The organism is Aliiglaciecola sp. 3_MG-2023 (assembly GCF_030548205.1).
In the GTDB taxonomy this organism is placed as follows: domain Bacteria; phylum Pseudomonadota; class Gammaproteobacteria; order Enterobacterales; family Alteromonadaceae; genus Aliiglaciecola.
This window is the reverse complement of sequence record NZ_JAUORV010000021.1, coordinates 1-57,671: the sequence shown is the minus strand read 5'-3', so window position 1 is coordinate 57,671 and position 57,671 is coordinate 1. Positions and strand designations below refer to the sequence as shown.

At 42.0% G+C, this 57,671-nt stretch carries 53 protein-coding genes (1 of these 53 running past the window's edge); 36 read left to right on the top strand and 17 right to left on the bottom strand.

Features of this window, described 5'->3' with window-relative positions; translation table 11 throughout:
• Positions 1–443: the beginning of an MFS transporter gene (locus Q4574_RS19540; protein WP_303476855.1), read on the bottom strand. Its footprint begins 913 nt before the window's first position; the window shows 443 of its 1,356 coding nt (coding positions 1–443); its start codon is at positions 441–443; the stop codon falls past the left edge of the window.
• Positions 444–716: 273 nt separating this feature from the next.
• Here Q4574_RS19540 and uvrA point away from each other — a divergent pair, with 273 nt between their 5' ends.
• Genes uvrA through Q4574_RS19525 form a run of 3 tightly spaced genes read left to right on the top strand, consistent with a single transcriptional unit; the run spans position 717 to position 4,677 of the window.
• Positions 717–3,557 carry an excinuclease ABC subunit UvrA gene (uvrA, locus tag Q4574_RS19535; protein ID WP_303476938.1) on the top strand — a complete coding sequence of 947 codons (2,841 nt, stop codon included), beginning with the start codon at positions 717–719 and terminating at the stop codon, positions 3,555–3,557.
• A 17-nt stretch (positions 3,558–3,574) separates the two neighbouring features.
• Positions 3,575–3,982, top strand: coding sequence for a thioesterase family protein (locus Q4574_RS19530; protein WP_303476853.1), 408 nt, complete (start codon positions 3,575–3,577; stop codon positions 3,980–3,982).
• Positions 3,982–4,677, top strand: a complete 696-nt coding sequence (locus tag Q4574_RS19525) for a 2OG-Fe(II) oxygenase (RefSeq protein ID WP_303476849.1) — start codon at positions 3,982–3,984, stop codon at positions 4,675–4,677. Before Q4574_RS19530 ends, Q4574_RS19525 begins: the two co-directional genes overlap by 1 nt.
• Positions 4,678–4,703: 26 nt before the next feature.
• Here the strand turns inward: Q4574_RS19525 and Q4574_RS19520 are convergent, their stop codons facing one another.
• The 4 genes from Q4574_RS19520 to Q4574_RS19505 all read right to left on the bottom strand — a co-directional run bounded on the left by Q4574_RS19520 (position 4,704) and on the right by Q4574_RS19505 (position 8,361).
• Positions 4,704–5,177: a DUF3299 domain-containing protein gene (locus Q4574_RS19520; RefSeq protein WP_303476848.1), complete on the bottom strand. Its 474-nt coding sequence runs from the start codon at positions 5,175–5,177 to the stop codon at positions 4,704–4,706.
• 12 nt (positions 5,178–5,189) lie between these two features.
• A complete protein-coding gene (locus Q4574_RS19515; protein ID WP_303476846.1) occupies positions 5,190–6,452 on the bottom strand; it encodes an MFS transporter in 1,263 nt (420 codons plus the stop codon).
• A gap of 172 nt (positions 6,453–6,624) precedes the next feature.
• Positions 6,625–7,155: an inorganic diphosphatase gene (gene ppa / locus Q4574_RS19510; protein WP_303476844.1), complete on the bottom strand. Its 531-nt coding sequence runs from the start codon at positions 7,153–7,155 to the stop codon at positions 6,625–6,627.
• A 231-nt stretch (positions 7,156–7,386) separates the two neighbouring features.
• Entirely contained in the window at positions 7,387–8,361 is a 975-nt protein-coding gene (locus tag Q4574_RS19505; RefSeq protein WP_303476843.1) for a class 1 fructose-bisphosphatase, read from the bottom strand.
• Positions 8,362–8,560: 199 nt separating this feature from the next.
• Here Q4574_RS19505 and mpl point away from each other — a divergent pair, with 199 nt between their 5' ends.
• From mpl to Q4574_RS19490, 3 genes are read left to right on the top strand one after another with little or no spacing between them, the layout of a single operon-like run.
• Entirely contained in the window at positions 8,561–9,916 is a 1,356-nt protein-coding gene (mpl, locus tag Q4574_RS19500; RefSeq protein ID WP_303476842.1) for a UDP-N-acetylmuramate:L-alanyl-gamma-D-glutamyl-meso-diaminopimelate ligase, read from the top strand.
• Positions 9,906–10,520: a flavin prenyltransferase UbiX gene (locus Q4574_RS19495; protein ID WP_303476839.1), complete on the top strand. Its 615-nt coding sequence runs from the start codon at positions 9,906–9,908 to the stop codon at positions 10,518–10,520. The genes mpl and Q4574_RS19495 overlap by 11 nt, the downstream gene beginning before the upstream one ends.
• A 17-nt stretch (positions 10,521–10,537) precedes the next feature.
• Entirely contained in the window at positions 10,538–11,335 is a 798-nt protein-coding gene (locus tag Q4574_RS19490) for a S1/P1 nuclease (RefSeq protein ID WP_303476837.1), read from the top strand.
• Positions 11,336–11,490: 155 nt separating this feature from the next.
• On the opposite strand, the gene rraA is transcribed toward Q4574_RS19490, so the two are convergent.
• The gene (gene rraA, locus Q4574_RS19485; protein WP_303476936.1) at positions 11,491–11,976 is read right to left on the bottom strand and encodes a ribonuclease E activity regulator RraA; all 486 of its coding nucleotides are present in this window, start codon (positions 11,974–11,976) and stop codon (positions 11,491–11,493) included.
• A 195-nt stretch (positions 11,977–12,171) separates the two neighbouring features.
• On the opposite strand from rraA, the gene Q4574_RS19480 reads away from it, so the two are divergent.
• The 8 genes from Q4574_RS19480 to Q4574_RS19445 all read left to right on the top strand — a co-directional run bounded on the left by Q4574_RS19480 (position 12,172) and on the right by Q4574_RS19445 (position 19,170).
• On the top strand, positions 12,172–12,684 hold the full coding sequence (locus tag Q4574_RS19480; RefSeq protein WP_303476834.1) for a phosphatase PAP2 family protein: 513 nt from the start codon (positions 12,172–12,174) through the stop codon (positions 12,682–12,684).
• Positions 12,685–12,693: 9 nt separating this feature from the next.
• The gene (locus Q4574_RS19475; protein WP_303476830.1) at positions 12,694–13,758 is read left to right on the top strand and encodes an MJ1255/VC2487 family glycosyltransferase; all 1,065 of its coding nucleotides are present in this window, start codon (positions 12,694–12,696) and stop codon (positions 13,756–13,758) included.
• Between the two features lie 645 nt (positions 13,759–14,403).
• Positions 14,404–14,562, top strand: a complete 159-nt coding sequence (locus Q4574_RS19470; protein WP_303476828.1) for a lipoprotein — start codon at positions 14,404–14,406, stop codon at positions 14,560–14,562.
• Positions 14,563–15,810: a diaminopimelate decarboxylase gene (gene lysA / locus Q4574_RS19465; RefSeq protein WP_303476825.1), complete on the top strand. Its 1,248-nt coding sequence runs from the start codon at positions 14,563–14,565 to the stop codon at positions 15,808–15,810.
• 148 nt (positions 15,811–15,958) lie between these two features.
• Positions 15,959–16,789, top strand: coding sequence for a diaminopimelate epimerase (gene dapF / locus Q4574_RS19460; RefSeq protein WP_303476823.1), 831 nt, complete (start codon positions 15,959–15,961; stop codon positions 16,787–16,789).
• On the top strand, positions 16,786–17,484 hold the full coding sequence (locus tag Q4574_RS19455; protein ID WP_303476821.1) for a DUF484 family protein: 699 nt from the start codon (positions 16,786–16,788) through the stop codon (positions 17,482–17,484). Before dapF ends, Q4574_RS19455 begins: the two co-directional genes overlap by 4 nt.
• A gap of 2 nt (positions 17,485–17,486) precedes the next feature.
• On the top strand, positions 17,487–18,380 hold the full coding sequence (gene xerC / locus Q4574_RS19450; protein WP_303476819.1) for a tyrosine recombinase XerC: 894 nt from the start codon (positions 17,487–17,489) through the stop codon (positions 18,378–18,380).
• Positions 18,381–18,447: 67 nt separating this feature from the next.
• Positions 18,448–19,170, top strand: coding sequence for an HAD-IA family hydrolase (locus Q4574_RS19445; RefSeq protein ID WP_303476818.1), 723 nt, complete (start codon positions 18,448–18,450; stop codon positions 19,168–19,170).
• A 12-nt stretch (positions 19,171–19,182) separates the two neighbouring features.
• Here Q4574_RS19445 and cysE read toward each other — a convergent pair whose 3' ends face one another.
• A complete protein-coding gene (gene cysE, locus Q4574_RS19440) occupies positions 19,183–19,965 on the bottom strand; it encodes a serine O-acetyltransferase (protein ID WP_303476817.1) in 783 nt (260 codons plus the stop codon).
• Positions 19,966–20,182: 217 nt separating this feature from the next.
• Here cysE and uvrD point away from each other — a divergent pair, with 217 nt between their 5' ends.
• A complete protein-coding gene (gene uvrD / locus Q4574_RS19435) occupies positions 20,183–22,351 on the top strand; it encodes a DNA helicase II (protein WP_303476815.1) in 2,169 nt (722 codons plus the stop codon).
• 17 nt (positions 22,352–22,368) lie between these two features.
• Positions 22,369–23,625 (top strand): response regulator, encoded by a 1,257-nt coding sequence (locus Q4574_RS19430; RefSeq protein ID WP_303476813.1) that lies wholly within the window; start codon positions 22,369–22,371, stop codon positions 23,623–23,625.
• Positions 23,626–23,628: 3 nt separating this feature from the next.
• On the opposite strand, the gene rarD is transcribed toward Q4574_RS19430, so the two are convergent.
• Entirely contained in the window at positions 23,629–24,528 is a 900-nt protein-coding gene (gene rarD, locus Q4574_RS19425; protein ID WP_303476811.1) for an EamA family transporter RarD, read from the bottom strand.
• 161 nt (positions 24,529–24,689) lie between these two features.
• Entirely contained in the window at positions 24,690–25,145 is a 456-nt protein-coding gene (locus Q4574_RS19420) for a DUF3010 family protein (RefSeq protein ID WP_303476809.1), read from the bottom strand.
• 216 nt (positions 25,146–25,361) lie between these two features.
• Between Q4574_RS19420 and Q4574_RS19415 the strand changes: the two genes are divergently transcribed.
• The 5 genes from Q4574_RS19415 to Q4574_RS19395 all read left to right on the top strand — a co-directional run bounded on the left by Q4574_RS19415 (position 25,362) and on the right by Q4574_RS19395 (position 29,680).
• Complete coding sequence (locus Q4574_RS19415; protein WP_303476807.1) at positions 25,362–25,865, top strand: hypothetical protein; 504 nt, start codon at positions 25,362–25,364, stop codon at positions 25,863–25,865.
• Between the two features lie 5 nt (positions 25,866–25,870).
• Positions 25,871–27,202, top strand: a complete 1,332-nt coding sequence (locus tag Q4574_RS19410) for an AarF/ABC1/UbiB kinase family protein (RefSeq protein WP_303476806.1) — start codon at positions 25,871–25,873, stop codon at positions 27,200–27,202.
• Positions 27,203–27,232: 30 nt separating this feature from the next.
• Positions 27,233–28,276 (top strand): mechanosensitive ion channel family protein, encoded by a 1,044-nt coding sequence (locus Q4574_RS19405; protein ID WP_303476804.1) that lies wholly within the window; start codon positions 27,233–27,235, stop codon positions 28,274–28,276.
• Between the two features lie 241 nt (positions 28,277–28,517).
• A complete protein-coding gene (locus Q4574_RS19400; protein WP_303476802.1) occupies positions 28,518–29,486 on the top strand; it encodes a transposase in 969 nt (322 codons plus the stop codon).
• Between the two features lie 26 nt (positions 29,487–29,512).
• Positions 29,513–29,680, top strand: coding sequence for a hypothetical protein (locus tag Q4574_RS19395; protein WP_303476800.1), 168 nt, complete (start codon positions 29,513–29,515; stop codon positions 29,678–29,680).
• Positions 29,681–29,758: 78 nt separating this feature from the next.
• On the opposite strand, the gene Q4574_RS19390 is transcribed toward Q4574_RS19395, so the two are convergent.
• The gene (locus Q4574_RS19390; protein ID WP_303476798.1) at positions 29,759–30,247 is read right to left on the bottom strand and encodes a thioesterase family protein; all 489 of its coding nucleotides are present in this window, start codon (positions 30,245–30,247) and stop codon (positions 29,759–29,761) included.
• 115 nt (positions 30,248–30,362) lie between these two features.
• On the opposite strand from Q4574_RS19390, the gene recQ reads away from it, so the two are divergent.
• Positions 30,363–32,192 (top strand): DNA helicase RecQ, encoded by a 1,830-nt coding sequence (recQ, locus tag Q4574_RS19385; RefSeq protein ID WP_303476794.1) that lies wholly within the window; start codon positions 30,363–30,365, stop codon positions 32,190–32,192.
• 17 nt (positions 32,193–32,209) lie between these two features.
• Here the strand turns inward: recQ and Q4574_RS19380 are convergent, their stop codons facing one another.
• Together Q4574_RS19380 and Q4574_RS19375 are read right to left on the bottom strand one after the other, a co-directional pair.
• Positions 32,210–32,872: a glutathione S-transferase gene (locus tag Q4574_RS19380; RefSeq protein WP_303476792.1), complete on the bottom strand. Its 663-nt coding sequence runs from the start codon at positions 32,870–32,872 to the stop codon at positions 32,210–32,212.
• 124 nt (positions 32,873–32,996) lie between these two features.
• Positions 32,997–33,317, bottom strand: a complete 321-nt coding sequence (locus tag Q4574_RS19375; protein ID WP_303476790.1) for a cytochrome c — start codon at positions 33,315–33,317, stop codon at positions 32,997–32,999.
• Between the two features lie 119 nt (positions 33,318–33,436).
• On the opposite strand from Q4574_RS19375, the gene Q4574_RS19370 reads away from it, so the two are divergent.
• The 6 genes from Q4574_RS19370 (at position 33,437) to Q4574_RS19345 (ending at position 42,845) form a co-directional block, all read left to right on the top strand.
• Positions 33,437–34,873 (top strand): YdiU family protein, encoded by a 1,437-nt coding sequence (locus tag Q4574_RS19370; protein ID WP_303476788.1) that lies wholly within the window; start codon positions 33,437–33,439, stop codon positions 34,871–34,873.
• Positions 34,861–35,163: a DUF3630 family protein gene (locus tag Q4574_RS19365; RefSeq protein WP_303476786.1), complete on the top strand. Its 303-nt coding sequence runs from the start codon at positions 34,861–34,863 to the stop codon at positions 35,161–35,163. Before Q4574_RS19370 ends, Q4574_RS19365 begins: the two co-directional genes overlap by 13 nt.
• Before the next feature lie 81 nt (positions 35,164–35,244).
• Complete coding sequence (locus Q4574_RS19360) at positions 35,245–38,100, top strand: EAL domain-containing protein (RefSeq protein ID WP_303476783.1); 2,856 nt, start codon at positions 35,245–35,247, stop codon at positions 38,098–38,100.
• A 71-nt stretch (positions 38,101–38,171) separates the two neighbouring features.
• Positions 38,172–38,825: a GTP cyclohydrolase II gene (gene ribA, locus Q4574_RS19355; RefSeq protein WP_303476780.1), complete on the top strand. Its 654-nt coding sequence runs from the start codon at positions 38,172–38,174 to the stop codon at positions 38,823–38,825.
• Positions 38,826–39,284: 459 nt separating this feature from the next.
• Complete coding sequence (locus Q4574_RS19350) at positions 39,285–40,769, top strand: DUF3300 domain-containing protein (protein WP_303476777.1); 1,485 nt, start codon at positions 39,285–39,287, stop codon at positions 40,767–40,769.
• Positions 40,770–41,186: 417 nt separating this feature from the next.
• The gene (locus Q4574_RS19345; protein ID WP_303476775.1) at positions 41,187–42,845 is read left to right on the top strand and encodes a response regulator; all 1,659 of its coding nucleotides are present in this window, start codon (positions 41,187–41,189) and stop codon (positions 42,843–42,845) included.
• A gap of 251 nt (positions 42,846–43,096) precedes the next feature.
• Here the strand turns inward: Q4574_RS19345 and Q4574_RS19340 are convergent, their stop codons facing one another.
• On the bottom strand, positions 43,097–44,218 hold the full coding sequence (locus Q4574_RS19340; RefSeq protein WP_303476772.1) for an aminotransferase class V-fold PLP-dependent enzyme: 1,122 nt from the start codon (positions 44,216–44,218) through the stop codon (positions 43,097–43,099).
• A 5-nt stretch (positions 44,219–44,223) separates the two neighbouring features.
• Positions 44,224–44,976, bottom strand: coding sequence for a tryptophan 2,3-dioxygenase family protein (locus tag Q4574_RS19335; protein ID WP_303476770.1), 753 nt, complete (start codon positions 44,974–44,976; stop codon positions 44,224–44,226).
• A gap of 138 nt (positions 44,977–45,114) precedes the next feature.
• Here Q4574_RS19335 and Q4574_RS19330 point away from each other — a divergent pair, with 138 nt between their 5' ends.
• On the top strand, positions 45,115–45,360 hold the full coding sequence (locus Q4574_RS19330) for an Lrp/AsnC family transcriptional regulator (protein ID WP_303476769.1): 246 nt from the start codon (positions 45,115–45,117) through the stop codon (positions 45,358–45,360).
• Between the two features lie 127 nt (positions 45,361–45,487).
• Here the strand turns inward: Q4574_RS19330 and Q4574_RS19325 are convergent, their stop codons facing one another.
• The 3 genes from Q4574_RS19325 to Q4574_RS19315 form a co-directional block, all read right to left on the bottom strand.
• The gene (locus Q4574_RS19325) at positions 45,488–46,360 is read right to left on the bottom strand and encodes a RimK family alpha-L-glutamate ligase (RefSeq protein ID WP_303476767.1); all 873 of its coding nucleotides are present in this window, start codon (positions 46,358–46,360) and stop codon (positions 45,488–45,490) included.
• Positions 46,361–46,529: 169 nt separating this feature from the next.
• Positions 46,530–47,531, bottom strand: coding sequence for a hypothetical protein (locus Q4574_RS19320; RefSeq protein ID WP_303476764.1), 1,002 nt, complete (start codon positions 47,529–47,531; stop codon positions 46,530–46,532).
• An 84-nt stretch (positions 47,532–47,615) separates the two neighbouring features.
• Positions 47,616–48,215: a DsrE family protein gene (locus Q4574_RS19315; RefSeq protein ID WP_303476762.1), complete on the bottom strand. Its 600-nt coding sequence runs from the start codon at positions 48,213–48,215 to the stop codon at positions 47,616–47,618.
• Between the two features lie 366 nt (positions 48,216–48,581).
• Between Q4574_RS19315 and Q4574_RS19310 the strand changes: the two genes are divergently transcribed.
• The 7 genes from Q4574_RS19310 to Q4574_RS19280 all read left to right on the top strand — a co-directional run bounded on the left by Q4574_RS19310 (position 48,582) and on the right by Q4574_RS19280 (position 57,505).
• Positions 48,582–49,748: an efflux RND transporter periplasmic adaptor subunit gene (locus Q4574_RS19310; protein ID WP_303476759.1), complete on the top strand. Its 1,167-nt coding sequence runs from the start codon at positions 48,582–48,584 to the stop codon at positions 49,746–49,748.
• 10 nt (positions 49,749–49,758) lie between these two features.
• Positions 49,759–52,893, top strand: a complete 3,135-nt coding sequence (locus tag Q4574_RS19305) for an efflux RND transporter permease subunit (protein ID WP_303476756.1) — start codon at positions 49,759–49,761, stop codon at positions 52,891–52,893.
• 909 nt (positions 52,894–53,802) lie between these two features.
• Positions 53,803–54,003 carry a twin-arginine translocase TatA/TatE family subunit gene (tatA, locus tag Q4574_RS19300; protein ID WP_303476753.1) on the top strand — a complete coding sequence of 67 codons (201 nt, stop codon included), beginning with the start codon at positions 53,803–53,805 and terminating at the stop codon, positions 54,001–54,003.
• 21 nt (positions 54,004–54,024) lie between these two features.
• The gene (locus Q4574_RS19295; RefSeq protein ID WP_303476750.1) at positions 54,025–54,426 is read left to right on the top strand and encodes a preprotein translocase subunit TatB; all 402 of its coding nucleotides are present in this window, start codon (positions 54,025–54,027) and stop codon (positions 54,424–54,426) included.
• Positions 54,423–55,241 carry a twin-arginine translocase subunit TatC gene (gene tatC, locus Q4574_RS19290; RefSeq protein ID WP_303476748.1) on the top strand — a complete coding sequence of 273 codons (819 nt, stop codon included), beginning with the start codon at positions 54,423–54,425 and terminating at the stop codon, positions 55,239–55,241. The genes Q4574_RS19295 and tatC overlap by 4 nt, the downstream gene beginning before the upstream one ends.
• Positions 55,242–55,407: 166 nt before the next feature.
• Positions 55,408–56,868: an alkaline phosphatase PhoX gene (locus Q4574_RS19285; protein WP_303476745.1), complete on the top strand. Its 1,461-nt coding sequence runs from the start codon at positions 55,408–55,410 to the stop codon at positions 56,866–56,868.
• 67 nt (positions 56,869–56,935) lie between these two features.
• A complete protein-coding gene (locus tag Q4574_RS19280; protein WP_303476743.1) occupies positions 56,936–57,505 on the top strand; it encodes a PEP-CTERM sorting domain-containing protein in 570 nt (189 codons plus the stop codon).
• The last annotated feature ends 166 nt before the right edge of the window (positions 57,506–57,671 follow it).

The following is a 57,671-nucleotide window of genomic DNA, read 5'->3' as shown; positions in this document are numbered from 1 at the left end:
ATGAGTGCTAAGTAAAATGAAAAGCCGATGGCAATACCAATAATCGCCATCACTTTAGGTCGCTGATTTTCGCGACTAACGTCCGCAGCTAATGCCATAATCGCCCCTGCGATGGCCCCTGTACCTTGCAGTATGCGCCCTAACACTAGCATCCACATACTGTCAGCAAAACCTGCAATTAAACTGCCTAACGAAAACAGCAACAAGCCCACAATAATGATAGGTTTGCGGCCAAATTTGTCTGAAAACATTCCCATGGGAATTTGCAATATAGCTTGGGTTAAACCATATCCACCAATGGCAATTCCCACCATTAGAACAGAGTAATCAGGGTAGTCTTGGGCTAATATGGCTAAAACTGGCATCACCATAAATAGTCCCAACATTCTTAGGACATAGATAAAGGCAAGAGATAAGGCGGCACGTAATTCAGTTGCGTTCAAAACAAATCACTATGGTTTAAAATAAAGCTAATTGACGTCTTCCTGAATCAACAACATGGATTACAAAAATCTTTTGCCCATTAAATTGATTAAGAAGTGAATACTAAATATTGGCCGCGAAGTTTATCACAGCATTAAAATAGGCGATAGATGGTTAAAAACACGTTTTAAATAAAAAATTTACGCTTTTTTTGGAATAATAGCCCGTTCTGAATAGAGCATGATTTGCAATTATGTAATACTGATCTTTTGGTCGGGCAACATTTTGGATCCATGGATAAAATTGAAGTTAGGGGTGCGCGCACCCACAATCTGAAAAACGTCAATATAACGCTTCCCCGTGACAAGCTAATTGTTATTACAGGCCTGTCGGGTTCGGGTAAATCTTCTTTAGCTTTTGATACTTTATATGCTGAAGGGCAACGGCGTTATGTAGAATCCCTTTCCGCCTATGCCAGACAATTTTTGTCGATGATGGAAAAGCCCGATGTTGACCATATTGAAGGTTTATCACCGGCTATCTCCATCGAGCAAAAGTCAACGTCTCATAACCCACGCTCTACGGTGGGCACCATCACTGAAATTTACGATTACCTGCGCTTGTTATATGCCCGCGTAGGTGAGCCTCGATGCCCTACTCACCATGTTCCCTTAGCGGCACAAACGGTAAGTCAAATGGTCGACCGAGTGCTAGAGATGGAAGAAGGCACTAAGTTAATGTTACTTGCACCTGTTGTGCAAGAGCGCAAAGGCGAGCACATAAAAACCCTTGAGGGTTTAGCTGCACAAGGATACATACGCGCACGCATTGATGGTGAAGTCTGTGACCTTTCCGATCCGCCTCAGCTCGACCTTCATAAAAAGCACACCATTGAAGTGGTGGTCGACCGTTTCAAAGTGCGTGACGATTTAGCGTTAAGGTTATCTGAGTCTTTTGAAACTGCATTGCAGTTATCCGCAGGTGCCGCCAAGGTCGCCTTTATGGATGACTTAGCGAAAGACGAATTGGTATTTTCAGCCAACTTTGCGTGTCCCCATTGTGGTTACAGCATGGCTGAACTCGAGCCTAGGTTGTTTTCCTTTAATAACCCTGCAGGTGCCTGTCCTACCTGTGACGGTTTAGGAAACAAACAGTTTTTCGATCCTGGAAAAATTGTTAGTAACCAAGAATTAAGTTTGTCTGGGGGCGCGATTCGCGGCTGGGACAAACGCAGTTACTATTATTTTCAGATGTTACAAGCCGTTGCTGATCACTACGGATTCAGCCTTACGGTTCCCTTTGAAGAACTTGATAGCAAACATAAAGATGTTATTTTGTTCGGCAGCAAAGGAACCGCAATTAAGTTTAAGTACATTAACGATCGCGGCGACATCATGGAGCGCAAGCATCCATTTGAAGGCATTATTCCAAATATGGACCGCCGCTATAAAGAGACAGAATCTAATGCTGTGCGTGAAGAGCTGTCTAAATACCTTAGCCAACAACACTGTAATAGTTGTGGCGGAGCCCGCTTGCGATTAGAAGCTAGAAACGTATTTATTGGTGAAACAGCACTACCAAGCATTACCGAGATGTCCATCTCTGATGCCCTGGAATTTTTTGACCAATTAGATTTAAGCGGACAGCGTGCACAGATCGCGGAAAAGATTCTAAAAGAAATTAACGACCGCTTAAGTTTTCTGGTTAACGTAGGTTTGAACTACCTTTCTATGTCACGAAGTGCGGACACCTTATCCGGTGGCGAGGCCCAGCGCATCCGCTTAGCCAGTCAAATCGGGGCAGGCTTAGTAGGGGTTATGTACGTATTAGATGAACCCTCAATCGGCTTGCATCAACGCGACAACGAACGCTTGTTAAAAACCCTTAGACACCTTCGGGATTTAGGTAACACGGTTATCGTTGTAGAGCATGATGAAGATGCCATCAAAGAAGCCGACTATATTGTTGATATCGGACCAGGAGCGGGCGTACATGGCGGCCAAATTGTTGCTGAAGGTAGCCTCGAAGACATATTAAAAAGTGAAGACTCACTTACAGGGAAATACCTTTCCGGTAGAGAGCGAATAGAAATTCCTAAAGAACGTAATAAAGTCAAAGACGATAAATGGGTGAAATTAACTGGTGCAACGGGGAATAACCTACAGCAAGTAGATTTACATATCCCAATTGGACTCATGACCTGTGTAACCGGCGTCTCTGGCTCTGGCAAATCGACCTTGGTCAACGATACATTTTATAAGTTAGCACATCACGCCTTAAACGGTGCGACCACAGGTGAAGCTGCTCCTTACAAAGACATAACAGGCCTGGATCAACTAGATAAAGTGGTTGATATCGACCAGAGTCCAATCGGCCGCACACCGCGTTCAAATCCGGCAACTTACGCAGGTATATTCACTCCCATTCGAGAAATGTTTGCTGCTACCCAAGAGGCACGCTCTCGCGGTTACAAGCCAGGACGATTTAGTTTTAACGTCAAAGGCGGACGTTGTGAAGCTTGTCAGGGAGATGGTCTAATTAAAGTGGAAATGCACTTTTTACCCGATGTGTATGTGCCTTGTGACGTGTGCAAAAGCAAACGTTATAACCGCGAAACGTTAGAAGTAACCTACAAGGGCAAAGATATTAATCAAGTGCTCGATATGACGGTGGAAGAAGCCCGTGAATTCTTCGATGCCATTCCAGCGATTGCCCGTAAACTGCAAACCCTAATTGACGTAGGTTTGTCATACATTCGTTTAGGACAGTCTGCGACAACCCTTTCTGGCGGGGAAGCCCAACGGGTGAAACTTGCCAAAGAACTATCCAAACGTGATACTGGCCAAACCCTGTATATTTTGGATGAACCCACAACAGGATTGCATTTCCACGATATAAAACAATTATTGGAAGTGTTGCATAGGCTTCGGGATCACGGTAATACCGTAGTGGTTATTGAACACAATCTGGATGTGATAAAAACCGCAGATTGGATAGTCGATTTGGGGCCAGAAGGGGGTTCAGGCGGTGGTAATATTATCGCTCAAGGCACACCAGAAGAGGTTAGCAAGGTGAAAGGCTCTCATACAGCTCATTTCCTTAAACCAATATTAGACGACGCCAGACAGGCATAATGGAATACAGATAGAGTATGTTTAGCGAAAAGTTTAACGTTAGATTTTATGAAACAGATGGTTTAGCCCATGTCAGCAACACTGTGGTTGCTGGCTGGTTTGAATGCGGTAGAGAGCCCATCTTCAAATTTTTCACTCCAGATCTAGATTTGAAAAACTGGCCACTGATTTTGGCCAGTTACAAAATCGATTTTCATTTACAGATATTTTACGGCAAACCAGTGGAAGTGCGCACTTATGTGAGCAGAATTGGCAATAGTTCTTTCGATACATATCAAGAGATTTGGCAACAAGATCAGAAAGTAGCCTCAGGTACGACTACCCTAGTGCGCTTTGATTTTAAAGCCAATAAAGCAGTGCCAATAGATGAAAGCATCAAATCCCAACTTCACGAGCATATTTATCCTCAGGTGGAAGCAGAGTAATGAAGGATTTTATTGAAGTCATCGATAACGTGGTGCCGCAAAAGTTGTGTGACGGATTCATCCAACGTTTTGAAAACAGTAAAAATACACAGCAAGGCCGAACCGGTGGCGGTGTCGATACTGACAAAAAACTAAGTAAAGACGTATCCATCGTCCAGAATGCTGAGTTTCAAGCCGAATATCAGGCGTTGCTCCCCTTGTTATCCGAACAATTGATGGCCTATTTTGAAAAGTACTTTTTTGCATTAATTGGGCCGATTGGATTAACCGTAAAAGATCCCAACACCGGCCTGCCAGTTAAATTGACCCAAGAAAACTTCGAGACTGTGGGCAAACCCAATTTACAAAATTTAGTGCAATATCTATTTCGTATCGGTGATATTAACGCCCAGAAATATCAGAAGCAAAAAGGCGGATATCCCTATTGGCACTCTGAAGTTTATCCTCAAGCGGGCAATAACGATGCACTTCATCGCATTTTATTATTTATGTTTTATTTAAATGACGTAGATGAAGGTGGCAGTACAGATTTTTATTATCAAGATAAGTCAGTGCAACCCAAAGCGGGCAGAATGGTCATTGCGCCAGCCTATTTTACCCATACCCACAGAGGTTGTGTGCCGGTTTCCAACGACAAATACATTCTAACCTCTTGGGTCTTGTTTAATCAGGCTGAACGCATTTATACCGGTTAGAGCTAAATAAGAAACCCTAACCTCAGTTAACCGTCATAGGGCAATACTTCTTGTCCTTGCAAGGTGTACCCTACTGTAGCAATTTCACCGCTCCAACTTTCCGTCGTCAAAGTGCCAACTACCCAAACTACATCGGTCAAAGCCATTGCTGGCACTCCCTTTGGAATTTTCACATAAACAATTTGATTAGGCGGTGGCGGAGGTACATGAATACAGGCCCCAAAAAATGGAACCAGTAAAAACTCCGTAATGTTGTCTTGATTTCCCTCGAGAGGAACAACAAACCCCGGTATCTTCACTTCCATATTGTTGAATTTGGTCACTACAGGAGCGGATAGGTTTTGCTGACCGGTGGATATAGCGTGGTCAATATCGACAGGCGGCGCAACATAGTTTTTAGGTACTAAATCTTCCCAAAACACTTCCGTAGGCTCAGCAAAAGCAAAGTTAGTATTAACTAACAAAGCAAATAACAAACTCAGTCTAAGAGCACGCATCATTTTAGTTCATCCTTATACAATGGGCTTAATAGTTGTTGATTCTTCAGGTATTGCCGTTACGCTGCCCTTGCCAGCCTCTTGTATGGTTTGATTAGCCCAACCTAATGGGTTCTTTCTCACTTCATTACCGGCATCTGGAGAGTCGGGTATATTCAATGCTAACAATAAAGAACATACAGCAAAGCTAGCACCAATGAAAAATACCAATAACGGCGAAGTTAACCAAACGATACCTAATAATGCAGGGATCACCACAGCAGCAATATGATTAATTGTAAAGCTTACCCCAGCTGTAGAGGCAATATCTCGAGGATCAGCTATTTTTTGAAAGTAGGTTTTCATGGCGATAGCCATTGCGAAAAAAAGATGATCGAGCACATATAAAACAGCCGCCCACTGGGAACTGGTTACCAATGCATAACTGACAAAAATAACGATTAGACCAAGGTATTCTACTGTTAGTGCTCGCCGCTCACCTACTTTGGCAATCCAGCTGCCAATTTTGCCAGCGAAAAACAAGTTAAATACATAGTTAATAATAAAAAGTAGACTGATTTCCCCTACACTATAACCAAATTTTTCAACCATCATAAATGAGGCAAAAACCATAAATATTTGACGACGGGCACCACTGAAGAACGTCAGGCAATAATATAACCAATAACGTTTTCGCAAAAACATATGTTTATGTTGGGTAGAAGGTTGTTTAAATTGCGCGAACAAGCCCCACAAAAATATGACTATCATTAAACCTAGGCCACCAGCAAGCATGTACATGGTTTGATAACTTATTCCCACATATTCCATCAATAACCAAATACTGCCGTACGCAAATAAAGAAGCGAAACTTTTCACCGCCAATTGCTGCCCCATAAAGTGGGCCGTTTTGTCTTTTCCTAACCACTGCAAGGTTAATGATTGGTTGATGGTTTCAAAGTAATGAAAGCCAACGGACATAATCACTGTTGTGCAGTACAAACCGATTTCAAATGGAAAGAAGCCAGTCATTGCCACTCCAACACACATAAGTGCAAGAGAGAGCATTGCAAAGGTTTGCTCTTTAATCACCAAAAGTAAAAAAACGGCTGTAAATGCTAGAAAACCAGGTACTTCTCGCAGACTTTGCAGCATACCTATTTCAGCACCGCTAAATTGCGCTTTTTCCACCACAAAGTTGTTTAATAGCGCATTCCAAACAGAAAACACCAAGGGCATCACAAACGCCATGGCCAATAACAACAACTGGGGGTTAGTTCGAATCGAATTTAGCTTCATGTTTCTATTGTCGAGCCATTTGAGGGACGAATATGAAAATCATCATAAAAAGGTATTAATAAAGAAAGGTAAGTTTACAGGATTTTGTCGAAAAATACTTGGCTCGCCAAAAATTCAAAAAAAAGGCTAACCCGAGGTTAGCCTTTTTAGTAGTGCGGTAAAAATTAAGGGATTACTCTGCTTCGTAGCGCTTTACACTATCAACAATTTCCGCTTTAGCGTCTTCACAATTTCCCCAACCTTCGATTTTCACCCATTTGTTAGGCTCTAAATCTTTATAATGAGCGAAGAAATGTTCAATTTGTTGCTTAGTTAGCTCTGGAACCTGATCGATTTCTTTTACTTCACGATAGATAGTAGACAGTTTATCAATTGGCACAGCTAAAACTTTAGCATCTTCCCCTGACTCATCGGTCATTTTCAAAACACCCACTGGTCTACATTTAATGACTGAACCGGCCAACAAAGGGAACGGAGTCATCACTAAAACATCAACAGGGTCACCGTCTAAAGAAAGTGTCTGAGGTACATAGCCGTAGTTAGTTGGGTAGTGCATACAAGTTGCCATGAAACGATCAACAAATATAGCACCAGTATCTTTATCTACTTCATATTTTACTGGGTCAGCGTGGGCTGGGATTTCGATGATGACATTCACTTCATCTGGCAAGTTTTTACCGGCTGGAACAGCATTTAAGCTCATTGATTGATACCTTTAAGTTGTGATTTAACGTAAATTAGCGTAATTATAAAGACTTCCAGTGCAAGATGAAATCACTACCTTGGTCTTATTCTGGTTGTTTTAAAGTATTATGTGTCATTCACTCACGGATTATTATGAATTTGTGCCGTGAGTCGTCAAAAAAACTCCACAAAAAAGGGCGCAAGTACTAATCCGACGCCCTCAATTCATTAATGTCAGTTTAAAATCAGACTATTTTTTTGCGTAATAGGTGACGCAAGTCTCTACTTCTTCTTTTGAGCCCATGATAACCGGAACTCGTTGATGAATTTCTTCCGGCATAACTTCCAAAATTCGTCTGTCACCCGTTGTTGCAGCGCCACCAGCCTGTTCGATTAGAAATGACATAGGGTTAGCTTCATACAACAAACGCAATTTACCCGCAATTTTCGGATTACGTTTATCAAATGGATAGGCAAACAGTCCACCACGAGAAAGTATACGGTGGATGTCACCAACCATGGCACCAACCCAGCGCATATTGAAGTTTTTGCCTCTAGGACCTTCATCCCCCGCCAATAAATCGTTTATGTAATTCTGCATAGGCTCTTCCCAGTGGCGCTGGTTTGAGCTGTTGATGGAAAACTCTTTAGTTTGCGCAGGTACTTCAACATTCGCTTCGGTTAACAGGAAACCACCGTGAGTTTTATCAAGGGTATAGATATGAGTTCCTCGTCCGGTACTCATTGCCAACATTGTAGAAGGACCATAAAGCACATAGCCTGCTGCAACAATTTGCGTACCTGGCTGCAAAAACGCAGAAGGGTCATCTGGCTCCATCCATTGTGGCGCGTGGGTGATCGAAAAAATAGTACCAATCAAACTATTGATATCGGTATTTGATGAGCCATCAAGTGGATCGAAGCTCACTAAATATTTACCTTCAGGATGACAACCTACAACATCATCCTCTTCTTCTGAAGAAATGGCCTTCACATAGCCAGATTCTTTCAAAATATCTTTTAGAATCTGGTTAGAAATAACGTCAAGCTTCTTCTGCGTTTCGCCTTGAACATTTTCACTTAACAAAGAACCTAGCACGCCTGCTAATGCACCTTGACTAACCCTAAAAGAAATTTCCTTGCAACCTGCTAATAAAGTGCGGATCAACAATATTAGCTCCATTGGAGCGCCATCTTCTTGCAATTGTGAATTGAGTCGTTTCATTCTTGTGAAAGCCTATTTTAGAATTTATAAAAGACATGGTTTTGACAGTAATCATTACTAATCATAGAACACATTAATAAAGTGTACCTTTATTAAACACAAAACTCAGCACAAAAAACAACAAGTTAAGTGAATATCCATTTGTTGGCATTCCAATCTCTGTTAATCTTAGCCAAATTTTATTGATACAATCGAAGTTATGCATATTCATATTCTCGGAATTTGCGGCACCTTTATGGGGGGGATTGCCGCCATTGCCAAGTCAATGGGACACCATGTAAGTGGTTCTGATGCCAATGTTTACCCGCCAATGAGCACGCAATTAGAGTCCTTAGGAATTCCATTAACCCAAGGATTTGACCCTTCACAACTCAGACCAGAGCCGGATATAGTGATAATTGGCAATGCCATGTCACGGGGTAATCCATGTGTAGAAGAGGTACTAAATCGCAACTTAACGTACACCAGTGGCCCCCAATGGTTGTCGGAAAACGTATTAAAACAAAGGTGGGTCATCGCAGCCTCTGGAACCCATGGTAAAACCACCACTGCCAGTATGATTGCATGGATCCTTGAATATGCGGGCTTGCAACCTGGATTTTTAATTGGCGGGGTCCCAGAAAATTTTGGCATTTCAGCTCGCTTAGGAGAATCTCCTTTTTTCGTTATTGAAGCTGACGAATACGACAGTGCATTTTTTGATAAACGGTCCAAATTTGTGCACTATCATCCACGCACTCTAGTGCTAAACAACTTAGAGTTCGACCATGCAGATATTTTCGAAAACTTAGCCGCTATTCAAAAGCAGTTTCACCACCTAATGCGTATTTTGCCCGGCAATGGATTGGCTCTCGCCCCCGCTGCCGATGAAAATATCGCACAGGTTTTGAAACAAGGTTGTTGGACACCCATCCAATATATCGGCACTGACTGGCAAGCAGAAAATCAGTCTGATGATGGCAGTGAATTTGATGTGTTGTTGGATAAAACCAAGTTGGGGCGGGTAAATTGGTCACTGATTGGCCAACACAATGTTCACAATGGAATAATGGCTATAGCGGCAGCCCGTCATGCCGGTGTAAAACCCGACTTAGCAATTGAAGCCTTAGGTCAATTCGTGAATGCCAAAAGGCGAATGGAAACCCGTGGGGTAGTTAATAACATCACAGTTTACGATGATTTCGCCCACCATCCCACGGCCATCGCGACCACCCTAGAAGGCCTCAGACATAAAGTCAAAGATGCGCGGATCTTTGCAGTTTTGGAGCCCCGTTCAGCCACCATGAAAATGGGGGTTCATAAACACACCTTAGCTAAATCTTGGGGACATGCCGATCAGGTATTATTGTTTCAACCCAGCAATTTAGACTGGTCTTTGGCACAACTCATCGCAGGTTCAGACGTTCCTGCAAAAGTATATGATAATGTAGACGACATTATTGCTGCGCTGTTGCAAAATGTTGCTCCTGGAGACCATATTTTGGTCATGAGTAATGGTGGTTTTAGCGGCATTCATGCACGTTTACTAGAGCAACTGAGCAAACATGAATTTTGATAACAAAATAACACTGGCTTTTACTGGCGCGTCTGGCGCTCCTTACGGGTTGCGTCTACTTGAAACCCTAGTGGCAGCTAATTACCAGGTGTATTTACTGATCTCTTCGGCGGCTCGAGTGGTGTTAGCGACCGAAGAAGACTTGAAGATACCTGCCAACCCAAAAACCTGTAGCGAATTTTTTACTCAGCGTTTTGCTGCTAAGCCTGAACAAATCAAAGTCTTCGGTAAAGATGAGTGGTTCTCTCCTGTAGCTTCAGGCTCTGCTGCACCGAAACAAATGGTAGTTTGCCCTTGTTCAACAGGCTCATTGAGTGCCATTACCACAGGTAAAAGTGACAACCTAATTGAGCGGGCAGCTGATGTAGTGATAAAAGAACGAGGACAGTTGATCCTTGTTCCCCGAGAGATGCCGTTATCGACCATTCACCTTGAAAATATGCTGAAATTGTCACAAATGGGTGTAACCATAATGCCGGCGGCCCCCGGCTTTTATCATCAACCTAAACGAATTGAAGACTTAGTTGACTTTGTAGTGGCGAGAATTCTCGACCATTTAAACATCGATCAAAAATTAATGCCTCGCTGGGGCTATCAGAAATAAGTAAGAGTAAGCAAACCATGTTCCTGAATTCTCGCGTTTTAAAATTATCGCAATTTGCAATCGCTGCACTTTGTTTATTGCAAACTTCTAAAGCAGTTGCTTGGGGTCAAACTGGCCACCGAGTAACAGCAAGCATCGCAGAAAAGTATTTAAGCGATGATGCAAAAGCGAAAATCGACGCTTTGTACCCAACACAGTCATTGGCGGAAATATCCACCTTAGCCGACGAAATGCGCTCAGATCCATCGGAGTTTTGGCAAAAGACATCGCCACCTTGGCATTACGTGAGTGTGGACGAAGGTTCTGAGTATCATTCTTCCAAACACGCCCCTTCCCATGGGGACGCTTATACGGCCTTAGTATCGTTTTCTGCAACCCTGAAAAACCCAAAAGCAACCTTACAAGACCGACAATTAGCATTGCATTTTATTGTGCATATTATTGGCGATTTACATCAACCATTGCACGCCGGTAATGGAACGGATCGGGGTGGAAATGATGTCAAAGTAGAGTTCTTTTGGCAGGAATCGAATCTTCACAGAGTGTGGGATAGCGGCATTATTGACAACAAAAAGTTATCTTATACTGAGTGGACAGATTGGCTAAGTCGCAAAATTACCCCAGAGATGGCTAAACAGTGGCAGACAACAGATCCCAAAGTATGGATTAAGGAAAGTATTCAGTTGCGTGAGCAGGCTTACCCCTCAGAAGAAAAACTCAATTGGCAATACCAACATCAGCATTTGCCTGAGATTAAACAACGATTGCAGATGGCAGGCGTTCGCATCGCGGCGTATTTAAATTCAATTTTATAAAATAAACAATTCAGTTGTTTAACTGCCTCAATGCAGAATGCAGCGGGCAAACCGTGACGACAAAGAAGGGACAACCAGGCTGTTCAATTTAAAGAACAGCCTGGTTAATTAATGTCTGTTAAAAATGCTCGACCTTGCGGCGGAACCCACAAGCCTCATTCAATATCTAAAGGTTCAGGCGATAAAATAATGCCAGTACTATCTGCGTATAAATGATCTTCAGGCAAAAAAGTAACACCCGCGAAATTTACCGCAACGTCCACCTCGCCTATTTGCTCAAACGCAGCATTGACGGGAATCGACGCCACCCCATGAATGCCAATATCAAGTTCTTCAAGTTGGTCGACTTCACGCACGCTGCCATAGCAAACAATGCCTTCCCAGTCATTTTCAATGGCAATTTGCGCAGTGTTTACGTCAATGAGTGCACGGCGAGTCGATCCGCCGCCATCGATGAGTAGCACCTTGCCTTTTCCTGGTTGAGACAATACTTTATCAATTAGGCCTTTATCTTCGTGGCATTTAATGGTTGTAATCTCACCACCGTAAGAAAGCCTACCCCCATAATTTACGAATAAAGGGTCGACAACGTCTACACTATCAGCAAATAAATCACACAATTCAGAGGTGTTGTATTCCATCAGCGAGTCCAACTTCAGCATTAAAGCCCTAGGTTAATTGTTAGCAACGAGTTTGTAAAACCTTAGATGAGTTTTCTTCATTGTCATAAATATGACTTATATTTGTCACAAAGGTTTCGTTTTTCTGTCAACTAGCCTTCACACTCAATGGTTATTTTTATTCTCAATGAGTACACATAGAAAGAGTACCTAGAGATGAATGCATTTGGCAGAGCTGATACACACATATTCCGCTGGATTTTCGGTGTAACCGCGGGTCGCGATTGCCGAATCATTAAATACATATCCAAAAGCGGTGATGGACACGTTTATTTGCTGTTAGGTGTACTCCTGTGTGCATTTGATCCCGAAGATGGGGCAATTTTCCTGTATACATCTTTACTAGCGTACGCCCTAGAGTTACCCATCTATGTGATTTTGAAAAAACTTTTTAAGCGCCAACGGCCTTGCGACTTAATCTATAATTTTCGATCTCACATTACGCCTTCTGATAAATTTAGTTTACCCTCAGGTCATACTGCAGCGGCCTTCTTAATGGCTTCACTATTGGCACACTTCTACCCTAGCGTAGCAGTTTTAGTATACATCTGGGCAAGTTTAATTGGACTATCCAGAGTAATGCTCGGTGTCCATTATCCAAGTGACATTGTTGCCGGTGCTTTTTTAGGTATCATTATTTCAATGTTGAGTCTTTCTATCCTTGTTTAAGTAGTATTAATGAAAATATTGTATGGCGTGCAAGGCACGGGCAATGGCCACATTGCTCGAGCACGAATCATGGCTAAAGCATTTGCAAAACGCGATGACATTGAAGTTGACTTTATATTTAGCGGTCGCGATCCCTCTCGCTATTTCGACATGGAAGTATTTGGAAATTACCGCACTGTGAAAGGGTTAACCTTTATTACCGAAAATGGCCAAGTGGACCGCTGGAAAACCTTAAAACAAGCCGAAGTAAAGCAATTCATAAGAGACGTAAAACAGTTAAATGTGGCAAAGTACCATGTTCTTCTCAATGACTTCGAACCAGTAACGGCTTGGGCTGCCAAAATGAATGACTTATCCTCCATTGCGATTAGTCACCAGGCCGCGTTTAAACACAAAGTCCCCAAACAAGGTGAAACCTGGCTCGATAGATTACTGATGCGTACATTCGCTCCCTGCGATATTAATTTAGGGGTGCATTGGTACCACTTTGGTTTTCCTATCATGCCGCCTTTTATTGAAGAGCCTTACAGCAAAGCCACTTCAGGTGAACATATATTGGTCTATTTGCCATTTGAAAATATAGCGGCTATCAAATCACTGTTGGAAAAATTCCCCAACGAAAAATTTCTTTGTTACCACCCCGACATAGAAGCCCCTTTCGCCAATGACAATAGCCAGTGGCGCCCACTATCAAAACAAACCTTCCAACAGGCTTTATTTGAATGTGCCGGAGTCATCGCCAATGGCGGATTTGAGTTATCTAGCGAATGCTTGCAACTGGGTAAGAAAATCTTAGTCAAGCCACTTAAAAATCAATACGAACAAACTTCAAATCGCATCACCTTAGAACGCATGAATCGCTGCGAAAGCATGGACAGCCTAGATCCCCAAATCGTATCCAAATGGCTAAGCAAAGACTCGCCCGAACCAATTAGCTATCCCAGCTCGCCAGACATACTCATTGACTGGTTAATGGAAGGAGACTATCTGGATACAAAAACCCTATGTGAGCAGCTCTGGAAAAACACCCACTTTCCAGATTCAGTACGTTCGGCACTCGCAAACCAGACTTAAGCTATTTAGCCCGAAACGCCTACCCCCCTGTTTACGGTGGGCTCTATTTCCTTTTTGGGTGGGTGTCTCAATTACAACGTTGGATGGGTGTCTCAAAATGGCCTTTGATAACTTTTGGGTGGGTGTCCTATCAGGCGCTTGGTTTGGGTGGGTGTCTTAGAACAATTTCGATGGATGTCTCAATTACAACGTCGATGGGTGTCTCAAAATGGCTGTCCCATGGATGTCCCAAATATGGCATAGGCAATTTCGATGGGTGTCTCAATTACAAAGTCGCTCTCTACGACTAAAAATTAAGTGCCTGTCTACGTAATTTTATTCATGACTGTCCAGATAACACCTACCATCCGGAAAACAATGTGGGTGGGTGTCCTAACAACTTTGGGTAGGGCTCAAAATAGGCAATTTCGATGGGTGTCTCAGTTACACGGGCTCTATTTCCTTTTTGGATGGGTGTCTTGATAACTTTTGGGTGGGTGTCTCAATTACAACGTTCTTGGATGGGTGTCTCAAACAAGGTCTTACTAAAAACCTCTACAATTAGTAATTTATTGTATGTCTTATCCCAAATCAGGTAGTAGCAATGCTTGTTTTTTTTGCTTTTGATGGGATGATATAGACTTTCGTAACGGTTGGGTGATTACAGTGTTCAAAAATCTGCGTTGTGCCATGCGCGCACTTTCCTTATTGGCGGTCATTTTTATCATTTCCAGTTGTGGAGTAAAGGGTGATCTAATTCATCCTACAGAGCAAAACTCACCGATCACAGACCAAAACATAGATGACTCAGAGGAGCAATCGTAGTTGGATTACTTTCAGTATCAAGATTCTACCCTTTACGCCGAAGATGTGCCCGTCCAGCAGATAGCTGAACAATTCGGGACACCTTGTTATGTATATTCCAGAGCAACAATAGAGCGTCATTGGCATGCGTTTGACCAAGCAGCTGGCAAGCATGCACACTTAATTTGTTATGCGGTAAAAGCGAATTCAAATTTAGCGGTGCTATCGGTAATGGCCAAATTAGGCTCTGGTTTCGATATTGTTTCAGGCGGTGAATTATCTCGCGTTATTGAAGCCGGTGGCGACCCAACTAAAGTAGTGTTTTCAGGGGTCGGTAAAACCGAACAAGAAATTGAATTTGCACTGTCTAAAAACATTTTGTGTTTTAATGTAGAGTCTGAGCCTGAGTTAGAGCGAATCAACAAAGTAGCCTCCAAACTGAATGTAGTTGCGCCAATTTCAATTCGCGTGAACCCGGATGTTGATGCCAAAACTCACCCGTATATTTCAACAGGACTCAAAGCCAACAAGTTTGGAATACCAAGAGAAAACGCTGTAGCCACCTATAAACTCGCGGCAAGTTACCAACATCTGGAAGTGAAAGGCATGGATTGTCATATTGGCTCTCAGCTCACAGACATTGATCCCTTTGTAGACGCCCTAGATAGAATGTTGTCGCTGATTGACGAGCTGGCTGAATTGGGTATTACCATCAGTCATCTCGATGTAGGCGGTGGGTTAGGAGTTGCATACAAAGATGAGACCCCACCCCATCCGGATGCCTATGTTGAAGCGCTAATGACGCGCATGGAGAAACGACCTGAGTTGAAATTAATATTTGAACCTGGTCGAGCGATAATGGCAAACGCGGGGATTCTCATTACGAAAGTAGAATTCATTAAGCAAGGTGAAGAGAAGAATTTCGCGATTGTTGATGCCGCCATGAATGATTTGATTCGTCCAGCCCTTTACTCTGCTTGGCAAAATATCATTCCTGCAGAGCTCAGCTCTGGAAAGCCAAAAGCAACCTATGACATTGTGGGTCCCATTTGTGAAACAGGGGATTTCATTGGCAAAGACCGTGAACTAGAAATCGTTCCAAATGACTTATTGGTGGTACGTAGTGCTGGTGCTTACGGTTTTGTGATGGCATCAAATTACAACAGTCGCTGTCGCCCAGCTGAAATAATCGTTGATAAAAACAGCTTACACTTAGCTCGAGAACGGGAAATGTTATCTGACCTTTGGAAAGGGGAACACGTTCTTTAATCGCCGACTCATGTGAATGAGCTAAGGTGATTTTCATTGTTTTTTAGTGTGTGTCGGAAATTGACTGCAAAATAGCTATTTTGGTCGCCGCATATGTAGGTTAATATAACTGTAATAAAACTTTTAGTAGTAGCTTTTAGAATTAATAATGCAAATTCAATTTTCTAAAATGCATGGGCTGGGCAACGACTTTGTCGTTATAGATAATGTCACGCAAAATGTGTTTTTTTCAAAAGACAAAATTCAGCAATTGGCTGATAGAAATTTTGGGATCGGATTTGACCAGCTATTGTTGGTCGAACCTCCGTACGATCCTGAGCAAGACTTTCATTATCGAATTTTCAATGCCGATGGTTCAGAAGTATCGCAGTGTGGAAATGGCGCAAGGTGCTTTGCAAAGTTTGTAAAAATAAAAGGGTTAACTAACCGTAACAAGGTTGTTGTCAGTACTAAGTCTGGCAAGATAGTGCTGTATCTTGAAAAAGACGGTCAAGTTACTGTAAATATGGGGCGGCCTATTTTCGAGCCTGCAAAAATCCCATTGAAAGCCAATAAAGAAGAAAAAATTTATTTGATTCGAGCACAAGATAAAACCTTTATGGTTGGCTCTGTGTCTATGGGCAATCCCCATTGCGTGCTTGAAGTTGATGATGTGCAAACGGCTGATGTAGAAACTATTGGTCCATTACTTGAAGCCCACGATAGATTTCCTGAAAATGTAAATGTTGGATTCATGCAAATCATTAATGAAAACCATATAAAATTGCGTGTACACGAACGCGGAGCGGGTGAAACATTAGCCTGTGGTACTGGCGCGTGTGCAGCAGTGGCAATTGGTCAGATTCAAGGTAAACTAAGCAAAGATGTACGCGTTGATCTACCTGGTGGCACATTGAAAATACGTTGGCAAGGCAAAGACAATGTATTGAAAATGACTGGCCCTGCAGAACATATTTTTGATGGAACCCTAATAATATGAGTGATACAGCACAACAACAAGTAGATAGGGCTATGCTGACTAATTATGAAAAAGTCGCAGAGGTAGTTAGCGAAAAAGACGTTAAAAACTATTTATTGGAAAATCCTGACTTTTTTGTAAAAAATCCGCAAGTGGCTGAAAAGCTAGTGATTTCCCACCAGCAAAAAGGCAGTATATCCCTTGTTGAGTTGCAATCAGAGCAATTGCGTAAGAAAAATCGCGAACTATCCCACAAACTCAATCAACTCATTTCAATCGCTAAACAAAACGAACAAATTTATCGTATTTATGCAGACCTTAATATTCAGTTATTAGGCTGCCGTTTTTTCAGCGAAGTCCAAGACGTACTTGAAGATGTAATGCGCCAAAAACTGCTCTTATCTGCGGTCACCTTGAAATCGTTTAGCGGTGCCCATGCGTTACCGGAAATTCAACGTAAATTGTTTATCGAAAAACGCTTCAAACAAGACTGTTTTTTCTTTGGTCGCTTAAGCCAACATGAAACACAATTACTGTTCAAAGATGGAAATGTTGAATCTGTTGCACTTATGTTGCTAGGAGAAAAAGGCGAATTGGGTATATTGGCCATCGGTAGCAAAGATCCTAGTCATTTCAATCCAGATATGGATACCTTACTGATCACGCAATTGCAACAATTCTTAAATGTACTCTTGCCAAACTTGGCTGGGTATTAGCGATGGATGCTCCAGCCTTAGAGCACTGGCTGGAAAAATTTTTTTCGTTTTTAAAGTACGAAAGAAACCTTTCTGCAAAAACACTAGATAATTACCATCGCCAACTCACGGCGGTTACTGAACAGCTCAATATTACAAGCTGGTCTGAATTAACTACCCAGCACATAAGGTCGATTTTGAGCCAAGCTAGACGCAAAAATCTGGCCCCCCGATCTATTGCATTACGACTTTCAGCTATGCGTACTTTTTGCCAGTTTTTAGTGGCCGAAAATATTCTTAAAACCAATCCTGCAAAAGCAGTGCAAACGCCTAAACTTGGACGACCGCTACCAAAACACCTTAATGTTGATCAGGTAGGTCAATTATTAGATATAGATCCTGAATCCGTGCTCGCTATCCGAGACCGTGCGATGATGGAATTAACATACGGCTGTGGTTTACGTTTAGCAGAGCTGTCTGGCTTAAATATGCAAGACATCGTCACCAAAGGGCAAATAAGAGTACTAGGTAAGGGCCGAAAAGAACGGATCATTCCGGTGGGTAAGACAGCCACTACATGGATAAATAAATGGCTTAGAGTTCGAAGTCAAATGACGCCTCCGGCAGATGAACAAGCTCTGTTTGTGAGCATGCATAAACGCAGAATAAGCCATCGCCAAATCGCCAAGCGAATGGAATTATGGGCTCATAAACAACATGTGGATCAAAAAGTAAATCCACATAAATTGCGACATTCTTATGCCACGCATATGCTAGAATCTAGTGGTGATTTGCGCGCCGTACAAGAACTGTTGGGCCATGCAAATCTGTCGACCACCCAAGTCTATACCCATTTAGATTTCCAGCATTTGGCGAAGGTGTACGACAATACGCATCCTAGATCTCGCAAAAAATAAATAGACGTGAGATCCTAAACGATAACCAACAAGAAACAGTGAAAGGTAAAATAGTAGGTATTGCCGAATGAAATTTTATCGGAATTTTTCTCCAATAAAAGCCATTAGTTTTGATTTAGATGATACGTTGTACGACAACTATCCTTTTATTATGGAAGCGGAAAAAAAGCTGCTTAGTTATTTGACGTCTAGCTATCCGAAGACAGCTCAATTTTCCTTTCAAGATTGGCAACAGTTCAAACAAGAACACTTGCAAAATCAACCCCAGCTAGCGTCTGATATGGGAGCTTTGCGTAAACATACCCTGCAAACAGGTCTACAAAAAGCCGGATACCAGGAACAACACCTTAGCTCGGCAGTAGACGATTGTTTTGAGTTCTTTTATCACCACAGAAGCAACTTCCAAGTAAATCAGGAAATACATGCTTTGCTTGCACAATTGGCGAACAAACTACCGCTAGTTGCCATTACTAACGGCAACGTTAACCTGCAACAAATTGGGTTAAGTGAGTATTTCAGTCATTGTTTTAAAGCCAATTTAGAACGCCCTATGAAACCCCATGGCGCTATGTTTGCATTGGCAAGTTCCACACTAAAAGTGACCCCTAAAGAAGTACTGCATGTGGGTGATAATTTAGAAAAAGATGTTATGGGCGCGATAAATGCGGGTATGCAGAGTGGCTGGTACGCCTACAACCGTAAAATGCACCTTCCTGGAGAAAAAACCACCGTACTGCCCCACGTTCAATTAGACGATCTAACCGAATTAAATTTATTAATCGAAGATTAAATTTATAAAGATTTAATCTTCGTAAATATTTTGATTCATCGTTTCGCAAGGGTTAGGGCAACAAGGTACGCCAACAATTTTAGCAGGCACTCCCGCCACGGTTACATGCTCGGGAACGTTTTTGAGAACCACACTTCCCGCCCCCACTTTAGCCCCCGCTCCAATTTCAATATTGCCTAAAATTTTAGCTCCGGCACCGACCATTACCCCTTGACGCACTTTCGGATGACGATCTCCAGACTCGTTTCCTGTTCCCCCTAAGGTCACAGACTGTAAGATTGAAACGTGATCTTCCACTACCGCGGTTTCGCCAATTACGATGCCCGTAGCATGGTCAAACATCACACCTTTGCCAATAACGGCTGCCGGATGAATATCTACGCCAAACACTTCAGAATTTCGACTTTGCACAAACAACGCAAGTTGTTTGCGATTTTGTGCCCATAAATAGTGCGATAATCGATATCCTTGAATTGCCTGAAAGCCCTTGAAATACAACAAAACTGTGAGAATTTTATCCACTGCGGGGTCACGGGTTAACACGGCTTCAATATCTTCGATTGCTGATTCAACGATTTCAGGTTTTAACAAATAGGCCTGATCAAGCACTTCACGAATCGCTAGGGCGGGCATCACCTCATCTTGAATTTTATTCGAAAGTATAAAGCTCAGGGAAGTTTCGAAGTTGTGATGAGCAAGAATACAGGCATGCACATAACTGGCTAAGAGAGGCTCACTTTCCACTAGTTCTTCAGCTTCTGCTTTCAATCTTTTCCAGAAATTGTCAATTGGCATTTAGTTCTCCTCACCTGAATTAACCCATCGCCACAGGTTAGTCGTTATATGCTTGATTAAATACTAAGAACGGATGTGCGGGCATAAACGTTCATTTACAAGATCATTTCTCATAAAGCTGGCTAAAAATCACAAAACCAGCCCTTTGGTTGTATAAAAACACAGTATAGCTGATATACTTCGATTATTAATCAATAAATCAAAAAATAAGCTTGTTATGGATGTATCTCGACTTTTAGACCAACTTAACGACAAACAACGTGAAGTAGTGGCAGCCCCTTCTTCTGATATGTTGGTCCTTGCCGGTGCCGGAAGTGGCAAAACTCGAGTGCTTGTGCACCGTATCGCTTGGTTAATGGAAGTTGAACAACTCGCGCCTTTTAGCATTCTTGCTGTGACCTTTACCAATAAAGCGGCCAAAGAAATGCGAGGTCGAGTTGAACGTCTGATGGGCTCAGGGTTGCACACCATGTGGATTGGCACATTCCACGGTCTTGCCCATCGATTGCTTAGAACCCATTTCAAAGAAGCTCGTTTACCAGAAAACTTCCAAATACTAGATTCCGATGACCAATATCGTTTAGTCCGTCGTGTGATTAAGTCTCTGAATTTAGATGAAAAAAATTGGCAACCAAAATCTATTCAGTGGTACATAAACGGTAATAAAGACGAAGGATTACGTCCAGAGCACATAGATACGCAAGGTGATCCCACCAAACAAACCATGAAAGATATTTATCAAGCTTATCAGCAAACTTGTGATCGCTCAGGTTTAGTAGACTTCGCCGAATTGCTGTTACGCGCCCACGAATTGTGGCTAAATAACCCGGATGTACTCAAACATTATCAAACTCGCTTCCGCACAATCTTGGTGGATGAATTTCAAGATACCAACAATATTCAGTACGCATGGTTACGCCTATTAAGTAGTGCAGATAACAATATGATGATTGTGGGAGATGACGACCAATCAATATACGGATGGCGTGGCGCGAATGTAGAAAATATTCAGCACTTTTTACGAGACTTCCCTTCGGCAAAGACCATAAGACTTGAACAAAATTACCGCTCTACTGGCAATATTCTTAAAGCCGCCAATGCAGTTATCGACAATAACCAAGGACGTTTGGGCAAAGATTTGTGGACTGACGGTGCCGAAGGCGAAGCTATCTCCATGTATGCAGGTTTCAATGAGCTTGACGAAGCGCGATTTATTGTGGCTCGTATCAAGGAGTGGAGTGACAAAGGTGATGCACTAGCAGATTGTGCCATTTTGTACCGTAACAACGCCCAATCTCGGGTTTTGGAAGAAGCACTGTTACAAGAATCCGTGGCCTATCGAATTTATGGTGGTTTACGTTTCTTCGAAAGACAAGAGATCAAAGATGCATTGGCGTATTTGCGATTGATTAATCAACCCATAGATGATGCCGCCTATGAACGAGTAGTGAACACCCCCACTCGAGGAATTGGTGATAAAACCCTAAGTTTAGTGCGAGAAACTGCAAGAAACGAAGAATTATCTATGTGGCAAGCAACAAACGATATGCTTCGTGAGAAACGCTTTTCCGGCAGAGCGGCAACAGTCTTGCAACGTTTCGTGGAACTAATATTGAAGTTGCAAGTTGAGGTGCAAGAGTTGGAATTAGACCAACAAGCAGATCACGTGATCAAAAACTCAGGTTTATTTGCCATGTATCAAGCTGAAAAAGGCGAGAAAGCCCAGGCTCGGATTGAAAACCTCGAGGAACTTGTGACGGCTTGTAAACAATTCGAAGCTCCTGAAGAAGCGGAAAACATGACGCCTCTGTCGGCCTTCCTAGCCCATGCGTCGTTAGAAGCAGGGGAATCACAAGCTGACGCTCACCAAGATGCGGTACAAATGATGACTATACACTCCGCTAAAGGGTTGGAGTTTCCCTTAGTATTTATGGCTGGAGTTGAAGAAGGCATGTTCCCAAGTCAAATGAGTCATGAAGAGCCTGGTCGCTTGGAAGAGGAACGCAGATTGTGTTACGTGGGTATGACCCGTGCAATGCAAAAACTATACATGACATATGCTGAATCGAGACGATTATACGGTCAAGACAAATACCATACGCCTTCCCGCTTTATCAAAGAAATCCCTAGTGAATGCATTGAAGAAGTGCGTTTGCGTACAACGGTGAGTCGACCTGTTCAAAACCGCTTTCAACCGGCCACATCCCATATGGCATTCGAATCCACAGGTTTCCAATTGGGACAAAGGGTAAAACACAGTAAATTTCAAGAAGGGACTGTATTAAATTACGAAGGAAGTGGCGAACATGCACGTGTTGAAGTGAATTTTGACAACATAGGCACAAAGTGGCTAATGTTGGCTTATGCCAAATTAGAAAAAATTTAAAACTAGCTGAATGGCCAATGAGATTTAAAGTCCTATTAATAGAAGATAATGAGTCGAGCGTGCGCGTACTTAAGCGCGTCATTGGTAAAGCAAACTTAGATGTTGTGTTAGCTAACACCTTGGCTCAAGCCAAAGTCATTTTCGAAACCACCTCTCCAGAATTATACCTATGTGCGGTTGTTGGTTATTGTCTTCCCGACGCCCCCCATGGACAGGCAATAAACTATACCATTAGTGCATTCATCCCTACCATCGTCATCACCAGCGAAGTTGAAGAGGATATACGTGAGAATATATTAGCAAAATCGGTTGTTGACTATATTCCAAAACAAAATGCACAAATGTTCGAATACCTAAGCCGATTATTAATCAGATTAGAAAAAAACAAACAAATTGGCGTATTGGTGGTGGATAAATCCAGGCACAATCGTGGAATTCAATCGTCCTTATTAGCACGCCACAATTTCATCACCTATGACACCTCAAGCGCCAAACAAGCCCTCGACCTTCTAATGAGACACCCACTTATAAAATTAATGTTAGTTGAGGAAGAGTTGGCAGATTCGTCGGGATTGGAATTAGTCTCTGAAGCGAGAAAACGTTACGACAAAGACCAATTGAGCATTATTGGTTTATCGACTAATACAAGTTCATCCTTATTTGCTCAGTTTATCAAAAGTGGAGCTAATGACTTTCTGCGCAAACCCTATTGTCATGAAGAGTTTTTTTGCCGCATCGTTCAAAACGTAGAACATATAGAGCAAATAGAGGCCATTCGGCGAGCTGCCAATTCGGATTATTTAACCGGACTACCTAACCGACGTCATTTTTTCAACAAAGTGAGCCATAGCTTACAGCGTGGACAGGCACCTATGTCATTGGCATTAATAGACTTAGATAATTTTAAGTTAATCAACGATTCCTTTGGCCATGACTATGGAGATGTGGTTTTGAAAGAGGTGTCGAAGATGATTGTTCGACATTTTTCACCTTTTCATTATTCACGTTTCGGTGGTGAAGAGTTTTGTATTTTTATGGCAGAAGTTGATCATGGGCAAGCAATAAAGCTGCTAGATGCATTTAGAGATGCGGTGAGTAAAAAGATCATCAAAAGCAAAGGGATAAGTCACTCCTGTACCCTCAGCATTGGGGTTACCAGTCGTGCCAATAAAAAGATAGAATCAATGCTAACGATAGCAGATGAACACCTGTATAGCGCTAAAGCCCAAGGACGGAATAGAGTGATTGGTGATACAGCAACAAAATTAAAATAAAAGTTAGACAGCCAATGACTTTAACGACTTTCGATAGGCACGATAAGAATCGAAACTAAAAATTACTAGAGCTAACCAAACAAACCCAAAAGTCACCATACGAGCTTCATGCAAAGGCTCTCCAAACAAATAGACAGCCAAGATAAACATGATGCTTGGCCCGATATACTGAAAAAAACCTAAAGTTGAATAGCGTATGCGTCGAGCCGCGCCTGTAAAGCATAACAATGGGGCTGTGGTGATAATTCCAGCGCCAATCAATAACCCATTTAGGGCCACTTCATTACTAAACATATTGCTCATTTGTGATGCAAAAAATATCCAATATAAGAACGCAAATGGCAACATCATCATAGTTTCGATTAATAAACCAGGCAGGGAATCCACTGCAACCTGTTTTCGAAGAAGACCGTAAATTCCAAAACTAGAGGCCAGAAGGAGTGCGATCCAGGGTAATTCACCATAGGAAAATAGCAGAATCAATACACCCAAAAGTGCAATTATCACAGCAACTTTTTGCATTCTGCGTAATCGTTCGGCTAAAAATATTCTACCCAGAAAAACATTGAGCAAGGGATTGATATAATAACCTAAGCTTGCATCGAGTAGATGCCCATTATTTACAGCCCAAATGAATAACAGCCAATTGCCAGCCAGCAGTACCCCAGAAAATAACAATACCTTTATGACTTTCGGGTTCTTCAATGCAGATTTAACCTTAGCTATCTGTTTAAATCCAAACACTAAAATAACTAATAGCAAAGCTGACCATACGACTCTGTGTACCAAAATCTCTGCCGCAGGCATCACCATCAAAAGCTTGAAATATAAAGGGGCAAAGCCCCACATGGCGTATGCTGCGACAGCAAGAGCGACGCCTATTTTGAGAGATTTATCAGACATGAAATGACAACAACCAGAAAATATGAACGAAAGAGTGACTTTTTAAGATTTCATAACCAAGAGAACATCCTTAATATCCTCTCTAAACCTATCAAATATCCATTACAAACTGACTAAAAGGGAATCCTATTGCTCAATTACAAGCAAAATATCCAAGACGTTTATGCTGGAGGTTGCTGTTCCATTCCGAACTTTTCTTTCATCAAGTAGGCAAAAGCAGTGGTAAACGCCACTTCTTGAAACATTTTTAAACCAGTTTCCGAAAAAAGCACTGGAATAGGGTTACGCTTTATAATCTCTTTAATAAATGTAGGGGTTAAAACCTCGACTTTTAATCCTTCAATTAACTGAATTGCCGCTTCCATTTTAAAGCCAGTTGCGCTGCCCGCGAACTTACCTTTAGTAGGACGTTCACGGATAACGACCGCATCGATTTTGTAGTCTTCCATCAATTTTTTAAAGGCAAATTGAAATTCTCGTACGTCTTCGGTTGAATCCTGTTTGGAGTAGGTTAATTTGCGCGCACGGCAATCTGGAATATGAAACACGTCATTCTCCAAAGACAACAAACATAAATTGGCTTCACTACCTTTAAGTTCAACACCACAAATTCTCATAACTTCTCCTAAACAAAACACTTTTCACAATTATACCCCATGTTACTCCAAGTTATTGCAACTAAATCTCAAGCAATTTGAAACCCTTTGCTGACTTTCTCGTCAATTTGTTCTATTTTGAATTCATAACTTGGACAGGCATCCCAAAACATCAACGTGGGAGGTAGTAAATTCCACCTTGGACAGGCATGTTAATTCCACCTTGGACAGGCATGTTTGAGATGTATATTTGAGACAGGCATGGTTTTACGTTTATCGCAAAATCAGTTGGTGACTAATATGCCTGTCCAACGATGGATGTCCTACAATAGCTTTGCTCATATCGTTAAACAACAAGGATCTATTATGCTGCGTTCAATTACATTGATAACTTTTTTTTCAACTATGCTGCCTTCTGTAACCTTTGCTGAAAATATTGAAGAGGCTTCAATACGTTTATGCGATCACATAAAAGTTTGTGTGAAAGAAAAAATGGTGGCATCAGATGAGGTTCCGCCTGAAATGCGCGCGATGGTAGATGGCATGGTAGACAATATGTGTAAAAGTATGATGGATGTAAACGCAGTAAAAGGGAACGCAGAGTATGAAGACTCAGCGATAGCATGTATCGATTCAATAACGAAACTAAGTTGTGAAGAGATTGAAAATGCCGGTCAAACACCTGCTTGTGTAACCTTCGAAACTGAGTTATCCGAACGCTACCCAAGTCTTAAAAATTAGCCCTTATGACAAAGAAACACCCCACAGATGAAGCAAAAATACCGAAAAGTCGAGCTTCTCGATTCGCTAAGATGGGAAGTTTGGCATCAAGAATTGCAGGAAACATGATTTCAGAAGGTGTTTCTGAACTAGCTAAGGGCAATCGACCAAAAGTAAAAGACTTGCTTCTAACCCCCAAAAACATGAAAAGGGTTGCTGATCAGCTCGCGCAAATGCGTGGCGCAGCTATGAAAGTTGGACAATTAGTTTCAATGGATGCTGGCGATGTACTGCCTAAAGAGTTAACAGATTTGCTAGCTCGTTTAAGGTCAGACGCCAAATCTATGCCACAAGTAGAATTAATAACTGTCTTGCAATCTCATTGGGGAAGTAGTTGGCAAGAAAAATTTATTCAGTTCCAGATAAAACCCATAGCGTCTGCTTCCATTGGTCAAGTTCATAAAGCGATTGACAACGATTTGCGTAGGTTGGCCATCAAGGTCCAATACCCAGGTATTAAAGAAAGCATCGACAGCGATGTGGATAATGTTGCTAGTTTAATAAAACTATCAGGCCTCCTGCCCAAGGGGATGGATATAGCCCCCCTTTTATCCGAAGCTAAAGCGCAATTACATGAAGAAGCAAATTACATTTTAGAAGGACAACGTTTACAGCGGTATGCCAAGCTAATTGAGGGTGATACTCGATTTCTAATTCCTAACTGGATTCCTGAATTAAGCAGCCATTCAGTACTAGCAATGACATTTTTAGATGGCGAGCCAATCGAAGCTCTTTGTGACGCAAATCAATCACTGCGCAATAGTATTGCTAGTGCTCTTTTCTCACTTTTTTTCAAAGAATTGTTTGAGTTTCAACTCGTCCAAACCGACCCCAATTTTGCCAACTTTTTGTATGACAGCCATGAAGAAAAAGTTGTTTTGCTGGATTTTGGTGCAACTCGAGAATACAACAAATCAATGGCCCGTAATTATCTAAAATTGATGCAGGCTGGATATCACAACGATAAAAAAGGAATAGAAAGTCAGGCCCTAGAACTGGGTTTAATGACAACTTCCCTGTCAGATAAAACCCGCGGCGATATAACAGAAATGTGTTACTTGTCTTGCGAACCACTTTATTTAACAGGTACTTACGACTTTGCAAAAAGCGATTTGCTAGAGAGACTACGAGCAATTGGCACGCAAATGAGTTTAGATAAAAGCTATGTACATACGCCTCCTGTAGATACTATTTTTTTACATCGCAAATTAGGAGGTTTATTTTTGTTAGCCATGAAACTCAAAGCTAAGGTAGATTTACGCTCTATGTTTGAGCCATATTTAGGGTTTAGAATTTAACCTGTTCTTATTTTTATGCTGGAATAATTTATGTTTTCAGAAGATTCATTGTTAGAACAAACACTCTCTTTTATACCGCTTTTGATAACACTTTCAATTGTGGCACTTATACTTTGGCTAGCTAACTACCTGTTAATAGTTAAAAAAACCGATGTGGGAAGCGAAAAGCTTTTTTCAAGCCAATTAATTATGCTTGGGTTGACCTTAGTAGCTGTATTGGCAACAGTATTTGCCTTGCCAGTGAGTGAAAGTTCGCGAAATCAAATCATAGGTTTAATTGGCTTAGTCATCTCCGGTATTTTTGCTTTTTCTTCAAGTACTATTTTTGCTAATTTACTCGCGGGGATAATGCTAAGAATTACAAAACCTTTTAAAACAGGTGACTTTGTTCAAGTAGGAGACTACTTTGGAAGAGTTGTTGAGCGAGGGCTGTTAGATACTGAAATCCAAACAGAAGTCAGGGATTTAGTTGCATTACCAAACACATTCATGATTACAAACCCCATTACGGTTACCCGAACTTCTGGAACGATTATTTCAACTAGCTTATCTCTTGGTTACGATATTCATAACTCAAAAATTGAACCCTTATTAATCCAAGCTGCAACAAATTGTGAACTATCAGATCCTTTTGTGCATATTGTTGAGTTAGGGGATTTCTCTGTAACTTACAAAATCAGCGGAAAATTAGAAGAGGTTAAGAGTTTAATCAGCTCAAGAACTCGCTTAAACCGTGAGGTTTTGAACGTTCTCCATGAAAACGCAATAGAAATTATGTCACCCAGTTTTATGAATCAACGAAAACTCCCTGACGAGGTCAAAATTATTCCGCCTAAACAACAAGTTAGCAATGAAAGTAATAATTCTTCAGTAGACCAGGTGATTTTCGATAAAGCCGAAGAAGCAGAGCAAAAAGAACAGCTTTTGGAACAATTGAAAACGCAGTTAATTGAGTTAAGCGAACAACTAAAAACAGCTGATGACAACCAAAAGGACTCTCTTAAACTGCAAATTCAAAATTTAACGCAAAAAATCAAATCTTCCAATCAATCCGAAGAAGAAAACAAGGATTGATAACCTATCTACTAATTAATCTTTGAAAAATCCTATGTTGGACAAAATTCTATTTTGGACAGGCATATATCGTTGAATGTTGTATCTGGACAGGCACTTGTGGACAGGACAGGCACTTACTAACCCATTTAGTTTAACCACCATAAATTTAAGACAGCCATAAAAACACTACCTAAACTAGACTGGTGTTTATTCCATAGAGAGGTATGCTTCAAAAGGATATATAAATTTGGAGCTAGTTATGCCACAGCCTAGGAAGCATCAAATCTGTCTAGCAGATACTCCGTATTACCATTGTGTATCTCGCTGCGTTCGCCGTGCGTTTTTATGCGGTGAAGATAAGTATTCGGGAAAAAATTACGAACATCGTCGTCAATGGGTAGAAGATAGATTACTTCTCTTAGCCTCTGCTTTTTGCATTGATGTATGTGCTTATGCAGTCATGAGTAACCATGTCCATGTGGTTCTTCACGTATTTAAAGACCAGGCATTAACGTTATCAGATTTTGAAGTATTCGAAAGGTGGCAGAAAATTCATAGGCCGACAGAACTCGTTCAACAATTTTACACACTAGAAAATTCAGACAATTTTTCTGATCTTCAACTAGAAACCATTGCTAATACTATTTCCATCTATCGCAAACGCTTATACGATATTAGCTGGTTTATGCGCGAGCTCAATGAGCCCATTGCTCGACAAGCTAATCAAGAGGACGATTGCAAAGGGCATTTTTGGGAAGGAAGATTTAAGTCTCAAGCACTATTGGACGAAAAAGCCCTAGCAGCGTGTATGGTTTACGTTGATTTAAATCCTATGCGTGCCAAAGTAGCCTCTTCCCCAGAAACTTCAGATTATACGAGTATTAAAAGACGAATGAGTGCATTTCGTCATGGCTATCAACCTCCATCGTTAATGCCATTTAAATATCGCTCATCGAAACATCAAGAAATTGAGCTGCCATATAGTTTGAAGGACTATTTGAAACTCATTCATTTTAGCGCTCAAAGGTTTGTATCTTTAAATAAAAGCAAAACCGCACCGCCATCAATACTAAAAACGTTAGTAACTAACGAACAATCCTGGTTAGAGCTTACATATAATTTTGAAGATGTTTTTGGCGTTGTTGCGGGTGAGTCTGTGACTATGGAGTGCTTTAGGCGAAATACAGGGCGCACCAAATTGAAAGGGGCAAAAGCAATAACCCCTTGAACAATTTCAGAAGCATAAGTTTAATTATGAAGTTTAGTAGTCTACTTTTACTGAAAAAATGGCTACATTTACCAACCCCCTCCAATGACAAACCCAATGAAACCTTGTTTGCATTAACCGCTAAAAACATCTATCAACTATTGTCTTCACTGATTTTTATCTTATTCACTTTAATGGCTGTCTTATTTTGGTAATTTGAGACAGTCTTCTTTTATGGCTGTCTCAAACAAACCCTCATGGCTGTCTCAAACAAACCCAAATTAGCCCATATGCTATCCAACCATATAAGTGGCTGTCCCAAAAGCGATATGAGTGCCTGTCTCATTATGCAGTTCCATGCGGCATACTGCGACTTTTTTGCCTTTGCGGATCACTTTTGCCGTAGCAATGAATTCTTCGCCTTTGCCTGGTCGCAAGTAATCAACGCGCATATCGATAGTGCCAAGATTGGAAAACGAGTTTTGAAACTCTTGCACGCTGATTTCTTCGAAATCCTTGATGGAATACAAGACAGCCATCACACCGCCCACAGTATCCAATATTGCAGCGGTAACTCCACCGTGTAATATTTTGTGTATTGGATTTCCCATTAATTTGTCACTCCAGGGCAATCTTACCTCAACTTCATCAACGCCCAATTTATCTATTTTAATTCCAAGTAACTTATTAAATGGCATTTGCTCACTAAACAAGTACATTACAAATTCAGCTAGCGCTTCCGTACTCAAACGTTTAGTTTTATCTATGTTATTCAGCATCATAGTAGAACCTATTTATATTTAGTCTATATAGCGTATACCCCAAGGCGCTTTTTAAGTAAAATCATCATTATTAATTTCAATTCAACACCATTTTTAATTCGTACGAGGAAGATACTTGTCTACTGCCATTAGCGCCCCATTAACGAACCAAGATTTTGAAGCACCAGCCATAAAAGTGCTAAAAGATGTTTTCGGTTATGACAATTTCAGGGATGGGCAACTACAAATCATCGATCAGGTCTTGAACGGACGTGATTCCCTAGTGTTGATGCCCACAGGTGGTGGAAAATCACTTTGCTATCAAATTCCCGCGTTGCTTCTGCCCGGCTTAACCGTTGTTGTATCGCCACTTATTTCTTTAATGAAAGACCAAGTAGATGCATTGACCGCCTCAGGCGTTGCTGCAACCTACATTAACTCGTCTATTCCCCGAGAACAGTTAATTAATATCTACCGACAACTGCAAGACGGTAAATTTAAGTTACTTTACGTTGCCCCCGAAAGACTTATGCAACTGGAATTTATCGACCGCCTGCACACCCTAAATTTAAGTTTAATTGCAGTAGATGAAGCCCATTGTGTGTCTCACTGGGGACACGATTTCAGACAAGACTATCGACTACTAGGTCAATTAAAAAAGCACTTTCCCAACACCACCGTTATGGGCCTCACCGCAACTGCCGACGTCGCAACCCGAGCCGATATCTCTCAACAATTAAATTTGCACAACCCATTCGTGTTTAGAAGTAGCTTTGACCGCCCCAACATACGCTACAATCTGCTTTCCAAGTACAAAGCTGTAGAACAGCTCATTCAGTATGTGAAAAGCCAAGAAGGCAGCGGGATTGTTTATTGCAATAGTCGAGCGAAAGTCGATGAACTTAGCTTTAAATTAGCCAAACAAGGCATCAATAGTGCCGGATACCACGCCGGCTTAGAGCCAGAAATACGCGATAAAATTCAACGTGATTTCATCCAAGATAATGTTGACGTCATAGTCGCTACTGTTGCTTTTGGAATGGGTATTAACAAATCCAATGTCCGTTATGTAGTGCATTTCGATTTACCCCGCAGTGTTGAGTCCTACTACCAGGAAACTGGGCGTGCCGGACGCGATGGCATGCCAGCAGAAGCTTTACTGCTATACGATGAAAAAGACGCTGCTCGCATTCGTCAATGGATAAGTATGGGTGAAAATACTGAACGTCACGATGTGGAGTTACAAAAGTTTGCAGCCATGGAAGCCTTTGCCGACGCACAAACCTGTCGACGCCAAGTCTTACTCAATTATTTTTCAGAGTACAGTGGAGCCCATTGCAACAACTGTGATATCTGTATCGATCCACCGAAACGATTTGACGGCACCATTCAAGCGCAAAAAGTACTCTCATGCATATTTAGACTAGGTCAAACTGTTACAACGCAATACGTTATCGACGTGTTGCGTGGCAAAAGCCATAAACGAATAGTCGAACAACAACACGACAAATTACCGACCCATGGAATAGGAAAAGATCAATCTGAAGCCTATTGGCATAATGTTATAAGCCAACTCATTCATCAAGGATTGATCAGAATCGATATCACCCAAAACGCGAACTTAAAACTCACCGAAGCCGCCAGACCCATATTAAAGTCTGAAGTGATAGTGACACTAGCGGTGCCTCGCCTCGCACTAGAAAGATCCAAAACAAGTAAAAATGATAAGCGGTATTATGACAGAGCATTGTTTGCCAAATTAAAACATTTACGCAAAACCATCGCGGAACAAGACGAAGTACCACCTTTCGTAGTGTTCAGTGATGCCAGCTTAGCGGATATGGCGGAATCACTACCCGAAAATCCATCTCAATTTTTACAGATAAGTGGTGTCGGAAACACCAAACTAGAACGTTATGGGGAAAGGTTTTTAGCGCTGATATCCCAACATGCCAACGCTAGTTAGCTGCCTTCAAACAACATTTAGGCGTAGGCGTATTCTCCGCCTTTGTCCAACGCACGTTTGTAGGCGTCACGTCGATGAATTTTTTGCACATAGGCAGCAATGGCTGCGTGTTGTTTGCCTCCCCCTCTCGAGTAATTGGCTTCCAATGGAAAGCTCATTTGGAAGTCAGCTCCGGAAAGCTCATCACCCGCGAACCACAAGTTATTTTTTAAGTGAGTATTCACATACTCTAAATTAGCTGAAATTATTGGCATGTAATAACCATCCATCACCTTATCAGCAATTTTGTTGGCAATCATTTTCACAAAGAAGGGCTTAGCATTAGCGCGAACCTTGTCAAATACCAATTTGGCAACCATGGGTGGCATTAAAGTACCTTCTGCAAAATGTAACCAATACTGGTATTGCCTAAGGGCTTCTGAGTCCGCTTTCGGTTTCAAGTGAGCGCCATAACGCTCAATTAGATATTCTATAATTGCCCCTGATTCTGCGACCGTCACGTCACCATCGGTTATTATGGGGGACTTACCCAAAGGGTGAACTAATTTTAAGGTCGAAGGTGCAAGATTAGTCTGCGCATCACGCTTGTAATGCTTAATCTGATAATCTAATTCTAGCTCCTCTAATAACCATAAAATACGTTGGGAGCGGGAATTATTGAGGTGATGTACAACGATCATAAGAAATCTCTATTCGGTTAATTTCAGTAGATACGTTACTTAATTGAAAAAGATCGATAAATTGAAGAATTCAGCACAACAAAACAGGAGGAACATCCCCCTGTGTTGAAGCTGTATCAATAATCTAGCCTGCGGGATTCAAACTTGCGAAATAAGCGGCTAAATCAGCAATGTCTTCATCGCTTAACCCTTTAGCCATAGGTGCCATTACCATGTTGTTACGTTCACCACTGCGAAAAGCTTTCATTTGCAAAACTAAATATTGCTCTTTCTGACCTGCTAAATTCGGGTACATGGGGATCATAGAAATCCCGTTAGAACCGTGACACGCAGCACAAGTGGCAGATTTAGCTTTGCCTTTCTCTGCGTCTCCAGCAAATGCAGGGGCACACAAGGCACTACCAGCAAGCAACGTAGCAAGAAGTGCTATAGGTTTTAAATTCATGTTACTAACCTCACAATAATTGAATATGGGTTCCAAAATCGTTTTTCAGAACAAGGGTATCAAGATAGCCCATTGTCAGGATAAACTATACCTTGGATTAATACTAATAAGGCGCAAACGTGCATTTCGATCATTCTTACGCACAAAAATTATCCGACATGGTAAGCCAAGTCAGAATTTCACCGTTACTTGAGCCAGAGTTAGCATTATATAACGAGCAATTAGCAGAAGACATAGAACTTAAGAACGAATTTTCTCAACCTGAGACCCTATTTGACGCCTTGTTCAAAGCGGATGGTTATTTCAATCTCAATGCCGTTGCGCAAAAATACGGCGGCCACCAATTTGGCGGATGGAACCCAGATCTCGGTGACGGAAGAGGAGTGTTGTTAGCCGAAGTCGTTACCCAAAAGCAAAGATCTTGGGATCTACATTTGAAAGGGGCAGGTAAAACCCCCTATTCACGCTTTGGCGACGGACGCGCGGTACTAAGGTCAACAATACGAGAATATTTAGCAAGTGAAGCTCTGCATAGTTTAGGCATCCCAACCTCACGGGCCCTGTGTTTAATTGCCAGTAAAGAAACCGTCTATCGTGAACAGCCAGAAACCGGCGCAATGTTAATAAGAGCCTGTCAAAGCCATATTCGTTTTGGCCATTTTGAATACTTTTATCAAACTAAACAATTAGATAAGCTCGACAAACTTTTTACTTACACATTACAGAAACATTATCCGTGGTGTATCAACCACGAAAATCCCCATTACTCTATGCTAGAACAGATTGTGTTAAGTACTGCAGACTTAATTGCCAAATGGCAAGCTTTTGGTTTTTGTCACGGGGTAATGAATACCGATAATATGTCCATCCACGGAATCACGTTCGATTTCGGCCCCTACGCCTTTTTAGACACATTTGATCCTGAATATATTTGTAATCATTCCGACCACAATGGACGCTATGCCTTCGATCAACAACCTGGTGTGGCATTATGGAATTTAAATGCATTAGCTCATGCGTTTACCCCTTATATATCCATTGAGCAGATCAAACAAGCCCTCACCCAATACGAAACACGTTTACAAATTCACTACGCTGAATTGATGGGAGCAAAATTCGGATTCAAAAAAGTCACAAACGATGACATGAAGTTGGTTAATCAATGGCTTGCATTACTCGCCCAAGACAAGCGCGATTACACCCAAAGCTTCCGCTTACTTTGTGATGAAAACTTAAGCCAAAGCAAACTAACAGATCATTTCATAGACCGCGAACAAGCCCAAGTTTGGTATCAAGCTTATATGGCTCGTGTAGCAGAAGAATCTTTACCCAAAAACGAACGTTTAGTTACCATGAGAGAAGCTAACCCAAAATTTATTTTGCGAAATTACTTAGCGCAAAACGCCATCAATGAGGCGGAAAACGGTAGCTTTGAAGAGTGCAAGCGCTTACTTAAAGTACTTTCCAACCCTTTTGATGAACAACCTGAGTTTGAACACTACGCACAAACACCGCCAGACTGGGGGAAATCTATGGAAATCTCATGCTCAAGTTAAGCCACAATAACTGGCGACTAACAGAGTCAACTATCATTTTGATTTGTGATTCTTTCCCCACTCAAGCTGAGGTCATGGAAAATGCAAAAGTTTGGTTAGATAAAATTGACGCCAAAGTTTCAGATATAAGCGAAGGGGCAGACCGCGCTCAAATCCAGTTTGTTTTGGAACAAGATACATTTTTACTTTGTTATGACGCTACTTGTGAGGCAATATGGATTGAAGTTACCGGGTTTGCGGAAATCAATAGTTTGTCTAAACTATTAGCTAAACTAGATAAAATTCAATAATATAGCGTTTCAAATACTAGAATCAGCTCGTTCATTTTTGGTATCAGATTTAAGGTAAATTAGTTCATATGGTTGTTTAACGTGAAAATTGTCGGTCTCCTATGCATGCTGTTGTTAAGCTTCGTAGGTTTTGCACAACAAACTGATCCCATGCCAACACTCATCCTAGATGCGGAAGTGGGACATGTTTTAGTGAATGCTAAAACCGAATTGAAACGCACTAATAAGCGCGCACAATTATCTCAGGTTCAAGTGCTAGAAGGCTGGTCAAATGCCATTGACACAACCCCATTAATTGATAATCAGGCCTTGTGGCAGCGCTTTTCATTAGTCCATCAAGACAGTATTGATCAACAATATATGTTAGTGGTTAGTAACCCTTCTATCGACTATCTAGATGCCTATGTTCTGGACGATAAAAATCGACTCTTAGAGACCTATTTAGTGGGTGCAAAGCGTGATTTATCCACTCGCCCTTATAACCACAGAAATTTTGTTCTTCCCCTATCTTTAGGCGCAAATCAGAGTGTTAATATTTACTTACGCATTCAAGATGACGGCCCTTCTGTCTATACAATTGACCTGTGGACCGACTCGGCGTTCATTGCCAAAGAACAGTTTAATTTGGCGTTTATTGGCGTAGTCGGTGGCGCACTGGCCATCCTATTTTTTTACTTCCTAGTCACTTACATACTGCTTAGAAGCCCTATCCGCTTCTGGTTTTCTGTGACTAATGCCGGCCTATTATTATTGTTCTTAAACATTCAGGGAATTGTCAGTCAATTCACTGGACTAGGAGCCTATACGTCACAAATTAGTTGTGTCATTGTGGCAATTGTCATCTTTTCTGCAGCAAAAGTTTGTCATGCTCTGCTGCAGCGCATTCCATTTTATTGGCGTTATATATCGTATCTAATGGCTATCTCAATGCTAGTTATAGCACCACTTCTAAATAGTTATTTACAATTAGTGGTAGCTTCGGCGTTAACCGCAGCAGCAGTTTTGCTCCACCTTTTATTAGCCCTTATTTACCATGATAGAAAACAAGCGACACCGAATGGGCTATATGCCCTAGGTTGGTTAATTATTAGTGCAACGTTAATGTCCGAAGTAAGTTATTACTTATCTGGAAAAGCCCTAGAAAATGACACTGTATTAATATTATCTTTAATTGTAATGTCCGGCGTGTTGTTAATAGCAGTTGCCATAGAAAGTCACGAAAAAGCCCTTTCATTTGTTAAACAAGTTCAACAACAAACCGCCATTAAAAATCTCCATCAATTTTATGATCTATTCCGTAATTCTGCAGAAGGACTCTATACCTCAACACAAGACGGAAAATTGGTAACCACCAACCCTGCAATGTGCCAACTGTTTGGATACAGTGACGAAAATCAAATGCTATCAGAGGTTAAAGACACCTCTGTACTCTATGCTAATCCCCATGAGCGAGATCTCCTTATGGATGAAATTTTTCAAAACGAAAAAGCCCTAGGGAAAGAAATTAAAGGCATTCGCAGAGACGGCAGTGAATTTTGGTTCTGTATTTCAGTGCAACTTACCGGTACCGAAAATGAAAAGTACTTTTTTGGTTCCATTTTCGATATCACCGAAAAGAAACAATCGAGCATCAGCTTAGAATATTTAGCCACGCACGATTCGTTAACCGGGGTTTATAATCGAAGAGAGTTTGAACAAAAACTACGAGACGGAATTCGTCGCGCTAAACAGTTAAAACAAGAGCTCACTCTACTTTATATGGATCTTGAACAATTCAAGATAGTTAATGACACCTGTGGCCACAAAGCCGGAGATGCACTCATTAAGGAACTATCCCAAACCTTAAATAATGTGGTGCTAAACAGGGGGCTGCTAGCTCGGTTGGGGGGGGATGAATTCGGTGTTATTTTAGAATCAGAAAACGCTCAAAATGCCGCAGTCATAGCGAATCAATTGTTGAATGCAGTTAAAGAATTCAGATTCATCTGGGACAATCGCATTTTCACCATGGGTATCAGTATTGGCATGGCCAAATGGCAAGACCACATTGAAACCCCCGAACAACTAATGAGTATGGCAGATGCAGCCTGTTACGTTGCCAAAGAACAAGGGCGCAGTCAAATACACTTATACTCCAGCGAAGACTTAAAAATGCAACGCTATGAGTCAGAATTAAAGTGGGTGTCTCAAATAAACCTGGCCCTTGAACAAAATCGATTTCAACTCTACTACCAACATTATTACCCTTTATCTAAAGTCGCTGACGGACACCATTATGAGATTCTGCTGCGGATGCTTGATGAGAACGATCAAATAGTGCCACCAGCAGCATTTTTACCTGCAGCAGAACGATACAACTTAACCATAGAAATTGATAAATGGGTGATTAAAAACACCTTTAAATGGTTATCTGAGCATCCTGATCACCTTTCTCAGCTGCATCAATGTAATATTAATCTCAGTGGCCATTCTTTAGCCGATAATGATCTTAAACGACATGTCACCCAGGCATTTGAGCACTATCAAATCCCCCATCATAAGATTTGTTTTGAAATAACCGAAAGCATGGCAATCGTCAAAATGGAAGAAACCCTACGCTTTATTAATGCGTTTAAAAAACAGGGCTGTACCTTTGCACTAGATGATTTCGGCAGCGGTTTTTCATCCTACAGCTATTTAAAAAACCTACCGGTAAACTGTCTTAAAATTGACGGAAGTTTTGTTAAAGATCTATTAGTCGACCCCATCGACATGGCGATGGTGGTTTCTATGAAAGATTTAGCCAAAGCGATGTCCATGCATACTGTTGCAGAATTCGTAGAGTCAAAAGATATCATGGTTGAATTGGGTAAGATGGGAGTAGACTTCGCCCAAGGCTATGGCGTCGCAAAACCCGCTCCTTTAAATCAATTTACTGACTGTAAAACTATCGACTAACGGTTGTAAAGTCGGTAATCGTGCCCATATTGGTGAGTTATTAAATACATTACAGCTTTGAAAGGTCAAAAGTGGTGACAAACACGCCAACTAATAAGTTTGAATTTGTAAGTTCAGCTGCCCTTCCTACCCAATTTGGGTTATTCACTATCCACGGTTTCGTTGAAGTTGCCACGCAACAAGAACACGTCGCGTTATCTTTTGGTGAATGGCAAGAAAATGAGACGATTCCCATCCGAGTGCATTCCGAATGTTTAACCGGTGACGCCCTTTTCAGTACCCGCTGCGATTGTGGCTCTCAGCTTGAAAAAGCCCTACAAAATATTGTTGAACAGGGAAAAGGGGTATTGCTGTATCTTCGTCAAGAAGGCCGAGGTATTGGCCTGTTAAATAAGATCCGTGCATATAAACTGCAAGATAGCGGCCTTGATACAGTAGAAGCCAATGAACATTTAGGCTTCGATGCAGATCTACGAGACTATTCAATTTGTAAATTAATGCTCGATACCTTGGGTGTGAAAAATGTCGCTTTAATGACCAACAACCCGAAAAAACAAGGTGCTTTATCAGCAATGGGCATCAATGTGGTTTCCAGAACGCCTATCGACCACGGATTAACGGAAGACAATAGGCGCTATTTGCGCACTAAAACTGAAAAGCTAGGTCATCAATTTGATTTACACTTACTCAATAATGGTCCTAACAAGTCACAAGACGAGTCATAGTCGCATTTCCACACAAAGGGGCTTAATAAATAATAACCGCTCATCAGCTATTTCACCCTAAGCACCCTAAGAATCACCCAAAAAGAGACCTCAGTCTCTTTTTTGATTTTTCATATATCGCTTTTTAACACTTTCTACTTTTGCATTTGAACACCCGCAACACCGCTGGTTTCACCAAGTTTAAAACACTCATTCTAGACTTCCCGCACTAACTACATTGTCAGGTCGTTGTGACTAAGTCGCGGAACATAACTGCACAGCAATAACGTTAATCCAGGAAAACGTCGACGTGATAATTATGTATTCTACTGGAGATCATAAACGACCTAGGGATTTATCAGCAGAAAGCCCCATGGTATTTCCTTTGCTGTGAATCAATTTAGTTAAGATTTTCATATTTGGTTCAGCTAAGGTTAAGGACAACCATTCTATAAGTATTCTGTAATAAAGGAGAATACTATGAAAAACAACACAAAGTACGTGTTAGTGTACTTAGCGTTAATATCAGTCATTGTGACCTTGGCGGTGAATCTTGCACAAGCCCAAGAACCCGAAGATGTGATTGTTATTGAATCAAACGCTAACCCCGATATTGACGAGGCGGCACAACAAAGTACTTATTTACTTGATCAGGCAGAGCTCGACCAAATGCTTGCTCCTGTCGCATTGTATCCAGATACCGTGTTATCACATGTTTTAGTTGCCTCTACTTATCCCCTGGAAGTTGTACAAGCAGCAAGATGGCGTGAGAAGAACCAATCTTTGTCTGAAGAAGAAGTGATGGAAGCCATAGCGGAAGAAGACTGGGATCCCAGTGTTAAAGCCTTAGTTCCTTTCCATCAATTGCTGCAACAAATAACCGAAGATCTAAACTGGTTACAAGATTTAGGTGATGCCTTTTTAATTAATGAAGAGCAGGTGTTGGCCAGTGTTCAGAACTTACGACACAAAGCATATGAGCAAGGCAGTTTAGAGAATAGTGAATACATAGAAGTGGTTGAAGAAGAGGAGAATATTGTTATTCAACCTGCTTCCACAGAAATAGTTTATGTCCCTTATTACGATACACGAATTGTGTATGGTACGTGGTGGTGGCACGAGTATCCTCCCATTTTCTGGCATCGTCCGGCTCACTACTACCGACATGCAGGTTTATACTGGAGTCCAAGAGTATTTGTGCGCCACAATTTATTTTGGGGTGGCTTTAACTGGCGCAGTCGTTACATAGTGGTTAATAATCACCCACATCGTTACGGACGTCGCGATGATGGTGTTCGCAGAGTGACTTCAAGTGAATATCAGCGCTGGCAACACAATCCTACTCATAGGAGAGGGGTGAGATATGACGCCCACACGCCCAAAGTGGTCTATCGTCAACAGAATCGAAATGACAACAAGCGGGTAATCAGTACTGGCGGCAAAACGCGTGTATTGGATAAATCAAGACCGGTTAAGGTGCGCAACTATGACAAGACCGTAAAAACCAATAAAAAAGCGCAGCAAACCCAACAGCGTTTGCAATCGAGTAAAACCAAGCAGTATTCGAATATCAATGATAAATCGGATAGACGCCAAGTATCTGCCCAATCGCGCAATACAGTTGTGCAACGCTCGCAGAAAGGAACACAGCAAAGTAGCCAAAATAAGGCTTATAGCAAAGGGCAGAATAAGACTTATAGCAAAGGGCAGAATAATAATGTCTCTGCGAATAAAAGTAACGCACAGCGCCAAAGCAATAATGTTTCCCGTGATAACGCAAACAGCGCTAACCGCTCGCGCACTAATTCAAACAGTAATTCGGTAAAACGTTACTCAAATAAACAATCTCAGGGCGCACAAAGGAGCAGCCGCAACTATTCGTCAAATAAAGTGAATAGTAGAAGTTCGAACAATAGAACAGTCCATAGACAAAGTAGTAACAAAGTGCAGCGAAAAGAGCGTTAACAACTAGTTTCCCCTCTCGTTTAGCTCACTCGTTTACGCGCAAAAAGTCCTGACCTAAAACCAAGTTATGAGTCAAGATTTTTTGCGATAAACATTAAGTTTCTTGCTAATCCTCACGTCTTGAGCAATGATAAAGCTAAGTGGTCTTTTTGACCCCTAACGGCGTGACAAATAGCAACACGACGCAATAAAACGGTTAAAATAACAACTCAATACCCGTTTTACAGTTGTATAACGCATTGCCTGGACTTTGTATGGATGAGTGTCAAGATGCTAACTTTCAGCATGCTTTGCCATTTTAAAAAGCAGCGAACACATCCTTCAATTGCAACCAAATCACTCGCATATTTGTCTTTCTTTTAGGGTTCTTGTTGTATTCGACCTTCCACAGAAAAATAAGATGTTGGAAATATAGAATTGATTGAAATCCCCCCGCAAAAGCCATTAAGCAGCTTAAATATTTTGGTTATTGATGGCCAGGCCCTCGTCCACGATAGCATCAAGTCTGCATTGGCTCAGATTGGTATTCATAATTGTAAAAGCGCCGAAAACGCGTTTTATGCTCTGCGCTTATGTGAGCAAACTAAATTTGATGTGGTGCTGATTTCCTTTGATATTCGCAGTGATAAAGATGGCTTCAATTTACTCGAAGAAATGCGCCTAAAAGGCCATATCACGAAAACCACCATGGTAATTTTCTTAAGCGCGGATACGTCAATGTCATTGGTTAACTGTGTGGTTGAATTACAGCCCAGCGACTTTTGGGTAAAACCACTGGATCGTAAAACCATGGAAAAGCGCTTCAAGTACTTATTTGCGATTAAAGAAAAACTATATAAATTATCTTATTGCATTGATAAAGCTGAATATCCTACGGCTATTTATTACGCTGAGCGCCAATTAAAAGACGAATCTTTAAGTAAATATTACCCAATGATCAATCGTTTAATAGGCGAATGTTTAATTAACTTGAAAGAATATTCCCAAGCGGAAGCATTTTATCGAAAATTGAGCCAGCGTTATAAATATGGTTGGGTTCAAGTGAACCTGGCTAGAAGCCTGTTAAAACAAGATAAATTGTCAGAGGCCATAACCCTTACTGATGAGCTACTGCAACGAGACGATACACGGTTTACAACCTATGATGCATTAGCCGAGTATTACATTGAAAAAGAAGACTACGCCAAGGGATATGAGATCATTCAGGAAGCCACCAAGCTTGCGCCACGCAATTTAGATAGAAACAAGAAGTCGTGGAATTTAGCGCGTCTCAATCATGATAAAAAAGGCCAGTATATCGCGACCATGAATATGGCCAAATTCGCTAAAAACTCCATTCACGATACGCCAGACTTAAATCTTAACGTTATTCGTGCAGCCATTGACTTGGCAGGCTCACTAAATGGTGAAGAAGCCACCCGCTTAGTTGCCAAAACAGAACGAGATTTATCGTTTTTCGTCAATGAATACGGAAACGATAGTCAATTAAAAGAGCAATTAGCGATTATTAATGCGCGCATGCTAAATCTGAAAAGTGACAAAAAAGCAGCTGAACAGATTATCAAAGAGCACATGGATACAAGGGCCAGTAGCTCAGTGGAAGATAGCCTAGATAAAGTTAAGGCCTTCCATGAAATGGGCTATTGGGAAGAGTCGATTCGCCTGCTCGACTCGGTGAAGTCTAAAATAGAAGGTGACAGCTTTGTTGGTCAGGTGATTAATGAATATTTAGATCAGGAAACTCAGGAACGTACTGATATCCGCTATTCCCCCAAAGAGCTGGGTGAAATGGCATCATCCCACTACAAAAACAAACGCTATGAGCCAGCATATGAGTTGCTTTCTCAAGCCTTTGTTCTAGCGCCTAAAAACCCGAATATGGCTCTGAGTATTCTTAAAGTGATGGTTAAATTAATTGATGAAGTTCAATTTAACGAAGATCAGCTTGCTTGCCTAAAACGCTGCAAAAACCTATTAGACTCCATTGCCTTATCTCCTAATCAACATAAAAAAATGGATGAATATCTAGCCGTAATCGACCCATTAATAGCATCACGGGATGTAGATCACGAGTAGATGCACTAAGCGAACTGAAATTTTAAATTTCGAAACTTTAGCAATGCATAGCCCTACGCTTCATTCAAACCTCACCCAGGCTAACAGAAGGCAGAAACCAAGGGAAAGTAGCCTCAGAGGTGGCATATCTCAGCACGGTTGACACAGTACAGTTGACTCAGCACGGTTGACTCTGTCCAGTCGATCACTACAAGGTAAATCAGCCCATGGTAAACCTGCGCAAGCCCAGCCTAACAAGGAATAAAGTCCCCTCATTGCTGGTTGAAGACGTCCGTCAACAAAGCAACCTCTTGTTCTGAATTATAAATATGAAACGACAAACGCATCACATTGCCACGGGTATCAAAATAACAGTTATGGCTGTCTAGTCTTTGACAAATAGCCTCACTACGAGTTGCCGGCATCTCCAGACATAAGGTCCCCCCCATATTTGCCAAATCAACAGGATGCAACAGTCCCTCGTTTACTCCCTGTAAAAACAACTCTATCAATCGACGATTATGCGCAAAAATCGTCTTTAGCCCAATATTCAAAATGGTCTGCAAACTTCCTAAGGCCAAAGCATAAGGTGCAATATTGGGGGTTCCTCCCCAAAACCGCTTCGCGCCATTTGCATATTGGAAATCGGTAATCTCCATTGCGAAAGGGTCATTGTGAGAAAACCATCCCACATCCATTGGCGTGAGCTGTTCAATGGATTGGGGGTTTAGCCACATAAAGCCAGCACCAGGGCCGCCACATAACCACTTTACACTTGAACCAAAAACCACATCCACGTCCCAGAGAGACAAATCAATGGGCAAAATGCCCGCTGATTGGGCGACGTCCACCGCGAAATAGCAACTCTGTTGTCGACACAACTGAGCAATACTTTGAATAGGCGACACCTGCCCTGTATTCGAATGAACGTGGGTGGCCAAAACACAATGAATATCCCCGTGCACATACCGTTGCCAGGTCTGAATGTTAGCAGCCGATTCCGCCGCAGGTATCAATACAAGTTCAAAACCTAAGGGTTGCATTGCCTTAACCACGTAGCCCATGGACGGAAATGCATCTTCATGCATAAGCACCTTGCGCTTACGGATTTTATGACTGTGCGTTGGCAATGCCATTAACCACTTCGTTAAGCCGCTAGATAAATTAGTTTGTGGGCAAAAATCAGTAGAATTAGCATTCAACAGTTGGCCTAAGGCTGTGCAAAACAGATCCACCGTGTTTAACCAGTTCTGCCAAGCATCCCCGCCTGACAATTTCCAAGGGGTTAGAAAGTTTTCAGCCAAACTCAGTTCCGATTTTTTTGCTAAACAACCCACTGAATGACTTAAAAAATAAGGGCTAGCAGGGAGATTGAATAAATCAGCGTAACTCACTTAAATTAACTCCTGCTGGCTTGCTTTTTGACGATTGAGTCGCGAACTTTACCGTAAGATTGCCCCCAGGCATCCGTCATCTGGTTACGGATCTGCCACAATTCCGGAAAAAACTGGTTTCTTGCGCCAGATTTAAGCAAGTCAACAGGACGACCTTTTAATGAATGAGACTCCATACCAATGGTACGTTGAATTAAGAATAAATGTTGCCAGCGAAACTTCTGTAACAACTCATCAAACTCCACTAAACACTCGGCAATCACATAGCTATCGTCATGTTGGTATTGGCTGTCATAAATGGCCTCTATGGTCGTTTTACGATTTTCTACATAATATTGTTTAAATACGCTCCACATATCCGCAGGTATTTTTACTAGGGTTCGGAAGCCCGGAGATTCTTGGCCGCTACCATTACCTAGCTGCAAGCGGATCTGTTGGTATTCTTTGGGCGACATTGTCTCCAACAAGTCCATTTGTTCAATCATCATTTTTTGCAGCATGTGCACCCGCTTCATTAATGAAACCACCCGATGACTTTGTTCTGCCTGCATGTACTCCAAAACATCGATAAGTGTGAAGATCATCAACTTCATCCACAACTCTTCCACTTGATGCACAATCTGAAACTGTAACTCGTCTGAATTGCATAATTTATTTAGGGGTTTTTGGCATTGCAATAAACTATCGCATTGCAAATATGCGCCGTAATCAAGGATTTCAGGGTTTTCTAACAGGCGGCTATATTTTTGTCGGTACATGGGGTGTTCCAAAAGGTTATCTTGGATTTTATGGTAATAGATAGTGAATTGAACATTGTTCTTCAAACACTTGAAATTTTATCTTTTTTAGAACAAAGTTCTTCTTATATCTAAATATAAAGAACGAAAGCAAAATAAATGCTAGATAAAAAAGATAAACAGATCGTTTCTAAACTCGAAGAAGACGGTCGTCTGTCCTTCGCAACCTTAGGTGAGTCAATAGGTTTGAGTAAAACACCGTGCTGGAATCGAGTTAAAGCATTGCAAGAAAAACAGGTCATCAGCGGGTTTTCAGCGATTCTGTCACCTCAGGCCATGGGCCTGAATATTCGTGCTTTGGTGAATGTGGTGATTGATATTGGCCAAAGATATAACGGATTTTGATGAACTATTACGAGTTGATTTGAGCAAATTGCCCGGTGTGTTGCGTTTCAACACCGCAATCACTACCCGTTTAGTCAAGCAAAACGGGCACTACAGCAAAATGCTTTAATTTTTTCATGACTCACGTTTAATTGCCGCGCCCATACTTTTCCACAAAAGCGTTGGCAAAACGTAGGGCGGAATCTACATCCATATTGAAATACAAGGAAGGTTCAATAAGCTCCACTTCCATGGTGACATACGCGTTTTCATATTTAACTAAGTCAATACGTGCATACAGAGGTATTTCAGGTAGCGCCGCTAATACCTGTTGAGCACTGGATAATAATCGCTCATCGGCTTCCACACTTCTTAATTGCCCACCATGCTCTTCTTGCACGCGAAAATCATTTTGTTTTGGCACTTTCACAATGCAATGGCTGTACTCACCGTTAAAATAAAATAATGAATATTCACCTTCATTGATCACACTTTTTAGAAATGGTTGGATCATATGGGGACGAGACGAAAATACCTCTGTCAGGCCCTCTTGTTCTTCAATAACAGACTCTAAAGATAAGCGATAAGTATGATCTGCATTTGCGCTGACGAGGGGTTTAACCACGATTTCCTGACAATTCAGTGGGCCGAATGCACTTTTCATTAGCTCTAAATCTAAGGTGTCGCACCAAATGGTAGGCACTATACCCACCCCTTTAACCTCTAATGACTTTAAATAATCTTTGCGAATATTCCATTGCACCAACTCAAGACTATTTTCTAATTTGGCCGAACTTTGGGCAATATTTTGTAGCACTTCTAAAAAGTCATCAGCATTGGTTTGATAATCCCAAGTACTGCGAATTATTACAACCTCGAAGTCATTCCAGTCGATATCTTTGCTGCGCCATGAAACTTCAATAGCTTCCCAGCCCATTTCCTCTAAAGGCTCGTAGAATAAGTGGTCATAAACGAAAAAATCTTCCAGATCATTGGTTGACAATATGGCTACTTTTCGCATTGATTCTCCTCGAGGTAATAACGCTCGTATGCTTTTGTAAGTTTAAACAATTGGCCTAGAGTAACGGAGAAATCTCGACTTCTCCAGCACTGTTAATCGAATGTTAAGTGAATTTTGCAAGGCCGGAGTAGTTATTTTGGCGAAGAGCTTTCTGGTAGCCTGTTAGCATTTAAAGTTGCACTAAAAATAGCGACATATTGACCAGCTTAAACACTTGCCAAGTGAAAAATGGGATGGCGATTAATATTGATACTCGGATGCTTAAATGAAAAAAGTTAGCCCACCTTTTCGGCGGGGTTTGATTCAGGCTCTGGGCATCACTTAAAATCAAATCACGCTCATGGGGGGTTAGCTTTTCGAAACTAACTTGCGGGGTCATCTGTGACACATGCCATTCATACTGATTGGCCGCTTTGAGGGTTTCGAAGGTATTGGTTTTGATTTGCTTAATGCGTATAAGTGGATAAAACGTTAAGTTAATCAGGATTAACAAGACAGTCATCGCCAGTAAAAAATCTTTAAATTGCGGTTCACCGCCGATCCACAGTAACGGAACTAAAGAAATCCCAATTGAAAAGAATAGCGCGTTCCAAAACACAGTATTGGCAAACGGATATTTATGCTGGCTGCGAAACAACTCCACCGTTAAATATTCAACAATAAACTTATCAATGGTTTTCGTGTTCCGCAGTATCACTGCTATGGCGAGAATAACGCCTGTCCACATCCACCAAGCTTGTAACACCAAAGGAAATCGCCTGAGGTTGTCTTCGAAGCTCAAACTGTCTACATAGAAGAGTTGTTCGCTATACAAATAGCTAAACATGATGATAAAACCAGTCAGGACACTGACGACTAAGACGCTACAAGGAATATTTTTAACCTTATTGGCAAGGCTGCTTGACTGACTAAAGGACAAACCACAATTTTTCCCATTCTCTAAAATCTCTTTATGGCCTAAGCCAATAACGAAGGGTAAAATGATATAGCTAAACGCACCTATTATGGGTAAGGCAAGGGATGCACCTACATCTCTAATCTGCACTTCATGGGTAAGGGAGTTAGGACTTACTAACACCCCAGACACAAAATTTGTAACGATGAAACAAACCGCAATACAGATAGCCCAATAAGCTGAATTGAGACTTAACCTAAAACTTTTACTACTCACAGACATCCAAAAACATATTTTCTTTGATATTCGAACAATTCATCGAACAAAACTCTGCCAAACACTTAAAACAAGCACCCTGCGCTAAAATGGATTGAGGGAATAACCTCGTTGATCCAATAACGCGTGGGCCGTCATGGCTGACAGCGACATTTGGACACCCTCAATCAGATCTGAATTGCTAACCTCATGGAAAGCGGCAGACTGACCACAAAGATACACCTCAACATTGTTTTCTAATAAGTCTGCAATCAATGGGTGGTTAGGGTTCTTGCCAGCAAAACGTTTTTTATAAGCAACAGGGTTAAGCAGATCATTACCTGCACTACCATGAACCACTAAGGCTAAATGGATATTCTCTTGTTTAGCGCCATTGGCCACTAGCATATTTAGAAACCGCGCCAAACTGACAAAATGTCGGTTGAGTTTTTGCTCGCCACTGACTTTACTTACATCAAAGGCCACTTTAAATTCAGTATTTGGATCAAAGGCTTGGTCTACTTGAACTTTTGCGTGCTTACCAAAATCGCGGATCACTGGTCCAGTGGTAAACCTGCCAGTGCTGTTACTCGAAGTGACAGTACTGCTGGCCTTTGCAGCTTTATTTTCGGCAGCAATGCTTTGGCTTAAAACACCTAACCCGCAGAACAGCAACATACTTAACATTAAAAGAAACTGTTTCAACCTTTCGACTCCCATTTTTAATTAGCTATAAATTCTACCCTACTTTTACAAATTCTCTGAGTAAGTTTTTTACATTATTAGGTGCCAGCATATATTTAAAACTGCCATGTTCCATCAAAACAGAAAACAACTAATACACATATTTTAACAATTGGACTTACCTAAAATCTTCTTTATTGCACTCAGACAAGGTAAGATTGCCTACCTTTGTAAGATTAAAAATAAATCAGGCATTCTTCAAAACGGTTACATGCGTTGTGGGGAAGACCTTAGATGTGAAGTAGTACTCTTTGTATTTAAATGTCAAAATAGACATACAAAACAAATAGTTACCCATAAAGTATAATAACAAGAATGTGAGTTAGTATGAACAATACATGGATTAAAGCGCTTCTATTCGTTGTAATAGTTGGCTTAGGAATAGGCGCTATGATGGTAATTAGCGCATCGGGTAAAGACGAAACCAGTCAAGAAAAGGTTGATACCCGCCCCCTGGTTGACATACTTGCTGCTAACCCCATTAATTATCAAGTACTGATCCACAGTTTTGGTGAAGTCACCCCCCTGGAAAGCACTAATTTGTCGGCCCAAGTCTCGGGAGAAATCATCAGTTGGAATCCTAAATTCGTCGCCGGTGGCCTAGTCAAACGGGGTGAAGTGTTATTTAGTATTGAAACAGACGCATACGAAGCGGCATTGTTGCAAGCGGAAGCGGAATATATGCAAGCACAAAGCGCGTTAATTGAAGAACAAGCCCAGGGCGAAGTCGCCAAGCAAGAGGCCAAAAACCTCTCTGCCACTAAGGTCAGTGACTTGTATCTTCGAAAACCACAAATAATGAGTGCCCAAGCGGCCGTTAAATCGGCCGAGGCAAGAATGAAAATCGCGCAACGTGATTTAGATAATTGCCAAGTCACTTCCCCCTACGACGCCTTAGTAATTGAGCGCACCATTGGTTTGGGTGAGTACGTGAGTAGCGGTGCTAAAGTGGGTACCTTAAATAATATTGAGTCTGCCGAGGTGCTGTTCCCAATAGCCGGCTTTGACAGTGCGTTTTTGCCTACTAACCTCGAAAACCAAGAGGCTGTCGTGATCAGCAAAGGCGTTAACACCTTTACTCGAGCTGGCAAAGTGGTCCGTGATACTGGCGTTATCGATCAATCTACTCGAATGAGCCATATCGTTGTGCAAATTGACGATCCCTATGGATTAAAAAGCCACGTCCCCCCATTAAAATTTGGCAGCTATGTTGAAGTAAATATCTCCGGTCAGGTACTGGAGAATGTTTATCGATTGCCACAAGATTTAGTAACTAACAAAAACGTTTGGGTGGTGGATGACAACAACAAGTTGCAACCTAAACCCGTCGATATTATTCGTGAAGAAGGTGCACACTTTATTATTAAACGTGGCTTGAACGAACAAGATCGCGTGGTCACAACAGTGCCTGAGTACCCGCAAAAGAATATGGAAGTGCGCTTGTCTAGCGCAGCGAACGATGACGATTTAGTCGCCCAGCAACCTAAACAGTAGGTCGAGAATCATGACTAAAGAAGCCAAACAAACGGGTCTAATCGCCTACTTTGCTAATAATTCGGTCGCAGCTAACTTGCTCATGGTATTTATTGCGGTGCTAGGAGCGGCAAGCTATTTTTCCTTGCCCAGACAAATGTTTCCTAGTTTAGAAATCAATTTCATTACCATCCAAGCCAATTACCCTGGCGCTTCTCCGCAAGAAATTGAAGAAGGTATTCTGATTAAGATAGATGAAGCCTTAAAAGACGTTACCGAGATTAATCGCAGTATTTCAAGGGCCTTTAGAAACAGTGGTACGGTGAGTTTAGAAATTGATCCTGATGAGGAATTGTCTGAAGTATTAGACAAAGTTAAGGTGCGAGTCGACGGTATCGCTACCTTTCCGGCAGGCATGGAACCGGTCACAGTTAACCTAGAAGAATTTAATCAAGACGTTATTGAAATGGCCATAGTTGGCAATACAACGACGGGAGAATTAAAGCCACTCGCCAAAGAGATCGAGACCGAGCTATTACAGTTAAATAATGTGTCTTTAGTCGAGCTAAAAGCGCCGGAAGACGAAATTGCCGTCGAAATAAAACCTAACGAGTTACGCAAATACAACCTAACCCTTGAGGAAGTTCGCCTCGCAATTCAGCGCTTTTCGGCAAATTATTCAGCCGGTCAGCTTCGCACCGACACAGGTATTATTTCGGTACGAGTGGAGAACCAATTTTACAAAGGTGACGAATTTCGCCGCATTCCAATCAAAATAGGGACAAATGGCGCCAAGGTATTACTAGAAGACGTGGCTATTATTCAAGACGGTTTCACCGAAGGTGAGCGTTATTTTAGTTTTTCTGGTCAAAATGCCATTTATATGTCGGTTAAGGCCACTAAAGAGCAAAATATGATTGCCGTGGCAGATTCGGTAAAAGCGTACGTCAAACAACGCAATGAAACCCTTTCCGACGGTTTAGAACTTAAAATTTTAGTCGACATGACCACCTACGTTACAGAGCGTCTCAATATGATGCTAAGTAACCTGTTTCAAGGTTCCATACTGGTCGCTTTTATGTTGACCTTGTTCCTGCGATTTAGACTCGCTTTGTGGGTTATGATTGGTCTCCCCGTGTGTTTCTTAGGCGCGATTTTGACCATGAGTATGTTTGGTCTCACCATTAATGTGCTGTCTCTATTTGCCTTTATTATGGTGCTAGGTATTGTGGTGGATGATGCCATTGTCATAGGTGAAAGTGCCTATACGGAAATTGAAAAGCACGGTGGCGGTGTGGAAAGTGTGGTTCGAGGGGCTAAACGCGTCGCCACTCCTGCGACCTTTGGTGTTTTAACCACCGTAGCGGTGTTTTTACCCTTTACCCAGGGCAGCGGTTTTCAAGGTACATTAATGTGGAATATCGCCGGTGTGGCCATATTCTGTTTGGCCTACAGCTTAGTTGAATCTAAGTTAATCTTACCCGCTCACTTGGCACATACTAATTTTAAACCTATCAAAACTGGCAGTTGGCGAGATAGATTCAATACCCGTTTTTTTGGTTTTGTTAACGGACCTTATCGCAATTTTATCGAAGTCTGTACTCGCTTTCGTTGGGCGGTATTTGCGACTTTTGTGGCCTTTTTACTGATCAGTGTTGGCTTAATATCCGGCAATTTTGTACGTATGGTGCCGACCCCGCCGGTGCCTCACGACTTTCCTTCAATTCGCATTGAAATGAATGAAACCGTATCTGATACGGCGACCATAGAAGCCTTACACATTATCGAAAAAGTTATCGAGAAAGTGGAAAATGACATTAAAAATGAATATGGTTCAGGCTTAATCACCGACACTCTTTCGTATAATCAGGGGCGCACAGATGGGCGAATTTTGATTGCTCTGGTACCCGAAGAAGAGCGTCACTTTGATACCTTTGAGCTCACCAGAAGGTGGCGAGCAGAAATCCCCGAAATTCCCGGTATGAAATCATTTACCATTAGAGATGACCCCTTTGCTGATGGCAATGGTGATGGCGATTTCGGCTACTTATTATTTGGCTCAGACATTGAAACCCTCAACGCAGCGGGCCTCAAGTTCATTGAGTTGTTGCAACAAGAAGAAGGTTTATTCGATATTAGTTCCACTATCGATCCCGCCAGCAAGGAAATCCAAATGACCTTGTTACCCGTTGCTTATGATTTGGGGCTGGATCTTGCGTCAGTCGCCAACCAAGTCGGTACTAGCTTTTATGGCGGTGAAGCCCAACGGGTGATTCGTGATGGTGAAGAAGTTAGAGTCATGGTGCGCTATCCCAGGCTCACGAGAGAACGTTTTTCTGAACTCAAATATGCGGTTATAACCACACCTTCGGGTAAAGAAGTGATGCTGGGTGACGTAGTGAACTTAGAAGAGGCTCCTGGTATTAGCTATATCCGTCGAGAAGGGGGATACCGCAGTGTTTATGTGTACGGCAACATAGACGAAGAAGCGGTAGAACCCAACGCAGTGGTGGAAAAAATTGCCAGCGATCTTCTGCCTGAATTGCAAAAAGTCTTCCCGTCAGTGAAAACCGAACTCGGTGGGGCAATTGAAGAAAGCCAAGCACAGCAAGATGAACAAGTTTTGTTCTTCATTGCAGGGTTAATTATGATGTACATTCTTTTGGCAGTGCCGCTGAAAAGCTACATGCAACCCTTCATGATTTTGATGGTTATCCCATTTAGTTTTACCGGCGCAATTTGGGGGCATTTCGTTTTTGGTACTGACCTAAGCACCATGTCGACCTTTGGACTCATTGCCGCTGCTGGGGTGGTAATTAACGACTCCCTGTTGATGACAGATTTTATCAATACCATGCGCAAGAACGGTGTTCATATTAAACAAGCAGTGCTAGATGCTGGTTGCGCTCGTTTCAGAGCCATCACATTAACCTCGATCACCACGTTCGTCGGTGTACTGCCAATTATGTTTGAAACCAGTATGCAAGCACGCATGGTAGTGCCCATGGCCATCGCCCTCGGTTTTGCGGTTTTGTACGCCACCATAGTGACCTTGATTCTGATTCCATGTATGTACCTGATTCTAGATGATATTAAATTGCCATTTAGATGGCTCAAAGGGAAGCTCTCAACACCCGAACCAAGCCCCCAACAAAACACCCTGTAGTCGGCGGCTTTAGCCCCGAGGAAATGCCCCATGGCCCCTCGTGACCTCTCATGGCCTAAAGACCATGCTACAGGGATGGATACTCCCTCAAAAATCCAGGGCCTGAAGGCACCCTGTAGTCGGTGGCTTTAGCCCCGAGAGAAATGCCCCATGGCCTCTCATGGCCCCCATTGCCTAAAGACCATGCTACAAGGATGGATACCCCCTCAAAAAGCCATGGCATAAAGACACCCCTCAAAAAACCAGGGGCTAAAGACACCCTGTAGTCGGTGGCTTTAGCCCCGAGAGAAATGCCCCATGGCCCCCATGGCCTAAAGACCATGCTACAGGGATGGATACCCCCTCAAAAACCCATGACCTAAAGACACCCTGTAGTCGGTGGCTTTAGCCCCGAGAGAAATACCCCATGGCCCCCATGGCCTAAAGGCCATGCTACAGGGATGGATATCCCTCAAAAAACCAGGGCCTAAAGATACCCTGTAGTCGGTGGCTTTAGCCCCGAGAAAAATGCCCCATGGCCTCTCATGGCCTAAAGGCCATGCTACAGGGATGGATACCCCCTCAAAAAACCAGGGCCTAAAGACACCCTGTAGTCGGTGGCTTTAGCCCCTAGAAAAATGCCCCACGGCCTCTCATGACCTCCCATGGCCTAAAGGCCATGCTACAGGGATGGATACCCCCTCAAAAACCCATGACCTAAAGACACCCTGTAGTCGGTGGCTTTAGCCCCGAGAGAAATACCCCATGGCCCCCCATGGTCTCTCATGGCCTAAAGGCCATGCTACAAGGTTGGATACCCCCTCCAAAACATGGCCTAAAGATCAAGCTACATCTTAAGTTCACAATTTCGTAATAGCTTAGTCATATTTGCATAGCATCCTTGTTGCACTTTAATTGGAGAGCACAACAATGAGTTTAAGTATTTGGCAAGTAGTTCTAGTGGCGTTGTTATTCATTTTATTGTTTGGCAGAGGTCGTATCCCTGCATTAATGGGAGACTTGGCTCAAGGTATCAAGAGCTTCAAACAAGGAATTAGTGAAAACGAAGAAGAAGAAACGACCCAAGGAACAAACGAACCTAAATCCAAAGAAAAGCTCGAAAGCCAATAAATACCGCTACTGGAGCATATTATGTTTGACCTCAGTTGGATTGAACTTGGTTTTGTTGGCGCATTAGCATTGTTGGTTATAGGTCCTAAGGATCTGCCCAAAATGTTCAAAATGATTAATCAATTTGTGACCAAAGCTAAGCGTACCATCAATGACGTAAAAGGCGGCTTTAAACAGCTTGAAAATGAAATACGCATTGTTGAAGGCACAACCACAGAGTCAACAAACTGGAAGCAACTTCTACCTGAAGACATACGTAATTTGCCCGACGACTTCATTCCAGGTTCGCAAAACGCCGAGTACCATACTAATCGGGCTCAGCAAATAGCCAATAAAAAAGCCGAAGTTGAGCAACAACAAAAAGCGCAAGAAGAACAAGAAGAGCAATCCGCCGGCAACACTAACCAGAAGCTATCCCAATGAGCCAAACTCAAGAAAAAGCCACCACCCCAAATGATGACGTGCACAGCAAAGCGCCCCTGCTTACTCATTTAATAGAATTACGCAGACGTCTACTTTTTTGTTTTGCTTTTTTTGCCCTGATGTTTGGCGTGTCTTACTTTTTTGCCGAGCAAATTTACAGCTTTCTACAACAACCTTTATACCAAATTTTTGGCCCGGATAGCGGCAGACGAATGATCTACACCGGGTTGCACGAAGCCTTTTTCACTTATATAAAACTTGCCTTTTTTAGCGCCACCTTTTGTACTTTGCCTATCACATTAATCCAGATTTGGAAGTTCATTGCGCCCGGCATGTACAAAAACGAACAAAAAGCCTTATCTCCCCTTTTTATTGCTACCCCTATCCTGTTTGTGATGGGTGCAGCACTGGCCTTTTATGTTGTAATGCCCTTGGCTTGGGAGTTTTTCATTAGCTTTGAATCAAGTGGTCAAAACGCCACCATAAACGTAGAATTAGAAGCCAAAATGAGTGAATACCTAGCGCTGGTTATTCGTTTAATCCTCGCCTTTGGCCTATGTTTCGAACTACCTGTTTTACTTCTGGTATTAGCTAAAGCAGGAGTAATAGACGCACAAACCTTGAAGGATTACCGCAAGCATGCCGTGGTGGCGGTATTTTTCATTGCCGCACTTATTACCCCGCCAGATTTGATATCGCAAATTGCCTTAGGCGTGCCTATTTTAGCCTTGTATGAGTTGTCGATTATATTGATAATTTGGACTCAATCTGAGCAGCAACAGGCACTTCGCAAACAGATGGATCAATCCACCTAAGTCGTTCATAAAAAAGACATATTTATGTAATTAAAAGTTTAGAAAAACGTAAAAAAATCGATGCGAAACTGTCATCTAAGGTCCGTAAATTAATAGTCAGCTAGTTGATTTCCAGTGTAGATATCAATCTAAGCCAAACCACTAATAATTAAAGGACCTGAAACTCATGTCAGAACAAGATTTAGATTTAATTCCACAAAACGATGATAAAATTGAACCTGCATTTAGCCGTCGCCAAGTATTAAAAGGTGGTTCTATTGCAGCAGCCAGTACTGCTTTCGCAGCGGTATCTAGCAAAGCCCAAGCAGCGTCATTGCCATTTAGCAATTCATATGGCCCGCTAGTACCTACAGCAGATAAAGCAACAGGTTTAAATCTACTTTCTTTACCAGAAGGTTTTGAATACACCTCATACGGTTGGACAGGCCAAACACAATCAGACCTTTTGCCGACTCCTACTGATCATGACGGCATGGGTATTGCTGCTGTTAAAGGCAACATCATCTGTCTTGTTCGCAACCACGAATGTTCAGAAGGCGAAGGCGCTCCAGCATCACCTCGCGGTGGCCGTGGCGTATATAACGCTGCGCAAAACGGCGGCACTACTAACCTGATGTTTGATGTAGTTAAAGGTGAATTTTTATCTTCATACAACAGCTTAGGCGGCACGATCAGAAACTGTGCTGGCGGAAGCACACCTTGGGGAACGTGGTTATCTTGTGAAGAAACCTTCCACAACTGGAATGCTGGTCCACAAGGCGAAAACCACGGTTACGTATTTGAAGTACCTGGATTTGGAATTTCTGACGGCCAACCTATTCGTGAAATGGGTCGCTTCTCACATGAAGCTGCCGCTGTAGATCCAGCAACAGGCTATGTATATGAAACTGAAGATGCAGGTTCATCTGCATTCTACAGATTTGTTCCAGACGGCGAATGGGGTGACTTGAAGTCGGGCGGTAGCTTGTACGGAATGGTACTAAACGGTGAGTCTCGCGTTGATTTACGTGGTGGCCTTACAGTAGGAACAGTTTGGGATGTTACTTGGCAAGAAATTGCTGATCCAGATGCAACAACTGATAGATGTTACAACCAAGCTTCAGACGCTGCAATTGTAGAGCGTGGCGAAGGTTGCTGGTACGACGATGGCAAAATCTACTTCGTATCTACTTCAGGTGGCGCAGCAAACTTAGGTCAAATCTTCTGCTACGACCCACGCAAAGAAACCCTAACCATTATATTTGAATCTACAGACGCTGTTAACGAAGTGAACGCGCCAGATAACATCGCTATCAGCCCTCGTGGAAACATTTTGATGTGTGAAGACGGAAGCTCTAACCCTAAACGTCTTATTGGTTTGACTATGGCTGGTGAAACCTTCCCGTTCGCAGAAAATAACGTGTCTTTGGACCAAGGTGATTTAGCTCACATTGATTCAGTTTACCCAGGCACAGAAGCTAACTTCTGGGATTCAGTTGGCGATTCAACTGACGGCAGCAACAGACGCAGCTTTACTAGCCAAGAAATGGCTGGTGCATGTTTCTATGGTCGTTGGTTATTCGTGAATGTGCAATCTCCTGGCGTAACATTCGCAATAACAGGTCCGTGGGAAAACGGCGCACTTTAATTTAAAAATAACAACAAATGGCACCTCGAAACACTTCGCAGGTGCCTGATTAACTTTAGGAAAGACTATGAAACGTATATTAACTCCCATGCTTGCAGCTCTAGTGTTGCTTTGCAGCGCATCAGCTTCAGCTTCTATCATTTCACTTCCAAGCAGCGGCTTACTTTCTGACTCAGTAGTTGGCGATAGCGGTTGGTTGAATGAAGACACTTTTGGTGACGGAATTGACTTCATCACATTTGATGTTGCAGCACAATCTACCTTCTCTGCCACCACAGCTTCATTTATCACAATGGGTTTGAGCTTATATCAAGGTACTGTTGCTAATGATTTCGCCATTCCTTTTTCAAATAGCGGCGACTTTAGCGACTTGTTCAGCTTCCTAGTTTACGTAGATGGTAACAGCCCCTATGTACCAGGTTTAGGCGGAAGCTTAACTGGTTTGGTATTGGAAGCAGGCTCATACACCCTTGCAGTCGGTGGTAACGAAGGTTTCTTCGATACTTTCACTGATTACGCTTATAACCTAGACGTAGCCATTGCTGAAGTACAACAAGTTCCAGAGCCATCAGCACTGTTTTTATTGTTTTTCGGTATCGCTGGATTGTTAGCTGCTCGCAAACAACAAACCAAATAACCCCGCGAAACAATCATCGAATACCAAGGGGCATACGCCCCTTTTTTAGTCCTGCCGCAGCAACACAAAATCCCCATGGCTTAAAGCCAAACCTGTAGTCGGCGGCTTTAGCCCCGAGGAAATGCCCCATGGCCTAAAGACCATGCTACAGGCGCGATAAAAGCCA

Bases quoted from the DNA above. Each gene is read 5' to 3' on its own strand.
- uvrA (WP_303476938.1), top strand. From the start codon at position 717: ATGGATAAAATTGAAGTTAGGGGTGCGCGCACCCACAATCTGAAAAAC.
- Q4574_RS19530 (WP_303476853.1), top strand. From the start codon at position 3,575: ATGTTTAGCGAAAAGTTTAACGTTAGATTTTATGAAACAGATGGTTTA.
- Q4574_RS19525 (WP_303476849.1), top strand. From the start codon at position 3,982: ATGAAGGATTTTATTGAAGTCATCGATAACGTGGTGCCGCAAAAGTTG.
- Q4574_RS19520 (WP_303476848.1), bottom strand. From the start codon at position 5,177: ATGATGCGTGCTCTTAGACTGAGTTTGTTATTTGCTTTGTTAGTTAAT.
- Q4574_RS19515 (WP_303476846.1), bottom strand. From the start codon at position 6,452: ATGAAGCTAAATTCGATTCGAACTAACCCCCAGTTGTTGTTATTGGCC.
- ppa (WP_303476844.1), bottom strand. From the start codon at position 7,155: ATGAGCTTAAATGCTGTTCCAGCCGGTAAAAACTTGCCAGATGAAGTG.
- Q4574_RS19505 (WP_303476843.1), bottom strand. From the start codon at position 8,361: ATGAAACGACTCAATTCACAATTGCAAGAAGATGGCGCTCCAATGGAG.
- mpl (WP_303476842.1), top strand. From the start codon at position 8,561: ATGCATATTCATATTCTCGGAATTTGCGGCACCTTTATGGGGGGGATT.
- Q4574_RS19495 (WP_303476839.1), top strand. From the start codon at position 9,906: ATGAATTTTGATAACAAAATAACACTGGCTTTTACTGGCGCGTCTGGC.
- Q4574_RS19490 (WP_303476837.1), top strand. From the start codon at position 10,538: ATGTTCCTGAATTCTCGCGTTTTAAAATTATCGCAATTTGCAATCGCT.
- rraA (WP_303476936.1), bottom strand. From the start codon at position 11,976: ATGGAATACAACACCTCTGAATTGTGTGATTTATTTGCTGATAGTGTA.
- Q4574_RS19480 (WP_303476834.1), top strand. From the start codon at position 12,172: ATGAATGCATTTGGCAGAGCTGATACACACATATTCCGCTGGATTTTC.
- Q4574_RS19475 (WP_303476830.1), top strand. From the start codon at position 12,694: ATGAAAATATTGTATGGCGTGCAAGGCACGGGCAATGGCCACATTGCT.
- dapF (WP_303476823.1), top strand. From the start codon at position 15,959: ATGCAAATTCAATTTTCTAAAATGCATGGGCTGGGCAACGACTTTGTC.
- Q4574_RS19455 (WP_303476821.1), top strand. From the start codon at position 16,786: ATGAGTGATACAGCACAACAACAAGTAGATAGGGCTATGCTGACTAAT.
- xerC (WP_303476819.1), top strand. From the start codon at position 17,487: ATGGATGCTCCAGCCTTAGAGCACTGGCTGGAAAAATTTTTTTCGTTT.
- Q4574_RS19445 (WP_303476818.1), top strand. From the start codon at position 18,448: ATGAAATTTTATCGGAATTTTTCTCCAATAAAAGCCATTAGTTTTGAT.
- cysE (WP_303476817.1), bottom strand. From the start codon at position 19,965: ATGCCAATTGACAATTTCTGGAAAAGATTGAAAGCAGAAGCTGAAGAA.
- uvrD (WP_303476815.1), top strand. From the start codon at position 20,183: ATGGATGTATCTCGACTTTTAGACCAACTTAACGACAAACAACGTGAA.
- Q4574_RS19430 (WP_303476813.1), top strand. From the start codon at position 22,369: ATGAGATTTAAAGTCCTATTAATAGAAGATAATGAGTCGAGCGTGCGC.
- rarD (WP_303476811.1), bottom strand. From the start codon at position 24,528: ATGTCTGATAAATCTCTCAAAATAGGCGTCGCTCTTGCTGTCGCAGCA.
- Q4574_RS19420 (WP_303476809.1), bottom strand. From the start codon at position 25,145: ATGAGAATTTGTGGTGTTGAACTTAAAGGTAGTGAAGCCAATTTATGT.
- Q4574_RS19410 (WP_303476806.1), top strand. From the start codon at position 25,871: ATGACAAAGAAACACCCCACAGATGAAGCAAAAATACCGAAAAGTCGA.
- Q4574_RS19405 (WP_303476804.1), top strand. From the start codon at position 27,233: ATGTTTTCAGAAGATTCATTGTTAGAACAAACACTCTCTTTTATACCG.
- Q4574_RS19400 (WP_303476802.1), top strand. From the start codon at position 28,518: ATGCCACAGCCTAGGAAGCATCAAATCTGTCTAGCAGATACTCCGTAT.
- Q4574_RS19395 (WP_303476800.1), top strand. From the start codon at position 29,513: ATGAAGTTTAGTAGTCTACTTTTACTGAAAAAATGGCTACATTTACCA.
- Q4574_RS19390 (WP_303476798.1), bottom strand. From the start codon at position 30,247: ATGATGCTGAATAACATAGATAAAACTAAACGTTTGAGTACGGAAGCG.
- Q4574_RS19380 (WP_303476792.1), bottom strand. From the start codon at position 32,872: ATGATCGTTGTACATCACCTCAATAATTCCCGCTCCCAACGTATTTTA.
- Q4574_RS19375 (WP_303476790.1), bottom strand. From the start codon at position 33,317: ATGAATTTAAAACCTATAGCACTTCTTGCTACGTTGCTTGCTGGTAGT.
- Q4574_RS19365 (WP_303476786.1), top strand. From the start codon at position 34,861: ATGCTCAAGTTAAGCCACAATAACTGGCGACTAACAGAGTCAACTATC.
- Q4574_RS19350 (WP_303476777.1), top strand. From the start codon at position 39,285: ATGAAAAACAACACAAAGTACGTGTTAGTGTACTTAGCGTTAATATCA.
- Q4574_RS19335 (WP_303476770.1), bottom strand. From the start codon at position 44,976: ATGTACCGACAAAAATATAGCCGCCTGTTAGAAAACCCTGAAATCCTT.
- Q4574_RS19330 (WP_303476769.1), top strand. From the start codon at position 45,115: ATGCTAGATAAAAAAGATAAACAGATCGTTTCTAAACTCGAAGAAGAC.
- Q4574_RS19325 (WP_303476767.1), bottom strand. From the start codon at position 46,360: ATGCGAAAAGTAGCCATATTGTCAACCAATGATCTGGAAGATTTTTTC.
- Q4574_RS19310 (WP_303476759.1), top strand. From the start codon at position 48,582: ATGAACAATACATGGATTAAAGCGCTTCTATTCGTTGTAATAGTTGGC.
- Q4574_RS19305 (WP_303476756.1), top strand. From the start codon at position 49,759: ATGACTAAAGAAGCCAAACAAACGGGTCTAATCGCCTACTTTGCTAAT.
- tatA (WP_303476753.1), top strand. From the start codon at position 53,803: ATGAGTTTAAGTATTTGGCAAGTAGTTCTAGTGGCGTTGTTATTCATT.
- Q4574_RS19295 (WP_303476750.1), top strand. From the start codon at position 54,025: ATGTTTGACCTCAGTTGGATTGAACTTGGTTTTGTTGGCGCATTAGCA.
- tatC (WP_303476748.1), top strand. From the start codon at position 54,423: ATGAGCCAAACTCAAGAAAAAGCCACCACCCCAAATGATGACGTGCAC.
- Q4574_RS19285 (WP_303476745.1), top strand. From the start codon at position 55,408: ATGTCAGAACAAGATTTAGATTTAATTCCACAAAACGATGATAAAATT.
- Q4574_RS19280 (WP_303476743.1), top strand. From the start codon at position 56,936: ATGAAACGTATATTAACTCCCATGCTTGCAGCTCTAGTGTTGCTTTGC.